Below are 57,671 nucleotides of genomic sequence, written 5' to 3' on the forward strand. Positions count from 1 at the left end.
GCTTCGTCAGCAGTTTGCTGAGCTTTTTGAGCAGCAGCCAGAGCTTCGTCAGCCTTGCGGTAGGCTTCATCGGCACGAGCTTGCGAACGAGCTGCTGCGTCTTCGGTAGCTGTCAGACGAGCTTCGGTTTCTTTGGAGACGCTGCTGCAACCGGTGGCCAGAACTGCGGCCAGAGCCAGAGCAGAGAATTTCAGAACGTTGTTCATCGTGTTCCCCTTCAAGGACTTATTCTTCATGTTAGTCACCTCTCGAAACTGAGAAAATGACCGGCGTACATAGTACCCATTGTTTGTAGTAAGTAAACTGACGAAGCGCAAGAAGTGAACAAATTTCTTGGGTTTGAAAGAGTTCCGCGTTACTTCTCATGCAGTCTGTCTAAAAACTATCCACCTTGCCGCAACCATCCTGGATACACGCCTGACCACTACGTGAGCCCCAAGCCCTTGCGGGTTGCCAGCCCTTGCAGTCCGGGCGATGGCGGTTCCATGCGCGGCAACGCGTGCCCGATGTAACGCCTTCGTACCGCCCCTGTGCCGCGACACACCGACGGATCCGGAAAACTGCAGTGGCTTGCACTCTTTGCAGGCGTTTCAATCGACAACATGCGCAGCGATCTGGTTCAACAGCCTTGCTGATCAGATGTTCGGTCGTGCCTTTTTATGCTTGCGCCGCTTGAGCATATTCACTAATGACGCCTACTATTCACAGGTGCTCTTGATTGGAGATCAGCCATGCTCTTCTCGGTGTCAAAACAGGCACGGGGTGGCGTAGATGTTCCTTCGCCGGGAAAAGATCGGTAAGGTAGGGGTCCAATTCCAAGACCCGCGAGGAGTAGCGATGAGCGAGGCGTTGTCCATCCACCATGATCAGACCGGCCATCAGTTCGAAGTCAACATAGACGGGCACCGTGCCTACCTGACTTACATGGACCTGGGTAAGCAGACCCTGGATTTCTATCGGACGTTTGTTCCCGATGCGCTGCGGGGTAAAGGCATAGCGGCGGCGCTGACCAAACGCGCCCTGGATTACGCCGACAGCATAGGCTACACCGTGATTCCTTCCTGCTCTTACGTGGAGCGTTACATGGAACGTCATCAACGCCAGGCCGCGAAGATCTGAGCCAGAAAATCTGATTCAGAACATCCAGACACCATGAAAAACGCCGGGCTAATGCCCGGCGTTTTTCATTGCAGGGACCGGTCAGCCGCGCTTGCGCTTGGGCAACACGTCCTTAAGCTTGGCGTGCATGCTGCGCAGGGTAGTTTCGGTGCTTTCCCAGTCGATGCAAGCATCGGTGATCGACACGCCGTACTGAAGCTCCGACAGATCCTTGGGAATGGCCTGGCAACCCCAGTTCAAATGGCTTTCAACCATCAGGCCGATGATGGAATTGTTGCCTTCCAGAATCTGGTTGGCGACGTTTTCCATGACCAGCGGTTGCAGGGCAGGGTCCTTGTTGGAGTTGGCGTGACTGCAGTCGACCATGATATTGGGGCGGATACCGGCCTTGTTCAGCGCCTGCTCGCACAGAGCGACGCTCACCGAATCATAGTTGGGCTTGCCGTTGCCGCCGCGCAGCACCACATGGCCATAGGCGTTGCCCTTGGTGGTCACGATCGACACGCCGCCTTCCTGGTTGATGCCCAGGAACCGGTGCGGGCTGGAGACCGACTGCAGGGCGTTGATGGCGACGGTCAGGCCGCCGTCGGTGCCGTTCTTGAAGCCAACCGCGGAGGACAACCCGGATGCCATTTCCCGATGGGTCTGGGACTCGGTGGTGCGGGCGCCGATGGCCGACCAGCTGATCAGGTCCTGGAGGTATTGCGGAGAAATCGGGTCCAGGGCTTCGGTTGCGGTGGGCAAGCCCATTTCAGCCAGGTCCAGCAACAGTTGACGTCCGATGTGCAAGCCATCCTGGATCTTGAAGGAGTCATCCAGATATGGGTCGTTGATCAGGCCTTTCCAGCCGACGGTGGTACGCGGCTTTTCGAAATACACGCGCATGACCAGATACAGCGTATCGGAGACTTCGGCGGCCAGTGCCTTGAGGCGCTCGGCATATTCTTTGGCAGCCTTAAGGTCGTGGATCGAGCAGGGTCCGATCACGATGAACAGGCGGTGATCGTTGCCGTCGAGGATGTTGCGGATCACTTCGCGACCCTTGCTGACGGTATGCAGCGCAGCATCGGTAAGCGGGATCTCGCGCTTGAGCTGATCAGGCGTGATCAGCGTCTCGTTGGAAGCGACGTTCAGGTCGTTAATCGGTAAATCAGCCATCGTGTTACTCATCATGTCACGGATACGGGGCGCCAACGGCAACCCCTTGCGGCGGTGCCCGGCAGGTTTGAGCGCAGCGGGGAGCCGAACCTTAGCGCGTTAACCCGTGTTTCGACAATGGGCAAACGCGGGTCGGGATACGGGCCGTGGCGCGGGGACTACGGGCGCGGTCGCGATCATGAAGCTCGATTTGCAACCGGCGTTCAGGGCAAGGATAGTGTACGGCCATCATTGAGGGTGAATTCTTGGATCAGTTGCAGTTGACCGACTTCGATATTGACCACCAGTTGCTTGAGCTCCCCGGCACTTCGCTGCTGATCTTTACCAGCGCGGGCTGCGCCAGCTGCCGGTGGGCCCGCGAGCACTTGCCGCGCCTGGACCTGATCGTCGATCGGCTTTGCTGGGTGGACGCGCAAGAAAGCGGCGGTGCGGTGCAGCGCTACGAGGTTTTCCATCTGCCGGCGCTGTTCGTGATACGTGACGGCGAGTTTCATGGTGCGATCCGCGCGCCATTGATCCAGGGCGAGCTGAACGTCTCGGTGCGGCGCGCCCTGAGCGAAACGCCGGACGACCTGCCTTGAACGTACACAAACGGCCCGCTCTCATGCCATTTCCGCTGCTGGTCGAACCCGGCCCAGCCACTAATTAATATCCTGAATGAGACGGAGCGCAACTTCCTTGCGAGCCCGGTGTTTGACGCGCTGCTAAGCTCAATCAGTCTCCGCCATGTTGGCAGTCCGGGAGGTCGTATGATTCGTTCAATGCTGTATGCCACAGATCTCGGTCTGTACGAGCCTTATGTCACGCAGCATGCGCTGGCTCTGGCCCGCACTTTCAGTGCCGAACTCTATGTCATTCACGTTGTTGAACCCATGGGTCTGTTCGCCGAATCGGTGCTGCAGAGCTATCTGGGCGAGGATGCCTGGCACGATCTCCATAGCAGAGGCGTAGGTGCGTTCATGGATGGAATAGAGCAACGGATGCTAGACGGGTTTCGTGAAGAACTGGGTGAAGGCAACAAGGATCTGTCTTTCATCCGCACAGTGCGAGTCGTTCAGGGAGAACCTTCCAGTGTGATTCTTGAGCAGGCCCGAGAGCTGGCTGTGGATTTGCTGGTTGTGGGTAGTCATACCCACCAGGCGAAAGAAGGCGAGTCGATTGGTCGTACGGCCGCCAGGGTTTTACAGCTTTCCGAAGTACCGGTCTACATGGTGCCCATGATGCAGAACAGAGGGCGAGGGTAAGGCGGCGGATCGGCCAGTGGTGCTTTTTTATGAAAACGAGCGTGTAATCGCCTCTTAAAGGTGATAAAAAGTTCTAGCAGTATTCATCGCACCATTAATCCAGTTATATACCGTCGCTGATGCCCCTAGGGTTTATCTGCTTTGAGGGATACATATGAAGCTCCAACAACTGCGCTACATTTGGGAAGTGGCGCACCACGACCTCAACGTTTCCGCGACGGCACAAAGCCTCTACACCTCTCAGCCCGGCATCAGCAAGCAGATCCGCTTGCTCGAAGACGAGCTGGGCGTCGAAGTCTTTGCCCGCAGCGGCAAGCACCTGACCCGGGTCACGCCGGCAGGCGAGCGCATCATCACCACGGCCGGTGAGATTTTGCGCAAGGTCGAAAGCATCAAGCAAATAGCCCAGGAATTCTCCAACGAGAAGAAGGGCACATTATCGATTGCCACCACTCACACGCAGGCGCGCTATGCCTTGCCGCCTGTGATCAGTAATTTCATCAAGCAATATCCGGACGTTGCGCTGCACATGCATCAGGGCTCGCCCATGCAGATCGCCGAAATGGCGGCTGACGGGACCGTGGACTTCGCCATCGCCACCGAGGCGCTGGAGCAGTTCGGGGATCTGGTCATGATGCCGTGTTATCGCTGGAACCGTTGCGTCGTGGTCCCTCAGGGTCATCCCCTGACCAAGGTGCCGAAGTTGACGCTGGAACTGCTCGCCGAATACCCGATCGTGACCTACGTGTTCGGGTTCACCGGCCGTTCCAAGCTTGATGAAGCGTTCAGTCATCGGGGCCTGGTGCCCAAGGTCGTGTTCACCGCCGCCGACGCGGACGTGATCAAGACTTATGTGCGGCTGAATCTGGGAGTGGGTATCGTCGCCAGGATGGCGGTGGACGAGGAATTGGACAGCGATCTGGTGATTCTCGATGCCAGCGAACTGTTCGAATCCAGTGTCACCAAAATTGCTTTCCGTCGCGGGACCTTCCTGCGCGGCTTCATGTGCGACTTCATCGAGAAATTCGCCCCGCACCTGACCCGTGAAGTCATGGCCAAGGCGATCCATTGCCATAATCGACAGGAACTGGAAGAGCTGTTCCAGGACGTTGAACTGCCGGTGCATTAGAGAGCAGCTGTAAGTTGCAAGCTACAAGCTGCAAGCTAAAGCGTACGCTGCAGCTTGCAGCTTGCAGTCAGCCCTGACGCGCAATCAGATTGCCTGCGTGCAGCCCGCATTCCTTCTGCGTCGACTCTTCCCACCACCAGCGACCTTCACGTTCATGCTGATTCGGCAGCACCGGACGCGTGCAGGGCTCGCAGCCGATACTGATGAAACCGCGCTCGTGCAGGCTGTTGTATGGCAGTTCAAGCATGCGGATGTAACCCCAGACTTCCTCGCTGGTCATCTGCGCCAGCGGGTTGAACTTGTAAAGGGTGTTTTCCGGCGTGGAGAACGCGGCGTCCACTTCCAGTACCGCCACCGCACTGCGGGTGCCGGGGCTCTGGTCGCGGCGCTGGCCGGTCGCCCAGGCTTTTACACCCGACAACTTGCGGCGCAGCGGCTCGATCTTGCGGATGCCGCAGCACTCGCCGTGACCGTCGCGGTAGAAACTGAACAAGCCTTTTTCCTTGACCATAGGTTCGAGCAGACGCTGGTCGGGCGTCATGATCTCGATGTCGATCTTGTAGTGATCACGCACCTGCTCGATAAACCGGTAGGTCTCAGGATGCAGGCGGCCGGTGTCCAGGCTGAACACCTTGACGTTCTTGTTGAGTTTCCAGGCCATGTCCACCAGCACTACGTCTTCGGCTCCGCTGAACGAGATCCAGAGATCGTCGCCGAAGTGTTCGAAGGCCAGTTTCAGAATGTCCTGGGCGGACTTGTTGGCGTACGTCGCCGCAAGTTCAGCGACGTCGAAGGGTTGGCTCATCAGGCGGCTTCCTAATACAGATTGGCGCTTCAAGCGCTCGTAGTGACGGCTATGGTAACAAATCCGTGCTTTCTATTGTGTCAGCAGCCTTCGCCAGCGAGCTGGCTCCTACAGGTGAGTGAGCTGCGCCGCGATCGTGTAGGAACCAGCTTGCTGGCGAAGACGTCCTCGCAGACACCAACAGAATCGAGCTCTACAACCCTTCGAGTGTTTCCATCAACACCCTGACTTTAGTAAAGGTCTCCTGATATTCGGCCTCGCAGTCCGAGTCGGCCACGATGCCGCCGCCGCCCCAGCAGGAAATGCGACCGTCCTTGACCAGCAGGCTGCGGATGGCAATAGAGCTGTCCATTTCTCCGCGCACGTCCATGTACATCAACGACCCGCAATACAGACCGCGTCGCGTAGGCTCCAGCTCGTCAATGATCTGCATGGCCCGGATCTTGGGCGCGCCGGTGATCGAACCGCCAGGAAAACTGCCGGCGATCAGGTCCAGCGCATCGCGATCCTGCGCCAGCTCGCCGGTCACGCTGCTCACTAGGTGGTGCACGTTGGGGTAGCTCTCCAGACTGAACAGCTCTGGGACTTTCACCGAGCCGATCTTGCAGTTGCGGCCCATGTCGTTGCGCAAAAGGTCCACGATCATCAGGTTTTCGGCGCGATCCTTGGGGCTGGACAGCAGCTCTTGCGCGTAGGCGGCGTCTTGAACCGAGTCGCGTCCCCGTGGACGAGTACCCTTGATCGGGCGCGTTTCGACATGGCCCTCGCTGACCTTGACGAAACGCTCCGGCGACAGGCTCAGAATCGCGCCGCCATCGGGCAACGACATATAGCCCGAAAAGGGCGTGGGGCAGGCCGCTCGCAACGCGCAGTACGCGGCCCACGGATCGCCCTCGCACTCGGCCTGGAAGCGCTGGGCAAAGTTGACCTGATAGCAATCGCCGGCCTGAATGTAGGCCTGGATGCGCTCGAAGGCCATGCGGTAGTCGTCGCGGGCGGTGTCGGCGTGGAACGCTGACGTCAAGTGGAACTCGGCAGGGTCGTCGCCCGCGGGCCGAGTGAATAGCTCAAGTAGACGCCGAGCCTCCCCGGACGCCAGCGAAGGATGGCACATCAGCTGGGTCGTCTGCGCTTGGTGATCGGTGATGACTGCCCAGGCATAAAGCCCGATGCAGGCGTCGGGCAAGCGCAGATCGTCAGCAGCCTTGTCAGGCTGCTGCTCCAGCCGGCGTCCGAAATCATAAGCCAGATAGCCCAGCACGCCACCGGCGAAGGGCAATTCACTGTCCCTGGGTAGCCGTGCCTGGCCCAGTCGTGCCAGCCCGGCGCGGAGACTCTGGAAATACTCGTGGCCGGTTTCACCGGGGGCGGCCAGCCACTGCTGCAAAGGCCACGCGCTGACGATATCGAACCTGCCCCGCAGGGCTCCGGGCCGCCCGCTGTCCAGCAGAATGGCGCCAGGCGCATGCCGGACTCGGGCAAAAAGGTCGGCCGGAACAAGCGCATAAGGCAATGGGGATAGCGAGCAGATAGGCATCGGTGCATGTCAGTCAGGATCAAGCCGCCAATTGTAATGCGGCGTACGTCCGGCCTCCTAGTGGCGCGGTGAGAAGAGTGCGCTCTTTAGATGAATCAGACAGGTATCGATCACTGCGATAAGCGCAAACCGCTATATCCGTTCAAGTTAAAAGCAAAAATTTGCCAACTTTATGCTCGTGAGTATTGATTTGAGGATTTGTTGTTACTAATTGATTGGATCCCGAGGTTTATTGCACTTTGTCCGAGTAAGACAGGTACTACAATTTCGTGGGACGTTTCCTACAGAGAGTTAGATTGAAGATTGCTAGTCTTCCGCGACCGTCTGATAGGCCGCGCGTAAAAACTGGCCGCAGACTTCTTAATAACTGGCAGGACTATGAATGAACCCTTCGAATGGCTTTGTATTGAACCCGCTGGCGCGCTTGCTGCGTCGTACCTCCATCGCTTCTTTCTTTCTGATTTCCCCGTCATACGCGTTCTCCGCTGATTTCACCCAGATCGTCGATAATCGAGAGGCGACGGTAACGTCCAATAGTCCGGTCAATAACTGGGTGGTGCGCAACAACGGGACGCTCAATGCCAACAATGCCAGGACAGGATTCGTCACTGCCACGCGTTCCACGTTGAACTTTACCGGCACTTTCGTGGACGGGACCGGCGCCCCGGAGGCGATGGGAATCAACGAAAGTTCAACCGCGACGCTGGCGGGTGTCACTATAAGTGGGGCGGAAAGAGGCCTGGTGTTGTTTCTGCGAGACGGCGATCCGGCCAATGGCAACGACGTAACGGTAACCAACAGCACGATCAGTGGCACCTCCCGAGCCGTGTCGACGTCCGGATACAATGTGCTGAAGATCAGCGGCAGTACGCTGAGCGGTACAGGTCAGAACGGGGTCGGTCTGGAAGATTTCGGCTCGACAGTGACTGTGACGGGCAGTCAGATATCGGGTGTACAGAACGGTGTCCTCCTGCGCTGGGCCGGCCCCGGCTACCGGGCGCACTCGCTGACGCTGGACGGCACTAGTGTGACGGGTCAGACAGGCCCGGCCATCTGGGCGAGGGGGTCGGGGAGCGGGGTCGATCCATCCGTGATCAATGTGCTCAACGGTTCGACTCTTACCGGCGGTAACGGCGTGATGGTGGACGTCGATAACACCAATGTCGCCATGAATGTGGGCAACAGCGAGCTGAGCGGTAATCTTCTGGTTCGTAATGGTGGTCAGGCGGCCTTCGCCTTCGACCAGGCACGCATGACCGGCGACGTGATCGCTGAAGCAGGAAGTAACGCAAGCGTCACGCTCGCCAACAGCTCGGTGCTGACCGGCCGTCTCGAAAACGTGGGCAACCTTGCGGTCAATAGCGCTGCGCAGTGGGTAATGGTGGAGGACTCGTCGGTCGCCAACCTGACCATGGCAGGCGGTGCGATCAAGATGGGCGCGCCCGATGCGTTTTACCGGCTGTCGGTGGAAAATCTTTCGGGTAACGGCACTTTTCTCATGGACGCCGATTTTTCCCAGGGCACGGTCGATTTCCTCGACGTGACCGGTACCGCCACCGGCAGTCATTCGTTGCTGGTAGGTGCCACCGGCGCGGACCCTGTCGCCGATTCCTCCCTGCACGTGGTGCATACGGCGGCGGGTGACGCGCAATTTTCCCTGCTCAACGGTCCGGTGGACATGGGCACGTACACTTATGAGCTCAGTCAGAGCGGCAATGACTGGTACCTGGTCAACAGCGGCAAGGTCACTCCCGGCGCCAGTGCAGTGCTGGCCCTGTTCAACACCGCTCCGACCGTGTGGTACGGCGAACTCTCGACTTTGCGCAGTCGCATGGGCGAGCTGCGCATCAGCGGCGCGCAGCCGGGTGGCTGGATTCGTGCCTACGGCAACAAGTTCGACGCCAAGGCCGCGTCCGGTGTCGGCTATCAACAAACCCAGCAAGGCCTGTCTTTCGGTGCCGACGCGCCCCTGCCGTCAGGCGACGGACAGTGGCTGGTGGGGCTGCTGGGAGGCTACAGCAAGTCGGACCTGGACCTTGATCGCGGCACGTCCGGTAAGGTGAACAGCTATTATCTTGGCGCCTACACGACCTGGCTGGATCAGAACACTGGGTACTATTTCGATGGCGTGCTCAAGTTCAACCGATTCCGTAATGAGGCCGATGTCAGCATGAGCGACGGTACCGAATCCAAAGGCGACTACGATAACTATGGCGCGGGCGCTTCCGCGGAGTTCGGCAAACACATCAAACTGGGCGACGATTATTTCCTGGAACCCTATGCGCAGTTGTCGGGCGTGGTCATACAGGGCAAGGACTACGCGCTGGACAACGGTATGCAGGCCGAAGGCGACCGTACCCGTTCGCTGCTGGGCAAACTGGGTACGACCGCAGGGCGAAACTTCGATCTGGGCGAAGGCACAGTAGCGCAGCCTTATGTGCGTGCCGCTTATGTCCATGAGTTTGCCAAAAATAATGACGTGGAAGTCAATAACAACGTGTTCAATAACGATTTGTCCGGCTCTCGGGGCGAGCTGGGCGCGGGTATCGCAGTGTCGATGTCGGACCGTCTGCAACTGCACGCCGATTTTGAGTACAGCAATGGCGACAAGCTCGAACAACCCTGGGGGGCTAACGTGGGCCTGCGCTACAGCTGGTAGCACACCGACGTGTGAAGGGAAGCTCAGGCTTCCCTTTTTTATGGGCTGAGTTTATGGGGTGGGTGTGATGGCAAAAGGCTGCCAGTCGGTTTTGCCAGTGCCCGGCTCCCGCCCGGCTCTTTACAATGACCTGTGCCCGTACCCGGCGGAAGTCACCGAGGTCGCATGGATGCTGGCAGTCTTCTACAAACGAATCACAGGGAAGGAGATTCAACGATGATTTCACAAAATATGCAGCAGGACGCCGATGCCAGGCAAGCGGCAAGAATGGCGCGAGTGAACACAGCGAACAAGGGCCGCCAGGGGCCCTCGTTGCCCGCGCCACTTGTTCCGGTGGCAATTGCGGACTATGACGGATTACTTCCTGCGCAGGCATTGCAGGCTGATCTTGTGGTAAAGATCCCGCAATGGTCATCAGAAGGCGCCTCCACCGATGATACGGACACAGTGGAGCTGCGCCTGGAGGATGGCGACGGAGTACCTAAATATATAACCAGTAGGCGTTACACCTATCCGTTCGACCCTGATGCGTTTCCGACTCCGATTGAAATCCCACAGGCCGATATCCCCGCCCAAGGCACCTACTTGCTGAAGTACACGGTCCACGCGTGGAACAACAACCCCAGTTTTTCCAGTCCTACCCCGATAATCGTTGACAGGCAGCCGCCTTACTACAACCCCGGGCACCCGGCCACGCCAGCCGACATCATCGTCCCCGTTGATGTGGTGACTGACCAGTATCTGGCGGAGAACGAAAATGAACTGGTTTGTACGCTGCCTGGCTACCTCGACAAGGCGCGCGGCGACCAGGTGAGCGTTTACCTGGGGCTGGACATACCCGAAGACATCGACGTCGTTCCCGTCGTCGGGCCTATCGACGTACCAGACGATTTGCAGATTCACATCCCTGGCTCGGCAATACAGCAACGGGCGGACGGCAAGAACCACATCCTGTATTGGCTCAACGACAGAGCGGGCAATTTCAGTGATATTTCCGCTCCCGCCGAAGTCGACGTGCAGCTTGGCGTCATGCCAGGCGGGCTCCAGCAGCCCGTGGTCCCTCTCGCCCCGATCAGTCGTCTCGATGCACTGGCACCTGTCGAGGTCGAGATTCCGGCATTTACAGGTCCGGATAAAGTCACAATCAAAGCGATCTGGGGAGCGACGCCTCTCCCCGAGTTAAAACCAGGACCCGCCCCCCATTTCCCGCTCAGGATTAGTGTGCCCTGGTCCACGCTCAAAAATGGATATGATTTTAACGGCCCGGCCGCACAAACCGTACGCGTGAGTTATCAGGCCTGGCGCGGGCCCTTGGCTTTCCCCGAGGCAGGGGCATTGTTCAAGGACGTGGAAGTCGACCTGTCGTTTGTCGGCCCGGTCAACCCCGACGAGCCGGATCCGGTCAACCCTGACTTGCCTGCGGTGCATTTGACCAGCTCCACGGGCCAGCGTGACAAGCTGACCGTCGCGGACAAGGGCCAGCCGGCAAAAGCGAACGTGCTGCTTCATGAGTCCCCGGTCAACGAAGAGATCATCGAGTTGTATTGGCGAGACGTTGTGGTGGATCAGTTCACCGTCAATGGGCAAACCGAAGGGTATGACATTGAGTTCAACATCGCCTGGGAAGACTTGCTGGCAGGCGGTAACGATGGTGCACTGCCTATGACCTACATCATTCGTGGCAAGGACAGCGTCAACTACCAGCGCTCGCCCACGACGCCTGTGGATGTCGATATCGTGACCATCGATCTGGACAAGCCCACCTTTCCGACCATCGATCCTGACGTCAACATAATCAACTGCAGCTCTTTGGATTGCGATACCCAGGCGTTGCCAGTACACATTCCAGGCAACAGCACTCACCTGAAGGACGGCGATGAGATTCGGCTCGACAGCCAGGGCTTCGATAACACCGGTAATCCCGTCTCAGGTACCGAGTTCTCGTTGAACTACACGCTGCAGCCAGGAGAGGCGGCTTCGGGGGTTACGCTCAGGATCCAGCCCTATGCCGACCACGTACTGCCGATCGTAAATGGAAGGATCGTAGCCCGGTACACCGTCGAGATTGGCGGAACGCCTATCGATTCCCAGGTCGCGAATGAGCGTGTATCGCTTACGTTGCCTGGAGAGGGCACCTGTCCGATCAGGCCTTGTTAGCAGGCGTTGCCGCTCCAGGACATTCTGTCTATCAGCGCCGGTCCGGAGGTTAGTGGTTGGAGCGGCTCGTCCATAACCGAGTGGCGCTTCGCGAACGAGCGGAGCGCCACTCGGCCGTGTCCATCCAAAGCATTCACCTTGATGACTCCGGGACCTGGAACGCGTTGTGACGATGTTTGGTCCTTCAGACCATCGCCAAGCGTAGCGGCGCATAGCGTGCTGCCAGCCGGGCCATTACGAGCCGAAGCCGGAAACCCCGCTCGGATCTGATCGGGTTGATGAGGGGCGTGGAGCGGTGACGGGGTGGGTGGATATGCCGTAAATAGCCAAAGGGCAGGGCGGTGTCATCACCGCCCTTTGATGCAGAGGCGACAGCGCTCGAAACGTCAAAGCGGGATGGGCGCGACGCCTCCCGCCTCTGACCATCCACCCTTAGGGTTTTGGGCCCACTTCTGGCCGGTGACCCAGCCATTTGACCGGGTGGCTGGTCCGTTTACGGTAGGTGCTGGCGGCGCTGGCGGTTGAGCAACCTGAGGCTCCGGCCCCGACGGAATGCTGATACGGCCGCTCGCTCCGTTTCCAGCAGAACCGGTAATACTGGTCCTGGGCGTGATAGGGGCGTCATACCCACTGCTGCTGGCTGTGCTCCTGACCGAACCGGCTATGTCTGCGGACTTAGCCGGCACTGGGGGGCTCCCGCCGCCGAGGGTGGCTCGGGGGATATGGTCCCCGGTGTTAGTACCGACCGACCGCGGGCCACTTAATCCCGTTGCCTTCGCAGCCCTGCCGGCACGCCACGCTTGAAATTTACTTGCACCCATCGGGCCCAGCGCTGTCACCAGACCGCCTACAGCGCCTACAGCATAGCCTGCGCCTTGGAGATTGGGGTCGTTCTTGACGACGCCCGCCACCTGAAGACCAATGCCGGCAACCTGTAGCGCCAACCCGACCACACCCACGACCAGCCCCAGCGATAGGCCGCCGGTCCAGGGCACTAAGAACGCGGTGCCGACCAATGCCACGACCGCCAGTCCTACCCCTAACCATTTTAGCCAGCCGCCATCCTTCGGCTGTTCGATGGGGTCCTGATAATCCGGCAGGTCCCCACCCGGACGATCCCGCTCACCGCTGCGATGCCCGGTCGGGTCTCTGAAATTGATCGGGTTGCCGCTGCAGTACATGTATGGGTTGATGCCCCCGGCCCCGAAGGGGCTTAGCGAATCCGGGCTGTGAAAACGCATCAGGCTTGGGTTGTAGGCGCGGTAACCGCGACCCAGCAGATACCAGCCCAAGCTTTCCCGATGTTCACCGTTATAAGCCGCCAGGGTGCGCAGCAGATCGTCCGCCTGCTCGCCGTAAGGGCTGTAATGCCGGTCATGCAGCACGCCATCGCTGTGGCATTCGCCGATCACGCTACCTCCGGCATCGGTCAACAGGAGCAGCGCTTGCGCTTCATCACCGGGCTGCTGTTGTCCGACGGGCGTGTCGCCTTGATGCAGAGACTGGGTCAGCACGTCGTCCTGCACTGTTCGGCTGAGCCGATAGCCCTGGTAAAAGCGCAAGGTCTCGCTCTCGACGCCGTTGCGTACCGCCATCAGGTCATCATGCCCATCATAGCGACAGGTCATGACCGACGCATCGTTGGCTGCGTTCCTGACCTCGATCAAGCGGCCCTGATCGTTGTAGCGCAGGCGGTTGCCGTGCTCGTCGTTGAGCATGTGGCCATCATCGTCATAGCTGAAATCGATGGTCGCCGGGTAGCTGGGGTGCGTGTGGGACACCTGCACCATTTGGCAGGGATCGTGAGGGGCATAAGTGAAGCGTGCCATGTCCCGGGTGCCATCTTCGTACCGGCTCAAGCACATTTCGACATTGTCCAGCGCGTCGAACACGAAGATCTGCTCTGTCAGCGAATTACCCTTGGCGTCCGCAGGCAGCTGCGTGCCTTCACAGCTGTAGTGTTCAAGGCGCCCGCGCGGGTCATACGTGAATGTTTCCTTGCACACGCTTTGACCGCTAACCCACAGATCTCGTGTGTGCAACTGATCATCGTCGTACCACGTCTGAGTGATGACACGTTCCGGCTGGCCGGGCAGGGTCAATGTGCGCTTGAGTTCGCGGTTCAGCGAGTCGTATTCCATGACGGTAATCAGGCTGGCGCTGCTGTCGATAACGCGCGCTTCGCTCCAGCTCAACCGGCCCCAGTCGTCATAGTGCAATGTGGTGCTCAGTTTGCCCTGGGTAATAGTGGAGGTGCGACCGAAAGCATCGTACTCGTATCCGGTTTCAAGCCCGTCAGTGGTTTTTTCCGATAACGGGCGGCCGCGCAGTGAATTGAGATAATCGGTTTCACGCCGCTTGCCCGAGTCGCTGCGCGCTTCCTGGCGCAGATAGCCGAAACTGTCGTACAGATATTGAACTTCCGGTTCGGCAGCGGTTTTTCCGGTACCAGTGATCAATGCCGTCTGGCTGTCGTAGGTGTACTCCACCTTGCGGTCGGGGTCGCCCGCGGGCGTGATCGACCGCGGCTGTTCGGTGAGTTCCAGCGTATAGGTGTAATCGAAGACCTTGTTGGAAGGCGTAATGCGCTGGCCGACCTGCAGTGCTTCCCCTTGATAGTGATACTGCTCGGTGCGGGGGCCGACCTTGAGACTGGTCAGGCGTCCCAGGCTATCGAATGACTGATTGCCAAGCACCCTGACCGATTGCGCTTGATTAGCGGGGGTCACCGTCAGGCTGACGGGCAATTCCTGAGCGCTGTGCTCGGCGAATGCGCGGCTGATCATGGTCAGGTCAGGCAGGACGGTATCGGACATGCGCTCCCAGACATCGTATTCATACCCGGTGACCCGTGTCAGGTCGCTCAGCCGTTGTTCCTGCTCGACGCAATGTCCTCGGCCGTCATAGGCGTAATGCAACGACCCTGCGACGTTTCCGAGGTCATCCTCGCGGACGACGGAGTCGGGTTTTTCGAACGCATTGAACTGCGTAATGCTCACGCCGCTCTTGACGCCGGGTGCGCTGGCACGTTCTTGCCATACACGTTGAACGCGGCCACGCAGTCCGAAAGGTGATACTTCGGTAACAGTGCTGACACCGTCGGGGCGCGTGATTTTGTATTCCTGCCCCCAATCGTCGTATTCGTAACCCGTGGACAGCGCCAGCTCCCGGTCCTGGAGCCAGTCGTATTGAGTAGCCTCCACAAGCTGGCCTTCGGTGTCGTAGCGTGCCTCATAGGTTCGGCGCCAGGCGTTGTTCTCATCCGTGTCCAGCCGTTCTTCGCCGATCACGCGACGCATCCCGTCCAGCAATGTACGGGTCGTGACGCCCGTGACATCAGTGATTTCCTGACCAGCCTGCTGGCCGTGTAGCGAGGTCAGGCGGTAGCTGAAGCTGCGGGTTGCTTCGTATTCGCTGCCGGGCGCGACCGTTTCCCGGATCAGCCGACCGAGAGCGTCATAATCCTGCTTGACCGCCACTCCGCTGGGATCTTCGCTGAGCCTGATATTTCCAGTCATTGTCGACTGCTCGCTCGCCATGCTCTTTTGACAACCATCGAAACCGGTGAGGGTTGCGACCGTCTGACAGACATCTTCCCCCGCCAGGCGGCTGTGCACCGGGTTGTAGGTGTAACGGGTGACCTCAGTGAACGTGCCAAGCGACTCGGTGACGCTGGTTAGCCGCCCGTGCAGCCAGAGGTCATCCGGTTGGTCTAGATAAGCGGTCTTCAGTACACGCAAAGGTGTGACCGCCGGATCCTCACTGTCGGAGATAGTCTCTTCGGATATGACCTGCCAGTCTTCGCTGCCGGCGACGTCCAGAGCGGGCAATGCCTGATAGGTGTAGCGCGTATACAAGGTGGGAGCCTGCCCGCGAGCATCCGCGGCGGGGTAAGATACCTTCTCTTTCTGCCAGCGCACGAAGCCATGCGGGTCGGGCGGGCAACCGTCTTCCCCATCCTTGCTGTACCAACTGTAGGTTTCCCGCAGGCCATCGGCGGTCACCTTTTCGGTCATGTTCCCATGTTCGTCGAAAGCAGTGCGCTCTTGCACGGACCGCAAGCGGGTCGGGTCGCTCTTCAAGCGCCATTCCCTGGTCGCGATCCTGGGCAGCTGGAACTGCGGCGGCTGCTGGTCGAATGGCACGTTTTCGTCGTGGTACTGGGTGCTGGCCCGCTGTACGCAATCGCCTTGTGTAGTGACTTCTTCGGTTTGCAGGTGAAAGCGGTTGAACGTGCGAACCACGGACCGGACCGTCCGGCCGCCGGCATTCAAGCTCGCCACCGAACCATACTCATAATCGGCCGGCGCCTTGTACAGGTTGTCCAGACCGTCGTCGTCCCAGCCGATGGGCGCGCCGTTGCCCAGGAAATTATGGTCGGTGTAGCTGTAGGTGACCTCGACCACCGGTTGCTCGAAGCCGGGGTAGACGCGATGCCGGGTGACGCGCGGCAGCGGATCGCGGGCCACGCCCGGATAGCGATGGCCGCCGTCCAGGTACTCGATGGTTTCCCGACCGCCTACCGGAGTCTGTACCTCGGTCAGACACAGGACGTCGAACAATGTCTCGTACTGGAAGCGCCAGGACGCCTGGTCCTCGGTGGGCAACACGATGGCCGTGACGCGCCCGCCGCCGTCCAGTTTCATCTCGAACGTTGCCAGCGGTCCGCCGTCCGGCCCGCTGCCGGGGTGCAGGTGAAACCTGACGAAGGTGTCATTGGCGTCGCGTTCGATGCGCAGCAGCGTGCCATAGGCATCGCTGACGGTTTCCAGCCGCTGGCCGCCGCGAAACGGCAGATAGGTCAGGCTGACCGAATGGCCCGAAGGGGCGAGCATCTGCACTGGCAGGGCCACCCGGTTGTCGGCGCTGCCGCCGGTGCGCAGTAGTTCCACCAGACCGGACTTGTGGACCACGCGATAGCTGTCGTTGCCCTGGTCGTAGAAATGAAAGCTGTCGAGTTTCTTCTCCTTGATTACCGGTTGCGGGCCGCTGCCGGTGACCTTGAACGTCTCGCCGGTGCTCAGGGCCAGCATCCGGTCGCCGGGGGTGTATTGCGACAGGTTGAGGTTCCAGCCCAGGCCGAACCCCGAGTCGCCGAGGTTCAGCGGGTTGAACTGCAACTGCAGGGGTACGGCTGGCCCGCAGAGCCGGTTGCTCTTGAGCTCGTGCATCTCGACCGACACGGTGTACTGACCGGTGCGGGTGTCGACGGCATGTTGCAGATGGCCCATGAAGTTGAAAGCGTTTGAATTAACTTTGCTGGAGGCAGTCATTTGCGTGAACTCTCCCTGTAGCGAGTTGGCTTTTTATACGCCTGTGTGAGGCTATGGTTCAGGTCTTTAATCAAGGCGGTGTAGTAGGGCCGTAGAATTTTATGTATGAAAGATTGTCGCGAATTGACGCCCCACTGCGTAAGTACTTATTTACCAACAGCAGTCCCGGTTGCACGATCCGCCCCTCTTGGTAGGTGAATATTGTCTCGAGTTCAATCAGCTCCGTGGAGGTTGTTTTGTGAGTCGTCATAAGTACCAGGAGGAATTCGTGGTTTCGGAATTCGGGATAAACCCTGTCACAAAGCTCTATCCGAGTTGCGGAGCTGAATTCCCCCAGCTGTATTTTTCGCGCGACATTATTTGGGCAAGGCATATGGGGAAGCGCCAGATCCCATGCGTGAAGCTCGCCTGAGCCAGGGGGCGGACCAGGCACTACATACTTGGCATTGTCCTTGTCGAGGATAACCAACGAGCCGGCTGTGGAAGGGGTGGGATCATTTATCAGAACGGTCATGGGTCAACTCCTTGTTAACTGCAAAAATCCGGTGCTCAGGCTACCCGCGTCACCAGAGCTGCCCACACAGATATTCGGTGTTTCCCTCCTCATCCCCTTTATGGTATTTGCCGACCATCACCGTGTTCGCCGGACAAGTGTAATTATGGTTGTGTTCAGATACCGGCGCGCTCCAGTTGTCGTTGTGAATAACCTGCATGTCATTGTCCCAGTCATCCTTGAGAGTGGCGCAGCGCAGCACTTCCGTATCGTTTTCATCACCTACATGTTTCCGCCCGGTGAGGACTTTATTGTCCGGGCAGATGACACGGTTTCCGTCATCGGGTTCGTTGTTTATCAACTCTTCGTCAGTAGGAGGACCGAGTACGACGAACTGTGTGACCTTCGCGCAGAGGTAGTTAGTCGGTTTGTTTTCATCACCAACATGTTTACGGTCGACAATGACATAGCCCGACGTGCCAGTGTTTTCGGCGCCGCAAGTGAAATCATGGTCGCTCTCCGTCTGATCGCTGGACAAGGAAGCGTCGTTGATAACCGTGGCCTGCGCTCGCGGTTTGATGGCTCTCTGATCATCTTGGGCATAGGCGTGCGCTGTGCAAAACAGAGCCAGCGCCGTCAGGCTTGCGTAGATGTGGGTTTTCATTTCAAGGCACCTCCTGTGCCGTATGGCGATATCGACTCGCCGGTTGCCGCTAGTTATCTTCGTTATCTCTGTGTGGTGCACACGTGAGGCACGGCTCATGTGCGTCGTTCACAAGCTAGGGGCTTTTGCAGTGCCTCACAACCTAGCAGTTGCGCTAGCTGGCCGACGGCGGTGGAGGGGCGTAGAAATCCCGTAAAAGCAATTTAACGTCAGCGCTCAGGATGGCACCGGAAGATGAACAAGTCCCGACCCGCAGCCAGCGATACGTCTTCTCCGTTTCAAGGAAACCCACTCCCCGTCGCACAGCTCAAGCCGTCCCATGATCTGGCCATCGACGCCGACGGGGTGCAAGTGCAGGCGCTTGCGGTCATCCCCGCTTATGCATCGATGGCTGAAGGTGACGGACTGGCGTTTACCTGGCAGGGCTACGTTGAAGGCGTCCCTACCCAGTGGAAACGAGACTTGACGGTCAGCGCGGGGCAGCTTGGCCGGCCACTTCAGATAGGTATACCCGTAAGTCAGGTGCTGATCGTCGACGGTGGTTACGCTGAAGTGAGTTACAGGCTGACGCCTGGGCAAGGCGGACCCACCCAGGACTCGCCCGTTCAGACCTTCAGGATCGAACCTCCCGTTGCCGCGAGGCTGGTACCGCCGACTTTGGTCGGGCATGTCGCCGGAGAGCCGATGGACCCCGCCGATTTTCCAGAGGGCGTCGTGCTGCGGCTCATTGCCTACTCCGGCATGCAGGTCGACGACCATGTGGTCCTGTACGGCGACGGTATGAACAGCGCCGGCAGCTTTGTCGACTCGGTGCGCATCGATGCTTCCCACCTCCAGAACGGGTCGGTCGAATTCAAGGTCGGGCCTCAGTGGCTCACGGCCAACGATGGCGCCGCGCTAGTGCTCTCCTACCAGTTCGCCCGGCACGGGGCCGGACTCAGTAGCGAGGCATTGGTGGTGGACATCCGGAAAGCCGAGCCTTTACCTCCACCTATCGTCGAGCGAGCCATTGCCGAGGGTGATCCCGGTGCATATCACGGCTATCTGTTGGCCCAGCATGCCATTAACGGTGTGTTCATCCGGGTGCCTGAAACCGTGCCTCTGGCGGCTGGGGACCGGCTCGTCATGCATTGGCAAGGGCACCCTGCCGGGGGGCAGTACGTCGCACCCGACCCGGTCAGTGACCAGCAAGCGCGGCGCTTCTTCATCCCGGCGAGCGCAGTGCCGGCAAACATGGGGCCCGGAGAAACCAAGCGTTTCGGTGTGTTCTTCAGGCTCGCTCCCGCAGTTGGCAAGACACGCGATTCCGTCCCGTTCGGTCTGCGCGTCGTGCCGCTGGATCAGGCCCGCTATCCCACCATTCAGTGGGACCGGTTAGGCGGCGGTGCAAGCCTTTCGCTGCAAAACGTACCTGCTGACGGTGAACCGCTGCGTCTGGACAGTTGGCCGTTCATGGCGCAGGGACAACTGGTCAGCCTGGTAGCGCAAGGCGTCGGGGTGACCGGTGCACCTGCGCGAGTTGTTGTCCGGGACGAGTTGCCCGTGACGGAGCAGGAACAATCTGCGGGCAAGGCAACAAGCAGGGTAACCAAAGCGTTTTTAAGCGGGCTGAAGCTGCATGAATACATCACCCTGACCGCTTCGGTCAGTTTCGACGGGGGCGAAACTAACATGCCGCTCCCTGGCAACTCTGGTGTACGCCTGATCCCCTGATCTTGCCGGCACAGACTTTTTCAAAAGGAGATTGAACAATGAGGCCTTCTATAGACAGTTTGCTCGCCTGGTTGCGTGTGACGCCCAGAACGCTGGGCTGGAACGCAATCATCGCCTATGACAGGAGCAAAACCAATGTCGTGCTGTTGCAGGAATACATCGGCCGGTTCAGCAGCGACAGTTATCTGCCCCCCTTGGAAGGGGGGGTGCCCACGACTGAGAATGAGATTGAGTGGGTCTATGACTACCTGATCGATGCGCCACGCTTGTCTTTCGAAAATTCGGTCATTAGCGCTTCCAAAGCCAAGTTGGCAATGACCGTCATGGGCGGCTCCCAGATCGGCATCCGCGAAGAGCCGGGCTCCGGTCCCGCAGTCGCGCGGGTTTCAAGCTACAACGCACTGCAGGGACCCAAATACACGGTCGATATCGACCTGCAGGTCGTCGAGGGATCGGTGGATTCGGCCGGCAAGGTCCAACTCGATCTGGGAACCGGTACCGATCCAAAATTATATTTCGCCCCCACGCTCAATCAGCGGACAAAGGGCGGCCAGTTCATGAAGAGCAAGCTGAGCAGCTTTGAACCGAAGATAAAAACCTTTGTGCTAAACGAGATTGGGAGCGAGGAAGGACAGTTCCTGCAACCGCGATACTTTGTGCTCAGAACCCATGCCGAGCCTGGCGCCAGGCTGGCCCGCGCCGCGAACCACGGCGAAGGCGCAGTTTTGCTGTTCATCGCCATGAAAGACGAAGACAACGGCACCCTTCCAGCGTTGGACGAGGATCTGCATTTCCTGATACCCGCTGGCGATTTCTCTGCCACGGTTTTGATGGGGCAGCGCTTTCTCGTGCGGCAGGTTCTGGTCCAGGGTTTGCGAAGGCTGGCCATGGGCAGCGCGGTCGGTCATACCGTCAGAGGCCCGGTTGAAAGCTTCGCCGAAGGCATTGACATCACGAGCGGAGCACGTCCGACAGGAGAGGTCGCCACTGGCGAATTGCCGAACTTCGAACTCTTCGTCCTTTATGCCGCAGCACTACCCTTGGCGTCTGCCACGCTGAATATCGACCGGGTTCGGGAGCGGCTGGTCTTCAGCTGGACCGCAACCACCGATCTTGGAACACGAGCGGAGATGACGGACGGCAACTACGGCCACTCGGTCGGTCTGTCCTGGCGAATGGAACAATCCTTCAAGTTCCAAGTGCAGGACGAAAGCGGTGAATTGAAAATTCAGCCTCTGACAGAGGGCAAACTCATCCAATGCAAGGTGTCTCCAGGAGATTACGTCTACCATCCGGAGGTCGCGGAACATTTTACCGAACTGGCGCAATATATCGAAGCCTGGCTGACTAGCGAGTTGGAGAACGCAATGGAGGCTTTTGCATCCGTGGCCGAGGAAATCGATGTGTTCCGTCTCGAGAGCCTGCTGTTTCGAGGCGCCAATGTCGTGAAGTTCACGCGCTCGCAGGATCCCGGTGATTTAGCGATGCTCGGTGAGCTCGCACCGGGACTGACGCAGTTCGCCATTTCACCGTTGGAACCCAAGACGGGGCCGGCAGGACAGGTGCAGTTCAAGATCGAACCCCAGGTCGCGGGTGTTTCATGGCGCGTGGAAAATATTCCCGGTCAAACCGGTTCACCAGGCTCTATCGATGCATCGGGCAAATACACAGCCCCTGGCAGGGAACAGATCGACGGGCAATTCATACGAGTCAGGGTTACCGCCCAGCAGGGTGAGTACTCCAACTCCGCGTTGGTCACGGTGTTGGTGCGCGAGATTCTGGTCAATCCGATGGTCCAGGTCTGTGGGGCGAGTTCGGCCGATAGCGAGCAGATCCGCGAACTCACAGCCGGCAGTCTGGGGGACGGCCCATTGACCTGGTCAGTAGCGGGCGATTCAGGGGCATCAGTAAGGCCCAGTGTGATAGAGGATGGAGATCATACCTTCGTCGCAGGCCCAGCCGACCCGGAAGCTGCTTTCACAATGGAGGAGGTTGTGGTGACGGACCCCGCCGGTCGAACCGACTCGGCTTGGGTATTGGTCATCCACAAGAATCTCAATGCGACGATCAAGCTCCAACCCATGGATCAGAACAGGGTCCAGCTACTCATGGATCTGGGTGACGGGCCCCTTACGCCGGAGGAGGGTGAGCTTTCCGGGTTGAAGTGGACGCTGCTCAAGGGAGAAGGGACGCTCAATTCGAGGGGCGTCTATCAGGCGGACCCCGACTCGCACTACCGCTTCGCTGTGGTCGTCGGGGAGATCCCGCCACCCGCACCCATTTATCCGGCATACAGGGCCTACATCATCCTGCCATTACCGCTGATGGAACTCCCCGTGCTGATGACTGCGCTAGAGCGGTCGGACGCCTACTTCAAAGCCGTGCCCGTCCTGGGCGCGGATCGGGCCGGAAAGATCCTTACCGGCGACGCATAAAGGTGATCGACATGGAACGTCTTACCGCAGCTTCCCTTTTGCAGTGGCTCCGCGAGAAACCCCGTTCGTTGGGCTGGAACGCGATCGTCGCCTACGATAGGTCCCACGCCAACGTGGCTTTGATCCAGGAGTACATCTCGCGTTTCGCGGCTACCAGTTACCTCAGACCCATTACCGCCAGGGTGGAAATGAGCGAGGAGGAGGCGCAGCACCTGTATGGTTTCACGCTGGACTGTCCACGCCTGTCGTTCGAGAACGCCACGGTGAAGTGGTCGCTCGCCAGGCTGTTGGTGCGAGTGGTGGGCGGTACGCAGCTGACCACCCGCAAACCGCCCGGCGGCATTGATCAAGTCGTCAAAGTCTCATCCTACGACGCAGTGAACGGCCCGGATATCACCATGGGCCTGAGCCTGGCAGTCCTGCTCGGCTCGGTCGATGTACAAGGACGGGTCGTCATCGATTTGTCCAAGGGCACTGAAATCGATGTGAACTTCGCCGACAGTCGTGACCATCGCCGAATTGGCGGAGAGTTCTTCCGCGCCTACTTCGAGGGCCTTCCGGACGAGCAGAAGGTGTTCGTACTCAGTGAAATTGCCAGCTCCGAAGGACAGGCGCTCAAACCCCACAATGTCCAGATCCGTACCCACGCACCGCCGGGGGCGAACGAGCCGGGGAGTACCGACTATGGGCTGGGCGCGGTCTTGATGTTCGTGACGATGGAGGGGGAGAAGTACGGTACCTTTCCCGAGAACGACGCCGATCTGCCGTATCTGATTCCGGCCGACGACGCTCAGGGCCTGAGCTCGACCCTGCTGATGGGCAACGACTTTCTGATGCGCAAGTTCATTGAAGAAGGATGTCGACGCCTTGCAGATAATTCAGAGGCCGTGACCTTCCAGACTCAGATCGACTCGCGGGGCTTCATCACCGGCATGAGCGCGACCGGTGGAGAGCGGCCGGGCCGGCCAATAAGTGCCGGACTGGCCCATTTTCCGTCCATCACCTGTGCACTGCGTGCACCCTTGGCTTGCGAGGGGGCCGATCGGGCAAGTTTCGAACTGACGATCGAGCAGGAGATTCTGGTCGTAGCGTGGCAAGGGTACGTTAACTTGCCAATAGCGCTGCAAACCGAGCACAACAGCGTTTATACGAAGGACGTGGGGCAGGCATGGAACTGGCGCGGTACCTTTGCGCTGCAGGTTGACGCGCAGTCCAGTGCGCTGCGGTGGGCTGCGGTGCCCGAACTGGAGGTCATGCAGTGCAAGATCTCGCCTCTTGAGTTTGCCGATATCTCTGAAGTCGCGAGCCATTTCGGTGAAGTTGCAAGCTACCTGGAAAGCGAGCTGGCGTCACATTTACGCGGCAGCGCTCAGGATTTTGTAAGGCCTCTGGAGGATCTGGACGTGTTCCGGCTCAACAGCATTCTCTTCAGAGACCGCTACTTGTTCGAACCGGTCGGGGCGCATCTGCCGGGTGACCTGTGCGTGCCCGGCAGGATCGCCCCTGGGGCCAACGGCTTTGTCGTTAGCCCTGTAGAAGCTATGGTGGGCCCGGGGGAGAGGCTGCAACTGACCACGGTCCCGGCTGTGACCGGTGTCTCCTGGAGGGTGGAGAGCGTTGCCGGCAGCAGCAAAAATGCGGGAGTCATCGACCCTTCGAGCGGGTTATATACCGCGCCGGCGGTACAGGATGTTCAGGGCGCTTTCAGTCGTGTCCGTGTAACCGCTACTCGGGGCGACCATTCGAGCAGCGCTCTGATTACCGTGGTATTACGGGATGTGACCTTCAACCCTCTGGTTGTGGTATGCGGAGTGGGGATGAAAACCGAAATGTCCGCCGCTGCCCGTGATGGCAGTCAGCTGCAGTGGTCGCTGGGCGGTGGGGTGGCAGGTTCGCAGATACTCGCCAGCACCGAGCCGGGCGGCGATCACACCTATGTTGCGCCACAGCCGTCTACCGAGCCTGCAACGCAGGCGTTCAGTCTGGACGAGGTCCATGTCCAGCGGTCCGGCCAGGCAGCTCGTTACACGTCCTATGTGCTGGTAGTACATAAACCCCCGACGGCGATAATCAGTATCCAGCCAGATGCTGATCTGCCGGAAGGCAGCGTGCGACTGGTCGCCGATCTGGGTGAAGGGGTGATCGAATCCGGTGCTGTGTGGACGCTGCTGGCCGGCAACGGACGGCTGGACCCGGAAACAGGCATCTATACCACAGATCCGGTTGGGCAGCACCGATTCGCTCTGATAACGGCGAGAGTCGAGCCGCCAGTCCCAGCATTTCCTGCTTTTGAAGGCTACCTGATTATTCCGCTGCCCCTGACTCTTGCGCTGGCGCAGCACTATTCGGCGGGAGCTTCGTCATGACCGACAATTCTCTTCAAAATCTGCTTAAGCGCCTTGAGCAAGGCAATGTCACCCATGGCTGGGGCGTAATCGTTACCTACAGCCGCGACCAGGTGAACCGTTTGCTGGCCCGACAGCACATCGAGGGGCTGGATGGCCTGCGGTTCCTGCTGCCTTACACCGAAACGTTCTATGTAAACGACGACCGCACCGAAGAAATGGAGCTGCGGGGCATAGTAATGGGCGCGCCGATCCTGTCCTTCGAGACGGCATCGCTTAACCGTTCGGCATTGACCTTGACCATGAACATTGTGGGCGGTTCGTTTTCCAGCCAGCGGCACGCTGCCGGCGTGCCGCCCACCCTACTGAAGGCCATCACAATTACCGAGGACATGGGCTTCTACGTGCGGATGACGGTCGACCTGGGCCAGGCGTATGGGGAGGTGGACAAGCAGGGGCGTTTGACGGTGGACCTTTCCGTCAGCGAAAAAGTAACCTGCAATCTGGGCAGCACGGAAAGAATCCGTGAACGTATGGGGCAGTACTTTCAGCGCTATTTTGCCGGGCAGCCCGAACAGCAGCGGCGCTTCACCATCGGTAAGGTGGAGCTCAACAGCTACGATCCCCTGAGTCCGACCGCATTTGCCGTACGCACTCAGCGCGCGCCTGGTGCCGACAATGAACGAGCGGTCAACTACGGCGACGGCGCTATCGTGGTGTTCATTCGGATCAAGGCTCAGGAGGGCGAGCCGCCTGCGGGACTGCCGATCGAGGGCAGCAACTTCCCTTACCTGATCCCCGACGATCTCTCCGGCACAGCGCCCCGATACTCCGCCTCGCTCCTGGTTGCTCGCCCCTACCTTCATCTGGTGGATGAACGGCAGCTGGAAGTGCTCGGCAATATGATGTTCCCCGGCGACAATCGGTTCGTCGAGAGCGAAGACGGACGCTACAGCCCCTACGACCTGGCGATTTTCGGCAATGTGGCGCTTACGCCGAACGGGCTGGTCATCGAACCTTCTTCCGTGGAGCTCGGCACTGCCGCGACCCAGCAGTTTCTCGCCCGCTACGCCGACGGTTCGATAATTCCGGCCGTGCAATGGACGGTCCGTAGTCCCGATTACCCTAATCTGGTGGGCACTATCGCCGCAAACGGCGTCTACACCGCGTCGGCGCAGTCCGCCATGCGTCGGGACCGCCTGCCGGTGGTGGTGACCGCTACCTACGACGATGAGGGGGTCGAAAAACGCACGTCGGCGTTGGTGCACGAGCGGTACGAGCGCATAAACATTGCGCCGGTGATCCAGATCAAGAGCGGGACCGATATGACACCGGTCACCCTGCGTGCCACAACCATTGGCACGGCGCCCCTGCAGTTTCGGCTGTTGGAGCCGACGCTGGGCGCTCGTCTGGAGCCGTTGGACGCCAACAGCCAGAACTACTTCCCTCCCTCTCAGTTGCAATCTGAACCGCTCCTGATGCAATACGTCGAAAGCTGGGAGGAGGGCGGTCGGGAGCGGGCGCTTGCTGCGATTCTGTTGATCAACAAGCCGATGTATCTGCCTGTCGAGCCTTGGTACGTCACCGGTATGGCGCCCGAAGATACAGTGCAGTTGCGAGTCGGCGGCGACATTGATCCGGCCTTGCTGAACTGGAGCGTGATCGGCGACGGCGCGGTCGAGAACGGCGTTTACACCGCCCCCGCGCAAAGCGAGTCCTGGATCAGCGTGGTGGTCTGCGAATTACCGCCTCCAAATCCCGTCTTCCCGCCGCAGTGGGGCTATTCGGTCATCAACCGCCAGCCGGTCCAGCAGCAATACGTGCCAGTGCGCTGGGAATCACTCCTGGAATTCAGCGTCGAAGCCCCCGGCGGTCTGACGGCTTGTTACTCGAACGGTTATCAGCAGATTCCGGTCGTCATCAAGCTGGAGACCAATCCCGTGAACATCGACGGCCAGGATGTCCAGATACCGGTCAGCGATGTGGAGCTCTCCAAGTTGCAGCTGGTCGATCTACTCACCGGCCAGGTGGTGCCCTTCGTCGACAGCTTCGAGGACGGTATCAACCACGGCGATAGCGCCGACTGGGCTGTCCATGTGCGTCCGAACCGGTTTCGGCTGTACTCATCGGGCGAAGCGGGGCCAGGCAGCAGGTATAGCGCGCCTCAGCCCGCCAATAATGCTACCCGCTACCGAGAGTTTTTCATCCACATGGCGGTGGACGGGGCGCGCTCGTTTTATGCGCAGTTCCAGGCCGACAACGGCAGTTGGTGGCGCTCCAACGAGGACATCGGCGGCGAGGGAACCATTACGGTCAGAGGCGTCAGACCGCCAAGCGTGGACCCGACGCCTGGCCCCGGTCACTCTTATGAACTTCATCGGGAGCGCGTCTACAACGGCGATGGTTATTCAGGCGAGGAGGGCGACCCCGGCAAGGATTTTGATTTTTACCTTAGTTCCGTTGACCACTGGCGGCTCACGTACAAGAAAATGGGGCTTTATCCCATTGCATTTTCCACCGTGGAATTTGAAGGCAACATTTCCACCATTCAGTGGGAAAGCGAATATCTCGAAGAAAAGTTCTTCAGCTATACGGGCCAGGCGTTCTACCCGATGCCGTATGGCGTCAGTGATCGACGGCCTGCCGGTCTATCGTTCGACGTTTTTTATCGGGCGCTGGCGCGCAGGGTCCTGCAAGCGCCGGTGGACGAGCAGTTTCATGGTGACGCCGGCCCGCCGCCGGGCGGACTGATCTTCAGTCTGCACCGTGTTGCGGACATGCCGTACTGGTATGACGCACTGGCTGGCGGAGATCCGCTGCATGGCTATCGTGCGCGCCTGGATCCGCCCGTGGTGTTCGTGCTGCTGGATGAAGAGGGCAACCGGCATAAGTTGCAGGTCGGATTCGCACCGCCGACGCTGCCGGACAGCCGCAACGAACTGAGGTTGCAGGCGCGCTGACGGGCGACTAACGCCACGTCGCAGGGGGGCTTCGCTCATGCGTTTTCTCGTCCCCCTGACGTGACCGCGACAAAGCAAAACATCGGCAGGGACTTGCCATGACAATCAAGAATGCCATCCACTCCAACGCGTTCCACTTTCTGAGCTTTCTTTTGAAAGGCGTCGACGCCCGCACCGGTCAGTACACCGTGTCGGTCGACATGCCCGAGCTCAAGAGCAACCGGCTCTGCGGGCCAGCCGTGCCCCTGCAGTTGCAGTTCAACCCGCTGAACCTCGGCGACTCGGGGTTCGGCCTGGGCTGGAACCTCAACCTGTCGCAATACACCCCCGGCGACCGGATGCTGGCCCTGAGCACCGGCGAGACGTTCAAGGTCACCGGCAGCGGCCCGCAACCGGTGATCAAGGAGAAGAAACTCGACAGCTTTCATTTCTACGACCAGGGCAACGACAGCTATCGGGTGGTCCACAAGTCCGGTCTGGTGGAAATACTGCACACCGGCGGCAGCGCCGACAACCGCGTGGCCCTGCCAGTGCAGATGCTCGCGCCCTCGGGTCATTCGGTCAGCCTGACCTATCTGCCGTTTCGCGGCGGCCAGCGGCTGGAAACCGTCAGCGATGCCTATGGCACGCTGCTGCGCATCGAGCGCGACGCCAATGACACCTTCGTCAGGTTCCACCTGCACCCCGGCAGCGGGCCAGGCGGCGGACCGCTGGCGACGTTCGAGATGAAACTGGACGGCGACGGGCACGTCAGGGCCATTGTGTTGCCCACCGAAGAACAGGCGTCCTGGCGCTTCCAGTACGAGACGTTGTTCGACGTCCTGTGTCTGACCGAGGTGCAGACCCCGGTAGGCGGTCGGGAAACCATCGAGTACCTGGACGGCGGCCATCGCTATCCGGGCGTGGCCCGCGATCCGCTGCCGCGCGTCACCCGGCATCGCGTCTACCCCGGCTTCGAACAACCGATGGTCGAGGTCACCTACAGCTACACCGACCATAATTTCCTGGGCAACGGCGCGCCCATCGGCTGGGACGACGACGGTCTGGACAACCTGTACAAGGCGCCGGCCGGTTATGAGTATGGTTCGGTGGAAACCCTGATGATCGGCGGTCTGGCAGCACGCACGGTCAGCCGCACCTTCAACCGATTCCATCTGGTGCTTGAAGACATCACCACTCAGGGCGACTGCGTCAAACGTCTCGACACCCAGTACCACGCGCTGGAAGTGCCATTCGACGAGCAGCCTGCGCAGTTTCAACTGCCCACGGCTGTCACCACGACCTGGTTTTTGAAGGTCGACCCGAGCCGTTTACGTTCTGTGGTTGAGCGCACCGCATTTGACGAACACGGGAATCTTGTGGAACGCGTGCAAACGAGCGGGGTCCGGGAAACCCTGACCTGGTACAGCCGGGAGGGCGAGGAGGGCTGCCCGGCCGATCCGCAAGGATTCGTCCGTCATCAGAAAGATCAAACCACATGGCCGGCGATCAGCGAGCATGGGCAGGCGTCAGCTGTCCGGGTCGGCTATCGTTACCAGACCCTGCCTGCTCTGTCGGTCAGCGGAGCCGAGGCCTGGCTGGCGCTGAGCGAAGAAACGCTCACCGCAGGCGACGACGCGCACACCACTCCCGTGCAAATTACCGATAAGAGTTATTACAACCAGCCCGACGATGCAACAGTTCACGGCTTGCTGCACAGCGAGAGCCAGACGCTGAATCGCCAGATGACAAAGACCGAGTACGCCTACAGCACGCTCTTCAGTCGACAGGCCGGGGAGACTGTGCGGCAGGTCGTCGAAACGCTCACCGGCTTTGACGGCAACCGGAAACAGATGACCCGTCAACACTCGTTGTTCAACGGCGAGGTGCTGCTGGATCACGACACCGATAACGACGTCCAGATCAGCTACCGCTATGACGTGCTGGAACGCGTAGTCAGGGAAACCATAGCGCCAGGTACTGAGTTCGAAGCGTCCCGCACCTATGAGTACAGCCTGACGTCGCTTCAAGGGCAGCAGGCCGTTCAAGGTGCGACGGACGTCAACGGCGTAGCGACGCGTACCCTCGTCGACGGACTCAACCGCGTGGTCGTCGAAGAGCGGCAGAACGCCGATGGTGCCGAACCTGAAGAGTTTCGTCAGACTTACGAGGCGACATACGATGAATTCGGTCATGTCATTGCACATACCGAATTCGACTGGCTGGATACTCAGACGCTGGCGCTCAAGCGGGTGTACGATTTTGACGATTGGGGCGAGCAGATGTGCGAGACGGGGCCTGATGGCGTCCGAGAGTTTGCGCGGACAGATCCCATCGGGACCCCCGAATCCATGGGGCCGATTGTCCGGAGGTGGCACCTGGGGCCGGGCCGGGATGGGCCTGCGGACGGCACCAGCGAAACCTGGATGAACCTGTTCGAAAAGCCCTCGCGGGTCGAGCGCCTGGATAAATCGGGGCGGCGGTTGAGTTTGCACCGCTACCTGTATGACGGCCTGGGACGCACGGCAGAGGAATACGACGGCCGCGATGCCTGGACGCAGTACCGCTACGACGTTTTCGACCGCAGGACCGAGACGGTGCTGCCGGACACGGCTGTGGTCAAGCGTTGGTATGCCGGGCACAGCACAGACGACCTGCCAACCGGCATAAGTGTCAATGGAATCGAACTGGGCACCCAGCGGTTCGATGGTCTGGATCGCAGGATCGAATCAGTGGTGGGGGGACGTCTCCAGACATTCGCCTACGACGCCGGGCAATTGCAGCCTGGGAGCGTAACCACGCCCGCCGGCCAGCAGATCGGTTACGACTACCAACCGCAGTTGCATGACCAACCTCTGCATCGTTACCTGCCGCAGAGTCTGACGGCGCAGTATGACTACGATAGGACGAACGCGCGCTTGTCGAGCTGTCACGAGGCCGATCAGACGCTGACGCGCAGCTATTTCAGCACCGGAGATCTCAAGACCGAGACTCGACTCCAGGCCGGAGGCGAGCCAATGACCATGCACTACAGCTACAGCCGTACCGGGCGGCTGCTCACCTACACTGACGTGTTTGGCCAGACCCAGCATTATCGCTACGACCGGGCCGGGCGTCTGGAAGCCACGGACCTGGACAGCCTCTCGACATCCTTTGGCTATGACGCCCTGGGGCGGCTGCGCAGTATTCATACCCTTGAAGGGGGGCGAAGTCTGGAGGTGACCTTGGAATATGACGATCTGGGGCGCGAAAAGCTGCGCACCTTCGTCCTTGACGGAGTGATCCAGACGTTGGCACAGGAATACGACGCAGTGGACGCTGTGGTGCGTCGTACCTTGATGCAGGGGGCGCAGCTGCTGCGTGACGAAACCTATCAATATGACCTGCGTGGCCGGCTCGAAGTCTATGGCTGCGAGGGCAGTCAGCCGCCCGTGGACCCTTATGGCCAGATCATCAGGCAGCAGGTTTTCGCATTCGATGAGCTGGACAATATGATGTTGGTGCAAACCCGCTCGCCGGAAGGTGTCGATCTGGCGCGTTTCACTTATGACGAACGCGACCCTGTCCAGCTTCGACGCATCACGCATTCGGACAGCGTGAACTATCCGGCACAGATCGATCTGGACTACGACGCCAACGGCAACCTGATCCACGACGAGCGACAACGCACCCTGACCTACGATGCACTCAATCGATTGTTGGCAGTCGAGGAGTCGGATGGGACCGAGTCAAACCGTTACTCTTATGACCCGGTAGACCGTTTGGCGAGCGCGGGCCAGGACAATGAGCAGCGTTTCTACCGCGGGGACGATCTGGCCAGCCGCATGAACGGCTCGCAGGCCAGTACCTTCGTTCGCGGCGCCGGGCAGTTGCTGGGCGAAAAACCCAGCGACGTCGCACAGGGGGCGGTGCTGCTGGCTTGCGATACTCATCAAAGTGTATTGGCTGAAGCGGCTGTAGACCACGCGCACGGTGCTATCGCCTACAGTCCCTACGGATGGCGCGACCCGGATTCGCAAGCGGTCACCGGCCTCGCGTTCAACGGTGAACTGACGGAAGGAACGACGGGGTGGCAGCTGCTCGGCAACGGTTATCGCGCCTTCAATCCGGTGCTGATGCGCTTCAACAGCCCGGACTCGTTGAGCCCTTTCGATGAGGGCGGAGTCAATGGGTATGCGTATTGTGAAGGCGACCCGGTTAACCATGCAGACCCAAGCGGGCATTTCATAGGCGCGCTGGCGGGCCTTCTCGGCATCGTGGGTGTGGGATTGATCGTCTGGGGCACTCAGGTCAAAGATAACAAGATCTTGCAGACCTCGCTTTACATCGGCGGGGGGATGCTGGTGGCGGGCGCGCTTTTAACATTCGGGCTGGCATCTACGGGAACTGCAGCGAGAGAGGTGGGTCGCAAAGCCGCTTGGGAACTTGGGCGAAGGGGCGGTGGGGATCGCGTTCGGCCGCAGGGGCTTATTTATCAACATCGGCCGACCCCGACCCCGACCCCGAACCGCCAGCCGCCATCCAGCGGCAGCCTTGCCCGGCTTGACGCGCCTCGGGGTCAAGCTTCAGGCAGAGCACCGCAAAGCACCGCCCGCCCGGTCGGGCCCGTCGAACGCAGAGTACGCCGCGAAGCGACAAAGATCCGACAGCAGACCGAACGGATCCGGCACAGTCCTGCCCCGGCCGAGTTGTGATTGGCAATCATGATCCGTGGAAGACCAGGATGGCCTTCCCTCAATGACAGGAGTGTCCCGATGTTTACTCTCTCTCCGACCGGGCTGAATGATCTCGGCCCTCCAACCGTACCGGCTGCGCTTCCCGATATCCCCGGCGGCGCCACCAATCTCATCCCGGTCTCTGCCACTGCGGCGCCTCTGCGCATCGAGTTCCCGATGTGGCAGAACAGCGATCCCCAGCCGGGTTTTTCCGAGACAGTCACCCTGCATTGGGGCGGTACGACCCTTGAAAAAAGCTGGACGGCGCCAGTGCCCGCAGACGATCTATTCATAATGGTGCCTGTGGCGCTGCTTGTGGACGGGCCCTATGTCGTCCATTACGTCGTGACGACCTGGAACGGCAACACAGGCGAGTCCGGACCGCTGACCCTGACCATCGACAAAACCGCCCCGGTGCTTGCCTCTATCCAGCGGCTGATATTTCCCACCGAGGTCATTTCGAACGGCGTGACGGCAGGTTATCTGACCGCTCATGACGACAAGGTCATGGCGGATGTGCCCGGTTACAGCCAGCCCGGCGCGGGTGATGAAGTCACCTGGTTCTGGGACGCCACGTCGGGCAGCCACGATCGGGTCGATACGTACACCCTCACCCAGACTGACATAGGCAGACCGCTGGCAATCGCCTTTGAGGGCAGCATGATCCGCAGTCGTGGCGACGGACCGCGACAGGCGTATTACCAAGTCCGTGATCGAGCGGGCAACCTCAGCCCTTACGCCGACGCCGTGACGCTTGAGACCCGGGTCGTGGTGCGCGACCTGAACTGGCCGGACGTCGACGGCGCAGTGGGTTCGGGCGAGCAGATCACACTGGTGCCGGAGCGGGCGGCAGCGGGCGCCATCGTCATCGTGCCCGACACGGCAGTCATCTATCCCGGCGAAACCATTTGGGCGCAGTGGGGTGAGCCGGGTGCGTCGGGCTCCTACCGAACCTCAACGCCTGCGCCGCCTGGCTCCCGCCGCTATGCGATTCCCAAAGAGCACGTAGCCCAGCATATAGGCAGCAGGCTTCCCGTCAGCTACGACATCGTGGGACCGTCGAATTCGTACACTTCAGCCATCAGGCGGCTACAAGTGCTTGCGCTTGATCCGACACGGCTGCCGCTGATTCAAGTCACCGGCCTGGCCGGGAGCAGGCTCAGCCTGGCCAATATTCCGGACTCCGGTGTACCGTTGCAACTGGGCACCTGGACCCTGATGGCCACCACCCAGCGCGTACGCATCCAGGTTGCCGGCGTGGCGGCAACCGGCCAGCCCGTCGAGACGGTGGTGATGGATGACCATCAGGTCACCGCCCCGGAACTGGTGAGCGGCATCACGGCCAGCATAGGCAGGGACTTCATGTACCGCCTGAAGCTCGATACGAAGTTTTCCATAAAGGTATTCGTCAGCTTCAACGAGGGCGCTACCTGGCCGAGTGTGCCGAATTTCCCGGTGAACGACGACATCACGCTCGTGGCCTGACAGTCGTGGCTCCCGGGCAAGGTGACGCGCAATAATTACCCGACGTGCCCAAACGCCTCCTGCACAAACGCCAACCGCTCCGCCGCCGTCTCCCGCTCACCATTGCGCGCCAGCGCTTCCAGGCGCGCTTCCACGGCCTGGGTTCGATGAGTCAGCCCGCAGTCGTTGGCGATCTGGATGTTCAGGCCGGGGCGGGCGTTGAGTTCCAGGATCAGCGGGCCTTTGTCTTCGTCCAGCACCATGTCCACGCCGATGTAGCCCAGCCCGCACAGCTCGTAGCATTCGGCGGCGAGCTTCATGAAGCCGTCCCAGGTAGGCAATTGCACGCCGTCCACCGCGTTGGTGGTGTCCGGGTGTTTGCTGATGATGTTGTTCAGCCAGGTGCCTTGCAGGGTGATGCCGGTAGCGAGGTCCACGCCGACGCCGATGGCGCCCTGGTGCAGGTTGGCCTTGCCGCCGGACTGGCGGGTCGGCAGGCGCAGCATGGCCATGACCGGGTAGCCCATCAGCACGATGATGCGGATGTCCGGCACGCCCTCGTAACTGATGCTCTTGAAGATCGGGTCAGGCTTGACCCGGTACTCGATCAGCGCCCGGTCGCGGTGCCCGCCCAGCGAATACAAGCCGGTCAGGATGCTCGACACCTGATGTTCGATTTCCGAATGGCTGATGATCCGGCCCGACACGGTACGGAAACGCTCCTCGAAACGGTCGGCAATCACCAGGATGCCGTCGCCGCCTGCGCCCTGTGCGGGTTTGATCACGAAGTCGCTGCGTGCGCCGATGATCTCGCTGAGATGGTCGATTTCCTTCTCGGTGGAGATCACCCCGTACATCTCCGGCACATGAATGCCGGCCGCGATCGCCCGTTCCTTGGTGATGATCTTGTCATCGACGATCGGGTACAGGCTGCGCTTGTTGTACTTGAGCACGTAGTCGGCATTACGCCGGTTGATGCCCATGATGCCTTTGGCTTCCAGCGCCTTCCAGGTTTTCCACCAGCCGATCACTTGGCTTGTTCCTCTTTCAGGAATGCCTTGAAGCGCATCAGTTCGGTCAGGCGGTAGCCGCGGTATCTGCCCATCGCCAGCATGAAGCCGACCAGCACCAGCAGCACGGCGGGGAAGGTGAACACAAAGTACGTCAGCTCCGGCACGCTCATGATCAGGTGCGCCAGGGAGGCTGCGAACAGCGTGCCGATGGCGACTTTCATGGCGTGGCTGGCGCCGCGTTCTTCCCAGGTGATGGACAGCCGCTCGATGGTCATGGTCAGGATCACCATCGGGAACAGCGCCACCGACAGCCCGCGCTCCAGCCCCAGCTTGTGGCTGAACAGGCTGATGGCCGCGATCAGCACCACCACGAAGGTCAGTACCACCGACAGGCGCGGCAGCATCTGCAACTTGAGGTGTTCGAGGTATGAACGCAACGACAGGCCCAGGGCCGTGATCACAGTAAACAGCGCGATGCCGAAGCCCAGCTGGGTTTCCCGGAACGCCAGCGCGATCAGCACCGGGGTGAAGGTGCCCAGGGTCTGCAGGCCGATCAGGTTGCGAAGAATCAGAATCACCAGCACGCCAATCGGGATCATCACCATGATCATGAAGGTCTGCTGCGTCTGCAGCGGCAGGCCATACAGCGAGTAGGACAGAAAGTCCGCATCGGTGCTTTCGTCGGTCAGCTTGGCCAGCCGCATGGCATTCATTTCGCTGTTGTTGAGGCTGAAGTTGACCTGCACCTTCTTGCCGCCCTCGGCGGTGACCAGATTTTCTTCGCCGGTCCACCACAGCAGGCGGTCTTCCGGCAGCCCGGCTTCACCGGTCTCCGGGTTGAAATACAGCCATTCCTTGCCATTGAAACTGCGCAGCCAGAGTTCCGGTGTCTGCGGCTCATCGGCAATCAGGCGGATGGTGTGGGCTTTTTCCATCGGTACGTGGGCGATGGACAGCAATAGCTCGGTGACCTGCGCCTTTTTCGACGACGAAGTATCGCTACCCAGCAGCAGTTTGACGTTGTCATCGCTCAGGTTGTTGACCCGCTTGATGGCTTCGGTGATAAACGTCTCGACGTCGGCCGAGTGCTGACGGATCGGGGCGAGCAGGGCTTCGGCGGCGATCTTTTCCGGCCCCTCGACCGGCAGGCTGTCGCGGAAGATCGGGCCCTTGAGCTTGGGCTTCTCGCCGCTGTAACGCTTGGTCAGAACCAGCCGGTAGTAGAGCGTCTGGTTGCCGGTCGCGCGACGGGTCGACCAGGTGACGCGGCGGTTGCCATCGACCCGGTTGACGCTGACCCCGTAGTTGTTGGAGATGAAGCTTTCATTGAGGCTGATGTAATCGTGCGCCAGCGGCGGCACGAACATCTGGATCTTCACCGAGTCCTTCGGATTGGCGACAAACTCGACCTTGGCGTCGATGTTCCAAAGGTCGTCGGTTTCTTCTTCGCTCACGGGAATGCCGAGCGCGACTATCTGGTAAGCCGTGATCGCAATGCCCAGGGTCACCAGCACAGTGATCAGGATTTTCAGATGGAGCGTAAGAGCGCGCATGGATTTACTCTGCGTTTTGAGCGACGGACGCACAGCCGGGCTTGCCCGCTGCGTATTTAAGGCTTGGATCGACCAGCGCGTCGAAGTGCTTGAGTGCCTCGGCGCCGATCAGAAGCGGGTATTGGAAAGCACTTCGGTCGGTCAAGTTCACTTCTATGGTGCGTAAAACTTCACCCATGCACACATCCAGGCTGATGACCGGACGCGCGCTGTAGCGCTGCTCGTCATCCGGGTCCACGTCGTCGGCGCGCCGCTTGATCTTGCTGACCCGGGCCAGCGGGCGTTCGATGGGGTGCGCATGGCGGTCGTCGACCCCCAGATAAAAGCGGACCCAGCTTTCGCCATTGCGCTTGAAATGCTTGATGTCGCGGGCGCTCAACGACGCGGTCCTGGCCCCGGTATCCAGCTTGGCGGCGACTTCAAGGTCGATGTCGGTGAGTCTGGCGTATTCGTTCAGGCCATAGACCGTCTTGCTGGCGGCAAGGCCCAGGCCGGGCAACGAAATCAGGCACAACAGAGCGGAAAGGGATATGAGTCTCATAGATCCTGGTGTGGTGAGTGCATTGGGGGCGCGATGCGACGTCAGCCGGCGGGCGCGACGACAAACGGTCTGGTCGAAGCGGCGGCATTCTAGCATGGCTTTTCGAGGCGTCAGGCTGGTTCGGATGTAGGAAACTTCGCCGGTGGCGCTGGCGGGTATTAGACGATTGTCGACAATCTGTATTTGCTCTTTGACGAAGGCCTCGATATTGGCTAAGTTCAGCGCAGCCAACCACAAGGGTGTCGACAATGCTGGATGCAGCGCTACAAATCTCGAAGACGACAGATGACAGCGCAACGCTTTCGGAAAACGTCTTTCGCCGCATCCAGTCGGCCATCGTCAAGGGCGAGATCGCGCCCGGCAGCAAGATATCCGAGCCTGAGCTGGCGCGGACTTACGGCATCAGTCGCGGGCCGCTGCGCGAAGCGATCCATCGGCTCGAAGGGCAGCGGTTGGTGGTGCGCATCCCCCATGTCGGGGCGCGGGTGGTCTCGCTGAGTCACAGCGAGATGATCGAGCTGTACGAGATCCGCGAGTCGCTCGAAGGCATGGCCTGTCGGCTTGCCGCAGAACGCATGAGCCAGGCTGAAATCGATGAGTTGCGCGCGGTCCTCGACACCCATGAGCGCGACGCGGCTTTTCAGGCTGGCGTCGGGTACTACCAGCAGGAAGGTGATTTCGACTTTCATTACCGGATCATCCAGGGCAGCGGCAACCGCACCCTGAGCCAGATGCTCTGCGGCGAGCTGTACCAGCTGGTGCGCATGTACCGCATCCGGTTTTCCACCACGCCCAACCGTCCGCGTCAGGCCTTCGCCGAGCACCACAGAATTCTCGACGCCATCGCCGACCGCGACGGCGAGCTGGCCGAGCTGCTGATGCGTCGCCATATCGGCGCTTCGCGACGCAATATCGAACGTCATTACCAGGCTGAAACTGCCCGAGGTCAACAATGAATCAGAACAACAAAACTCCCGGCCAGCGTTTCCGTGAAGCGGTCGCCAGTGAGCAGCCCTTGCAAGTGGTCGGCGCCATCAATGCCAATCATGCGCTGCTGGCGAAGCGCGCGGGGTTCAAGGCGATCTACCTGTCGGGCGGGGGCGTGGCCGCCGGTTCGCTCGGCTTGCCGGACCTGGGCATCACCGGCGTGGACGACGTATTGACCGACGTGCGCCGCATCACCGATGTCTGCGACCTGCCGCTGCTGGTGGATGTCGATACCGGGTTCGGTTCTTCGGCGTTCAACGTCGCGCGCACGGTGCGCTCGATGATCAAGGCTGGCGCGGCGGCGATCCATATCGAGGATCAGGTCGGCGCCAAGCGTTGCGGGCACCGGCCCAATAAGGAAATCGTTTCGCAGCAGGAGATGGTCGACCGCATCAAGGCCGCCGTCGACGCGCGGACCGACGATAGTTTCGTGATCATGGCGCGCACCGACGCGCTGGCCGTGGAAGGGCTGGACTCGGCGCTGGAACGGGCCGCCGCGTGCATCGAAGCGGGCGCGGACATGATTTTCCCCGAAGCCATCACCGATCTTGCGATGTACAAGCAGTTCGCCAACCGCGCCGGCGTGCCGATCCTGGCCAACATCACTGAATTCGGCGCAACGCCGCTGTTTACCGTGGAAGAGCTGCGCGAGGCCGACGTTTCCCTGGTGCTCTATCCTCTGTCTGCCTTCCGCGCGATGAACAAGGCGGCGGAAAACGTCTACGGCGCCATCCGCCGCGATGGCACCCAGAAAAACGTCATCGACACCATGCAGACCCGCATGGAGCTGTACGACGCAATTGACTACCACGATTTCGAACAGAAGCTGGATGCGCTGTTTGCGCAGAAGAAAGGCTGACCTGAAAACTGACTGTGGGAGCGAACTTGTTCGCGAAGAGGCCGATTCAGACGCAACAGCTGTATTGCCTGGCATGGCCCCTTCGCGGACAAGTCCGCTCCCACAAAAACGTCATAAGCCGATTCCCGACAATTTCAAGAACTGGAGAATGCAATGGCTGAAGCAAAAGTATTGAGTGGCGCCGGTCTGCGGGGCCAGGTAGCCGGGCAGACGGCGCTGTCTACCGTGGGCATGGCCGGCGCAGGGCTGACCTACCGTGGTTATGACGTCCGCGAACTGGCCGCCGAAGCGAGCTTTGAAGAAGTCGCCTACCTGCTGCTCTACGGCGAGCTGCCGACCCAGGCGCAACTCACGGCCTATATGCAGCGCCTGAAAACCTTACGCGATCTGCCGCAGGCGCTCAAGGAAGTGCTCGAACGAGTCCCCGCCGACACCCACCCGATGGACGTCATGCGCACCGGCGCTTCGATGCTCGGCACTCTGGAGCCGGAGCGTAGCTTCGAGCAGCAACGCGACGCCACTGACCGGCTGCTGGCCGCGTTCCCGGCCATCATGTGCTACTGGTATCGCTTCAGCCACGACGGCAAACGTATCGACTGCACCAGCGACGAAGCGTCCATCGGCGGGCATTTCCTGCGCCTGCTGCTGGACAAATCGCCCAGCGAGCTGCATCGCAAGGTGATGGACGTTTCGCTGATTCTTTACGCCGAGCACGAATTCAACGCGTCGACCTTCACGGCTCGGGTCTGCGCCTCGACCTTGTCGGATCTGTATTCCTGCGTCACCGCAGCCATCGGTACATTGCGCGGGCCATTGCATGGTGGCGCCAACGAGGCGGCCATGGAAATGATCCAGCGCTTCGGTTCGGCCGAAGAGGCTACTCAGGGCACCCTTGGCATGCTCGAACGCAAGGAAAAGATCATGGGGTTCGGCCACGCGATCTACAAAGAGTCCGATCCGCGCAACGAGGTCATCAAGGGCTGGTCGAAGAAGCTCGCCGATCAAGTGGGCGACAGCGTGCTGTTCCCGGTTTCCGAGGCCATCGACAAGGTCATGTGGGAACAGAAGAAGCTGTTCCCCAATGCCGACTTCTACCATGCGTCCGCTTACCACTTCATGGGCATCCCGACCAAGCTGTTCACGCCGATCTTTGTCTGCTCACGGGTAACCGGCTGGGCGGCGCACGTGTTCGAGCAGCGCGCCAATAACCGCATCATCCGCCCAAGCGCCGAATACGTCGGTGTCGAACAGCGCCAGTTCGTTGCTATTGATCGTCGCTGAACTGTCACGACCCGCTTGACCCGTGGGAGGGAGCTTGCTCGCGACGGCTGTGTCTCCATTCGCCCGGCGAGTAAAACTGCAAGATATACAAGGGCAGGGGAGTCGCCCATGAACTCCCCGCTCATTTCCGATTTCACCGTGACCGAGTCCCGCAATGAACACTGAATATCGCAAGCCGCTTCCCGGTACACCGCTGGATTATTTCGACGCCCGCGCGGCGGTCGAGGCGATCCGGCCCGGCGCTTACGACACGCTGCCGTACACCTCGCGGGTGTTGGCGGAGAACCTGGTGCGCCGCTGCAATCCCGCGACGCTGCGGGCCTCGTTGACGCAATTGATCGACCGCCGCCGCGACCTGGATTTTCCGTGGTTCCCGGCGCGAGTGGTCTGCCATGACATTCTCGGTCAAACCGCGCTGGTGGACCTGGCCGGGCTACGCGACGCCATCGCCGCGCAAGGCGGAGACCCGGCGCTGGTCAATCCGGTGGTGCCGGTGCAGTTGATCGTCGATCACTCGCTGGCGGTGGAATGTGGCGGTTACGATCCGCAGGCCTTTGAGAAAAACCGGGCTATCGAAGACCGCCGCAACGAAGACCGCTTTCATTTCATCGACTGGACCAAGCTGGCGTTCAAGAACGTCGAGGTGATCCCGCCGGGTAACGGCATCATGCACCAGATCAATCTGGAGAAAATGTCGCCAGTGGTGCAGGTGCTCGACTCCGTCGCCTTCCCGGACACGCTGGTCGGCACCGACAGCCATACACCGCACGTCGACGCGCTGGGTGTCATCGCGATCGGCGTCGGCGGGCTGGAGGCGGAAAACGTCATGCTGGGTCGGGCCTCATGGATGCGCCTGCCGGACATCATTGGTGTAGAACTGACCGGCCGCCGCCAGCCCGGCATTACCGCCACCGATCTGGTGCTGGCGCTGACCGAATTTCTGCGCCGGCAAAAAGTCGTCGGGGCCTGGCTGGAGTTCTTCGGCGAGGGTGCTTCGAGCCTGACGCTGGGCGACCGGGCGACGATTTCCAACATGGCGCCGGAATACGGTGCAACGGCAGCCATGTTTTCCATCGATCAGCAGACCCTGGATTACCTGCGCCTCACCGGGCGGGAAGACGAGCAGGTGCGTCTGGTTGAGCTCTACGCCAAGCAGACCGGCCTGTGGTCCGACGACCTCAAGCAGGTTGAGTACGAGCGAGTGTTGCACTTCGACCTGTCGACCGTGGTGCGCAACATGGCCGGGCCTTCCAACCCGCATGCCCGGGTCGCCACCAGCGAACTGACTGCCAAGGGTATCGCGGGCCCCTGGAGCGAGACACCGGGCCAGATGCCCGACGGCGCGGTGATCATTGCCGCCATCACCAGCTGCACCAACACCAGCAACCCGCGCAACGTGGTGGCCGCCGGGCTGCTGGCCCGCAACGCGAACCGGCTGGGGTTGAGTCGCAAGCCCTGGGTCAAATCTTCCCTGGCTCCCGGTTCCAAAACCGTCGCGCTGTATCTGGATGCGGCCAGCTTGACCCATGAGCTTGAGCAGCTGGGCTTCGGCGTCGTCGCGTTCGCCTGCACCACCTGCAACGGTATGTCCGGCGCGCTCGACCCGGCCATCCAGCAGGAAATCATCGACCGTGACCTTTACGCCACGGCGGTGCTGTCCGGCAATCGTAATTTCGATGGGCGTATTCATCCTTACGCGCGACAGGCGTTTCTCGCTTCGCCGCCGCTGGTCGTGGCCTACGCCATCGCCGGCACCATCCGTTTCGATATCGAGCAGGACGTGCTGGGTGTGGTCGATGGCCGTGAAATCCGCCTGAAGGATATCTGGCCCAGCGACGAGGAAATCGACGAGGTGGTGCAAGCATCGGTCAAGCCGGAACAGTTCCGCCAGGTTTACATTCCGATGTTTGCCATCGATGAAGGCAGTGCCGCGCAGGTCGACCCGCTGTACGACTGGCGACCGATGAGCACCTACATTCGCCGCCCGCCGTATTGGGAAGGCGCGCTGGCCGGTGAGCGAACGCTGCGCGGCATGCGCCCGTTGGCAGTGCTGCCGGACAACATCACCACCGACCATCTTTCGCCGTCCAACGCCATCCTGCGCGACAGCGCGGCAGGCGAGTACCTGGCGAAAATGGGCGTGCCGGAGGAAGACTTCAATTCCTACGCAACCCATCGCGGCGACCACCTGACCGCTCAGCGGGCAACGTTCGCAAACCCGCAGCTGGTTAATGAAATGGCCGTGGTCGACGGCAAAGTGCGCAAGGGGTCGCTGACTCGTCTGGAGCCGGACGGCACGGTTGTGCGTATGTGGGAAGCCATCGAAACCTACATGCAGCGCAAGCAGCCGTTGATCATCATCGCCGGTGCCGATTACGGTCAGGGCTCTTCCCGCGACTGGGCGGCCAAGGGCGTTCGGCTGGCGGGCGTCGAGGCCATTGCGGCGCAGGGTTTCGAGCGCATTCATCGGACCAATCTGGTCGGCATGGGCGTGCTGCCACTGGAATTCCAGCCCGGCACTACCCGGCTGACGCTGGGTATCGACGGCACCGAAACCTTCGACGTGATCGGCCAGCGCACGCCTCGCGCGACCCTCACGCTGGTCATCAATCGGCGCAATGGCGAGCGCATCGAAGTGCCGGTGACCTGCCGCCTGGACACCGCCGAGGAAGTGTCCATCTACGAAGCCGGCGGCGTATTGCAGCGCTTTGCCCAGGATTTTCTGGAAGGGACACGTTAAACGCGGCACGCCGCCGTTGCGCGTTAACGTTCGTCGCGGGCAAGCGCGCTCCTACACGAGGTCGATCAGTAGGAGCGCGCTTGCCCGCGACGCAGGCGGCGCGGTTTATCAGAAGGCTTATCAAGGACCCCTATCATGCCTCACCCACCACAACTGAAAATCCCCGCCACCTACATGCGTGGCGGCACCAGCAAGGGTGTGTTCTTCCGGCTCGACGACTTGCCGCAAGCCGCGCAAGTCCCTGGCGCCGCGCGCGATGCGTTGCTGCTGCGGGTCATTGGCAGCCCCGATCCCTATGAAAAGCAGATCGACGGCATGGGTGGTGCGACTTCCAGCACCAGCAAGGCGGTGATTCTGTCGCGCAGCACCAAGGCCGGTCACGACGTCGATTATCTGTTCGGGCAGGTCTCCATCGACAAACCCTTCGTGGACTGGAGCGGCAACTGCGGCAACCTGTCTGCGGCGGTGGGCTCCTTCGCGATTTCCAGCGGCCTGGTGGACGCTGAGCGTATTGCGCACGATGGCATCGCGACGGTGCGCATCTGGCAGGCCAATATCGGCAAGACCATCATTGCCCACGTGCCGATTACCGACGGCGAAGTGCAGGAGACCGGCGACTTTGAACTCGACGGTGTGACCTTTCCGGCTGCCGAGGTGCAGCTGGAGTTTCTCGATCCGGCTGCCGATGAAGACGGGGCGGGCGGTTCGATGTTTCCCACTGGCAATCTGATCGACGAGCTCGACGTGCCGGGTCTCGGCGTGCTCAAGGCGACGCTGATCAACGCCGGCATCCCGACCATCTTCATCAATGCGGCGGATATCGGCTACAGCGGCGCCGAGCTGCAAGCCGATATCAATGGCGATCCGCGAGCCTTGGCTATGCTTGAGGCAATCCGTGCTGTCGGCGCGGTGCGCATGGGGTTGATCGAGAGCATCGAGCAGGCCGCAAGCCGCCAGCACACGCCGAAGGTCGCTTTCGTAGCGCCGCCCGCCAGCTACCTGGCTTCCAGCGGCAAGCCGGTCAAGGCGCAGGACATCGATCTGCTGGTGCGGGCGGTCTCCATGGGCAAGCTGCACCACGCGATGATGGGTACCGCCGCAGTCGCCATCGGCGCTGCCGCCGCGATTCCCGGCACGCTGGTAAACCTGGCGGCCGGCGGCGAAGCGCTCGGCGCGGTGCGTTTCGGCCACCCGTCCGGCACCTTGAGGGTCGGTGCCGAGGCGCGCCAGGAAGGTGGCGAGTGGAAGGTGACCAAGGCAGTCATGAGCCGCAGCGCCCGCGTGCTGATGGAGGGCCGGGTCAGGGTGCCGCAAGCGTAAACGCAGCCAAATCGAAGGGGTACGCATGAGCCAGAACGTCGATCTGAACAACCGCCCGGACTACGATCAGGTCCTGCAGGACATCGCCGACTACGTGCTGAACTTCAAGGTCGAGTCGGCCGAAGCGCTGGATACCGCGCGCAATTGCCTGATGGACACCCTTGGCTGCGGCCTGCTGGCGCTGCGCTTTCCGGAGTGCATCAAACACCTGGGGCCGATCGTGGAAGGCACGATGGTGCCGTTCGGTGCGCGCGTGCCGGGCACCAGCCTGCGGCTCGACCCGGTCAAGGCTGCGTGGGACATTGGCTGCATCATCCGCTGGCTGGATTACAACGATACCTGGCTGGCGGCTGAATGGGGGCATCCTTCGGACAATCTGGGCGGCATCCTGGCGGTGGCCGACCACTTGTCGCAGCGTCGGGCAGCCAATGGCGAGCTGCCGCTGATCATGCGCGATGTCCTCGATGCGATGGTCATGGCCCACGAAATTCAGGGTGTGCTGGCGCTGGATAACGCCTTCAACCGGGTCGGGCTCGATCATGTGCTGCTGGTCAAGGTCGCTTCGACCGCAGTGGCCGCCAGGCTGATGGGGGCCAATCGCGAGCAGATGCTCTCGGCGTTGTCCCACGCCTTCGTCGACGGTCAGGCGCTGCGTACCTATCGACACGCGCCCAACGCCGGATCGCGCAAATCCTGGGCGGCGGGCGATGCGACCAGTCGCGCCGTGCGTCTGGCCGATATCGCGCTACGTGGCGAGATGGGCATCCCCGGCGTATTGAGCGCGCCGCAATGGGGCTTCTACGACGTGACGTTCAGTCACACCAACAAGGATCTGGCGACCAAACCACAGGGCCAGCGCACCTTCAGCCTGTCGCGGCCCTATGGGACGTACGTCATGGAACATGTGCTGTTCAAGATCAGCTTTCCGGCCGAGTTTCATGCGCAGACCGCCTGCGAGGCGGCTGTCATCCTGCATCCGCAGATCCGCCACCGCATGCACGAGATTACCCGCATCGTCATCACCACCCATGAATCGGCAATCCGGATCATTTCCAAGGAAGGGCAGCTGGCGAACGCTGCCGACCGGGATCATTGCCTGCAATACATGGTCGCCGTGCCATTGGCCTATGGCACTTTGGTTGCGGAGCATTACGAGGATGATTTCCATGCCGCTCACCCGATCATCGATCAACTGCGCGAGAAGATGGTGATTGTCGAAGAACCACGCTACAGCCAGGAATATCTGGAGCCCGATAAACGCTCAATCGCCAATGCGATCCAGGTGTTCTTCAAGGATGGATCAAGCACTGGCAACGTGGCGGTCGAATATCCCATCGGTCACCGTCGCCGGCGCGCCGAGGGCATCCCGCTGCTGGAAGAAAAATTCAAGAGCAACCTGGCCACCCGCTTCCCGCCTCAGCGCTGCGAGCAGGTATTTGCTTTGTGCAAGGACCAGCAGCAACTGGAGCAGATGGCGGTCCATCGGTTCATGGACTTGTTGGTGATCTAGCCTGTGGCCGGAACGCTTTTCTCTTCTGTGGGAGGGAGCTTGCTCGCGACCTGGCAGCATCTGGTTCACCGCTGTCGCGAGCAAGCTCCCTCCCACAAGAACCTTTCACAAGATCATCCGATCAAAGTTGGCGGGGCTATTTGAAGCGTCGCTCGACGCCTTTCTCCACGAGCACCTTGGCCGAGATTTCTTCGACCGAGAAGTGCGTGGAATTGATATGCGGAATGTTCTCCCGGCGGAACAGGCCTTCCACTTCCCGTACTTCGAATTCGCACTGCGCGTAGCTGGCGTATCGGCTGTTGGGCTTGCGCTCATGGCGGATGGCGGTGAGGCGGTCCGGGTCGATGGTCAGACCGAACAGCTTGTCACGGTGCGCCTTGAGTGCCTCGGGCAACTGCAGGCGCTCCATGTCATCTTCAGTCAGCGGGTAGTTGGCGGCGCGGATGCCGAACTGCATGGCCATGTATAGACAGGTCGGTGTTTTGCCGCAGCGGGAAACGCCGACCAGAATGATATCGGCCTTGCTGTAATACTGCGTGCGCGCGCCGTCGTCGTTATCCAGCGCGAAGTTGACCGCTTCGATGCGCTCCATGTAATTGGAGTTGTGGCCGATCGAATGCGACTTGCCCACCGAGTACGACGAGTGTGAACTAAGCTCCTGCTCCAGCGGGGCCAGAAAAGTCGAAAAGATATCGATCATGAACCCGTTGGAGGTGGCCAGAATCTCGCGAATCTCCTGGTTGACGATGGTATCGAAGATGATGGGCCGCGCATCGTCCTTGTCGGCGGCATTATTGATCTGCTGTACCATCGCCCGGGCCTTCTCGACGCTGTCGATATAGGGGCGCGTGAACTTGTTGAATGTTATGGTTTCAAACTGCGCTAGCAGACTCTGGCCCAGCGTCTCAGCCGTGATGCCGGTGCCGTCGGAGATGAAGAAAGCGGATCGTTTCATTTGCGCCCTTTGGCCTTAAGCAGGTGACGATTCTTGGATATCATAGGCGCGCATGCGGGCCTGGAGGTTGGCATTCTGACCTTTTTTCCAGGTTCTGGCTTGCGCCCGACCCGTAGAGCCTGCGGTCGCCTTGTGGCGGCATCAGGTGCATGAGCTTTTCCCAACAACAACACCGTTAGTGGAGAGATCACCTTGGTAGAGTACGTAGTTTCCCTCGATAAGCTCGGCGTCCATGATGTGGAGCACGTGGGAGGCAAGAACGCATCCCTCGGCGAAATGATCAGCAACCTCGCGGGTGCTGGCGTTTCGGTGCCTGGTGGCTTCGCCACCACGGCCCAGGCCTACCGTGATTTCCTTGAGCAGAGTGGTCTGAACGATCAGATTCACGCCGCTCTGGATGCACTTGATGTCGACGACGTCAATGCGCTGGCCCGTACCGGCGCGCAGATTCGTCAGTGGATCATGGAAGCCGAATTCCCCGAGAAGCTCAATGCCGAGATTCGCGTTGCCTTCGACACCCTGTCGGCGGGCAACCCGAACCTGGCTGTTGCCGTGCGTTCTTCCGCCACCGCCGAAGACTTGCCCGATGCTTCCTTCGCCGGGCAGCAGGAAACCTTTCTTAATATTCGTGGCGTGGACAACGTGATTCGCGCCGCCAAGGAAGTCTTCGCCTCACTGTTCAATGATCGGGCAATTTCCTACCGCGTCCATCAGGGCTTCGACCACAAGCTGGTCGCACTCTCGGCTGGCGTGCAGCGCATGGTTCGCTCCGAAACCGGAACCGCCGGCGTGATGTTCACGCTGGACACCGAGTCCGGCTTCCGCGACGTGGTGTTCATCACCGGCGCATACGGCCTGGGCGAAACCGTGGTGCAGGGCGCCGTCAACCCCGACGAATTCTACGTTCACAAGCAAACCCTTGAAGCCGGCCGTCCGGCGATTCTGCGCCGCAACCTGGGCAGCAAGGCGATCAAGATGATCTACGGCGACGAAGGCAAGGCCGGACGCTCGGTCAAGACCGTCGACGTGGACGCCGCCGAACGCGCGCGTTTCTGCCTGACCGATGCCGAGGTCAGTGAACTGGCCAAACAGGCCATGATCATCGAGAAACACTACAAGGCACCGATGGACATCGAGTGGGCCAAGGACGGTGACGACGGCAAGCTGTACATCGTTCAGGCGCGGCCGGAAACCGTGAAAAGCCGTACTTCGGCCAACGTCATGGAACGTTACCTGCTCAAGGAGACCGGCAACGTGCTGGTCGAAGGGCGTGCCATCGGTCAGCGCATCGGCGCGGGCAAGGTGCGGATCATCAAGGACGTCTCGGAAATGGACAAGGTCCAGCCCGGCGATGTGCTGGTTTCCGACATGACCGACCCGGACTGGGAACCGGTGATGAAGCGCGCCAGCGCCATCGTCACCAACCGTGGCGGTCGTACCTGTCACGCCGCGATCATCGCCCGCGAACTGGGCATTCCGGCAGTGGTGGGTTGCGGCAACGCGACCCAGCTGCTGGTCGACGGGCAGGGCGTGACCGTGTCCTGCGCCGAAGGCGACACCGGCTACATCTTCGAAGGCGAGCTGGGTTTCGACATCAAGACCAACTCGGTCGATGCCATGCCTGAACTGCCATTCAAGATCATGATGAACGTCGGCAACCCCGACCGCGCCTTCGATTTTGCCCAGTTGCCGAACGCCGGCGTCGGCCTGGCGCGTCTGGAATTCATCATCAACCGCATGATCGGCGTGCACCCCAAGGCGCTGCTCAACTATGCAGGCCTGCCGCCTGAGCTCAAGGACAGCGTCGACAAGCGCATCGCCGGCTACGACGATCCGGTGGAGTTCTACATCGAGAAGCTGGTTGAAGGCATCAGTACGCTGGCCGCGGCGTTCACGCCCAAGAAGGTCATCGTGCGTCTGTCGGACTTCAAGTCCAACGAGTACGCCAACCTGATCGGCGGCAAGCTGTATGAGCCGGAAGAAGAAAACCCGATGCTGGGCTTCCGCGGTGCGTCGCGCTACATCAGCGAGAACTTCCGCGACTGCTTCGAACTGGAATGCCGTGCCCTCAAGCGCGTGCGCGAAACCATGGGACTGACCAACGTCGAGATCATGGTGCCGTTCGTGCGCACCCTGGGCGAGGCCAGCCAGGTGATCGAGTTGCTGGCGGCCAATGGCCTGAAACGCGGCGAGAACGGTCTGCGCATCATCATGATGTGCGAACTGCCATCCAACGCGATTCTGGCCGAAGAGTTCCTGGAGTACTTCGACGGGTTCTCCATCGGCTCCAACGACCTGACCCAGCTGACCCTTGGTCTGGACCGTGACTCCGGCGTCATCGCGCATCTGTTCGACGAACGCAACCCGGCGGTCAAGAAGCTGCTGTCCAATGCCATCGCTGCGTGCAACAAGGCGGGCAAGTACATCGGCATCTGCGGTCAGGGACCTTCCGATCACCCGGACCTGGCGCGCTGGCTCATGGAGCAGGGCATCGAAAGCGTCTCGCTGAACCCGGACTCGGTGCTGGAAACCTGGTTCTTCCTGTCCGAAGGCCAGGCGCCAGCGTGATGTGACGTGAGTCAACCCTGAATCATCATAGGGTTCAGGTTTTCACCCGAAAGGCGGTTTTTTCGAAAACCGCCTTTTTCATGGGCCGCCGACAGAGGCGTATGACGCGCCGTTCCAACCAGTCTCAAAGGTCTTCAAGGCCTTTGAGTTTAGATAAAGAGCACTATGCAAAGCAGCAGCCAGCTTTTTCCTGTTGCCTTGATCAGCGCCGAGCGTCGTGGCGATCTGGTCGAGGACGTCTACCGCTTGAAGCCCGCCAACAGTCCCGACCCCAGTGTCGAGCTTGCGGTCACGCGCCTGGGGCTGACTGACCAGCCCGACGTGCGCGGCGTGCCGGTGATTCTGGTGCACGGCAGCTTTTCCAATCGCCGTTTCTGGTACTCGCCCAAGGGCATCGGTCTGGGGCCGTTTCTGGCCCGCGCCGGTTACGACGTATGGATCGCCGAGATGCGCGGCCACGGGCTTTCCGCGCGTAACCAGCGCTACCGCTACAACAAGGTGGCGGACTACGCCCGATACGATCTGCCGGCCATTGCCGCGTTCGTCAGGGAGCAGAGCGGGCAGGTCCCGCACTGGGTCGGCCATTCGCTGGGCGGCACCACGCTGGCCGCCGCGCTGGGCGGCCAGTACCTGGGCCCGGCGGGCGCTGCGTCGGTGGCCTTGTTCGGCAGCCAGGTCAGCCGGACCTACTGGCCCCTCAAGATTCCGCCTGTGCAATGGTCCGGGCGCTTGTTGCTCAAGCCGTTCGAGCATGTCTCCGGTCCCCGTTTCAAGCGCGGCCCGGAAGACGAGCCCATCGGTCTGGTGCTGGAAAGCATGCGCTGGCATGGCCTGTTCGGGCGTTTCGGGGAGCGGGACAACAACTGGTGGGATGGCCTGAAGACGGTCGAAGTGCCATTGCTTGCGGTGGCCGCGACCGGCGATCACCAGGACCCGGAATGGGCCTGTCGTATGCTGTTCGACCAGATGGGTTCCCGGCACAAGGAGTTTCTGTGCCTGGGACGCCGCCATGGGTTCAGCGAAGACTTCGATCATGTGCAGATGCTGGTCAGCAAGGCCGCGCAGCGAGAAGTCTGGCCACGGGTTGCCGACTGGTTGCAGTCCCGCTGTGCGCCGCTGGCCAGTCCAGCCGTGGAAACGGCGGCCATGGCCTGAGCCGCATGATCGGTCGAACGCCAGGACTAAACGCACTATGCTGTTCTCATCCCAACTGCAGGAGCTGAACCATGCATTACGTCACCCCTGATCTGTGCGACGCCTATCCGGAGCTGGTGCAAGCGGTTGAACCCATGTTCAGCAATTTTGGCGGGCGCGATTCGTTCGGCGGCCAGATCGTCACCATCAAGTGTCACGAAGACAATTCGCGGGTCAAGGAGCAGGTCGCGCTGGACGGCACGGGCAAGGTGCTGGTGGTAGACGGCGGCGGTTCGCTGCGCTGCGCGTTGCTGGGCGACATGCTTGCCGAGCAAGCGGCGAAGAACGGTTGGGAAGGGGTGTTGATCTACGGCTGCATTCGCGACGTCGACGTCATCGCCCAGACCGATATCGGGGTTCAGGCGCTTGCCAGTCATCCGAAAAAAACCGAAAAACGCGGGATCGGCGACCTGAACGTGCCCGTCACATTCGGCGGCGTGACCTTCAAACCGGGCGATTACCTGTACGCCGACAACAACGGCGTAATCATTTCCCCGTCCGCTCTCACCATGCCGGAATAAGCGAAACCTGAATGTTCGATGAAGCCAACGCGCAGTGGGGGCTGGTACATGCCCTCGTATTGGATGGAATGGGCGGGGCGCGTTTCATTGCTCGAACCGAACTGGACCAACTCCAGCTGCAGCCACACCAGAGCCTGTGGCTGCACTGGGATCGCAGTCATCCGCAGACCCACACCTGGTTGCGCACGACCAGCGGGCTGAGCGAGTTTGCCTGCAATCTGCTGCTTGAAGAGAATACCCGTCCGCGCCTGCTGCCTTTGCCGGACCAGGAGCTATTGCTGTTCCTGCGCGGCGTCAACCTCAATCCTGGCGCCGTGCCTGAAGACATGGTGTCAGTGCGCATCTTCGCCGCGCCGCAGCGGGTCATCTCGCTGCGCCTGCGGCCGCTTCGCGCCACCGAAGAACTGATCATCCAGCTCAGCGAAGGTCGCGGGCCGAAAACCGCATCCGAACTCATTCTCTATCTGTCGCAATACCTGACCGACAAGATTCAGGGTCTGGTCGGCGAGCTGTCGGAATCGGTCGACAGCGAGGAAGAAAACACCGATGCCGACGAACGGTATTCCCCGGATCATGGCAATTTGCTGCATGTGCGGCGGCGCGCTGCGGGTTTGCGGCGCTTCCTGGGTCCGCAACGGGATATCTACGGGCAGATGTCGCGCATAAAACTGCCCTGGTTCGTGGACGATGACGCCGACTACTGGAACGAGCTCAACAACAGCCTGACCCGTTATCTGGAAGAGCTGGAATTGACGCGTGAACGCGTCGGGCTGCTGCTAGAGTCCGAAGACCGCCGGCTGCGCGAGCACATGAACCGGACCATGTACCGGTTCGGCATCATCACCGGAATCTTCCTGCCGATGAGCTTCCTGACCGGCCTGCTCGGTATCAACGTCGGCGGCATACCCGGATCGGAAAGTCCCTATGGTTTTCTGGTTGCCTGCGGGTTGATCGTCTCCGTTGCCCTGGGGCAGTGGTGGCTGTTCAGGCGTCTGCGCTGGGTATGAGCGGAAAATTTTCATGAATTTCTGCCTGGCCCGTGTGACCCGGGCGAAACAGGTCTCGTCTCTCACTGACATTGCGTGAGGTGCCTGATGCACGATCCGTTCGAAGAATCTTTGCGTGACATGCTCAAGTCGTCGTCCTCCAGCCGGGATGACGACGCCTGTCTGGGCCGTGTTCTGAAAACCGCCAACCGTCAGGTCGGTGCGGGCGTATTGTTCGGCCTGCTCGGACGCTGGTCCGAAGCGCTGATGATTGCCCTGAACAACGGCTCGGCCCACGTGGCCCCCGTATCACGTCGTCCCAAACCTACTGCTCGCCCTGTCGATAAGGCTGATTGAACATGGAATTGGATCTCTGGACCCAGAGCCTGGTTGCTGCAATGACTGCATTGTGGACCAAAGTTGCGAACTTCATTCCCAACCTGTTCGGCGCCCTGGTTGTGGTGCTGCTCGGTTTCGTCGTGGCCAAGCTGCTCGACGCGCTGCTCTCCAAACTGCTGGCCAAACTGGGCCTCGACCGTCTGATGGGCGGTACCGGTCTGACCAAGATCATCGGTCGCGCCGGGGTCAAGGTGCCGATTTCCACCGTGATCGGCAAAATCGTCTACTGGTTCGTGCTTCTTATATTTCTGGTGTCCGCCGCCGAATCCCTGGGCTTGCAGCGGGTTTCCGCCACGCTCGACATGCTTGCGCTGTACTTGCCGAAAGTGTTCGGCGCCGCGCTGGTGCTGCTGGTCGGCGTGCTGCTGGCCCAACTGGTCAACGGTCTGGTGCGTGGCGCGGCCGAAGGCGTGGGCATCGACTATTCGGCGGGCCTGGGTCGTATCGCCCAGTGGCTGGTCATCATCATCAGCCTGTCGGTTGCGATCAGTCAGCTGGAAGTCAAGACGGACCTGCTCAATCATGTGATCGTGATCGGCCTGATTACCGTCGGTCTGGCCGTGGCGCTCGCGCTGGGGCTGGGCAGTCGTCAAATCGCCGGGCAGATCATCGCCGGCATCTACGTACGCGAGCTGTTCCAGGTGGGGCAGTTCATCCAGATCGGGGAAGTGGAAGGGCAGATCGAAGAGATCGGCACCGTCAAGACGACGCTGCTGACGGATGACGGGGAGCTGGTTTCGTTTTCGAACCGTATCTTGCTGGATCAGAGAGTAAGCAGCCGTTAAGCGGCTAACCTGCTAAGCTATGCCGCCAAATTGCCGGAACTCGCGCAGTGGCGGACATTGACCTGACTGTCGGCAAGATTCGTTTTGAATAAACCCCTACCGCTATCGACGCGCTACGACCCCCGCGAGCTCTCGGATGAGGAGCTGGTCGCGCGCGCCCACGTTGAACTGTTCCACGTAACGAAGGCCTACGAAGAGTTGATGCGTCGTTACCAGCGGACACTTTTTAACGTTTGTGCGCGTTATTTAGGGAACGATCGCGATGCTGATGATGTCTGTCAGGAAGTGATGCTTAAGGTGTTGTATGGACTGAAGAATTTCGAGGGTAAATCGAAGTTCAAAACCTGGCTGTACAGCATCACTTACAACGAATGCATCACTCAGTATCGAAAGGAACGGCGTAAGCGTCGCTTGATGGACGCTTTGAGTCTGGATCCACTTGAGGAGGCGTCGGAAGACAAGACGCCAAAACCTGAAGAACGGGGCGGTCTCGATCGCTGGCTTGTGCATGTGAACCCGATTGATCGGGAGATTCTGGTACTGCGGTTCGTCGCCGAACTGGAATTTCAGGAAATCGCCGATATCATGCACATGGGCTTGAGTGCAACGAAAATGCGCTACAAGCGGGCTTTGGATAAACTACGCGAGAAATTTGCAGGCTTTGCCGAAACTTAACTCGGCGCAAATATCTCTAACCAATCGGCAGGTTCTGTTAGACTGCCGACGAGTTGTCCCCCGGTATGCGGGACTGCTTTACAATCACCAGATGGGGATTTAACGGATGAAACTGAAAAACACCTTGGGCTTGGCCATTGGTACTATTGTTGCCGCGGCATCTTTCGGCGCACTGGCACAAGGCCAAGGCGCAGTCGAAATCGAAGGCTTCGCCAAGAAAGAGTACTACGACAGCGCCCGTGACTTTAAGAACGATGGCAATCTGTTCGGCGGCTCCGTTGGCTACTTCCTGACCGACGACGTTGAATTGCGTCTGGGTTACGACGAAGTTCACAACGTTCGCAGCGAAACCGGCAAGAACATCAAGGGCTCCAACACTGCCCTGGACGCTCTGTACCACTTCAACAACCCGGGCGACATGCTGCGTCCGTACGTTTCCGCTGGTTTCTCCGATCAGAGCCTGGGCCAGAACGACCGTGGCGGTCGTAACGGTTCCACCTTCGCCAACGTTGGCGGCGGTGCCAAGCTGTACTTCACTGAAAACTTCTACGCCCGTGCCGGCGTTGAAGCTCAGTACAACATCGACCAGGGCGACACCGAGTGGGCTCCTAGCGTCGGTATCGGCGTAAACTTCGGTGGCGGCAGCAAGAAAGTTGAAGCAGCACCTGCTCCAGTAGCTGAAGTGTGCTCCGACAGCGACAACGACGGCGTCTGCGACAACGTCGACAAGTGCCCAGACACCCCGGCCAACGTTACCGTTGATGCTGATGGCTGCCCGGCAGTTGCCGAAGTGGTTCGTGTTGAGCTGGACGTGAAGTTCGATTTCGACAAATCCGTAGTCAAGCCTGACAGCTACGGCGACATCAAGAACCTCGCTGACTTCATGCAACAGTACCCATCGACCACCACCACTGTTGAAGGTCACACTGACTCCGTCGGTCCTGACGCTTACAACCAGAAACTGTCCGAGCGTCGTGCAAACGCCGTTAAGCAAGTTCTGGTTAACCAGTACGGTGTTGGCGCTGGTCGCGTGAACTCGGTAGGCTACGGCGAAACCCGTCCAGTTGCTGACAACGCAACTGACTCTGGCCGCGCTGTTAACCGTCGCGTAGAAGCAGAAGTAGAAGCCCAGGCTAAGTAATTAGTCCGCTTGTACTGAAAAGCCCGGCTCATGCCGGGCTTTTCTTTGCCTGCGATTTACTGCTTCAGAGGTGCAGAGCACCGTACTCCCACAGGCTGCGGCCTGCTGCTGAATGGTGGGAGGCAGCTTGCTGGCGACGGGGCTGGTACATCCACGGTGGATTTTGTGCCTGAAATACCGCTGTCGCGAGCAAGCTCCCTCCCACAGGTCCGTATTCCTGATAGTGAACTCGGCGCACTTTCACGCTCACGCACTGGCCAGCGAAAGCTCCAGCGCAACGGCACCCTGTGCCGCCACCGCGCCTATCACGAGCACGGCAGGGCTTTTGAGTTCGAATGCCTGGGCATCGCGGTGCATCTCGGCCAGCGAGCTTCGGCATTCCCTCTGGACGGGCAGCGAGGCGTTCTCGATCATCGCCACGGGCATGTGCGGGCTCATCCCGCCGTTGAGCAGGTCCTGGCGAATCTGCGGCAGTTTCGCTACGCCCATGTAGATCACCAGCGTCGTGCCACCCTGCGCCAGTGCCTGCCAGTCGAGCGTGCTGTCGTCCTGGGTGTGCGCAGTAATAAGGGTGACGCCGCGACTGATGCCACGCAGGGTCAGCGGGATGCCGCACTGTGTCGCGCCTGCCAGCCCAGCGGTGATGCCGTTCACCAGTTCGACTTCGACACCTCGCGCCTGCAGCCACTCGGCTTCTTCGCCACCCCGCCCAAAAATGCACGGATCTCCGCCCTTGAGCCGGACCACGCATTTGCCCTGACGAACATAGCGCAGCATCAGCCGATGGATGAATGCCTGAGGGGTGGAGCGGCAGCCGCCGCGTTTACCGACCGCGACGATGCGTGCGCCCGGGCTGTGCTCCAGCACCGCGCTGTTAACCAGATCATCAATCAGCACCACGTCCGCTTCGCGCAGTGCGCGCACGGCCTTGAGCGTCAGCAGCTCGGGATCGCCAGGGCCTGCGCCCACCAGCCAGACTTTTGCACTCATGCTGCATTCCTCATTCAGTGACCATGACGGCATGGATCAGACGTTTGATTTCCGGTACACAGGAGCCGCACTGCGTGCCGCATCCCAGTTGAGCCTTGAGCTGCGGCAGATCAAGCCCGCGCTCGATGGCCTCGACCACCGCGCTCTGGCTGACGTTCTTGCAATTGCACAATGTCTTGTCACGAGTCTGCGTGGCGTGTTTGCCGGGCTCGGCGCTGATCGGTGCCAGCAGCCAGCGGCGCAGCGACTCGTCGACCCGGCCTTCCAGCCAGAGGTTCTGCAGCCAGTGCCGGGCCAGGGTTTCGCCCGCCAGGCGCAACGCCGTAATGCGGCCTTCTTCGATACGCACCCGCTTGCCCACCGAACGCTTGGGATCGTCGTACGTCAGCACCGGCCCGTCGTTCAGCCCAAGCAGTCGGTCGATGAACTGAAGCCGTTCCGGGTCGGGCGGGCAGGCTGCCGCCGCGCGGATCACCAGCGCGGGGCGCTCTCTGCCAACCGGCCCGAGGCTGGCGTAGCCGAAGTCTTCACACAGTGGCCGCAATGCATCTAGCAGAGGCTGAACGTCGCCTTCGACCAGCGCGAAGAATTCCCATGGCAGATTGGCCGGTTCGAGGCAAATCGCGGCCTGTTTGAGCTCTGGCTGCCTGGACAGTGGATCGAACGCAGGCAAAGTCAGGCTGTTTACGCCCCCCTTGAGGAAGCGGTCGCCCCAGTGCATCGGCAGAAATGCCTGACCGGCCAGCAGGCTGTCGTCTGCCGTGACAGGCACAACCAGTTGCCCGCGACGGCTGGTCACGCGGACCAGGTCGCCGCTCTGTAACTGATAGCGCCGCAGTTCGTCGGGATGCAGGCCCAGAAGCGCCTCGCTGACGTGTCCGAACAGACGGGCGGCAGTGCCGGTGCGGCTCATGCCATGCCACTGGTCGCGCAGGCGGCCAGTGTTCAGGGTCAGCGGAAAGTCCGCATTGCGCGGCTCTCGAATCGCCACATACGGGTCGCTCACGAAGCGCGCGCGGCCAGAGGATGTGGGGAAGCGGCCATCGCTATAAAGCCGCGTCGTGCCATGGCTGGTGCCAGCCGGGAACGGCCATTGTTGCGGGCCGCGCGCATCGATCAACGCTCTGTCGATGCCAGTCATATCCAGATCGCGCCCGGCGGTCAGTTGCTTGAATTCATCAAACAGCGCTTCGGTATCGCGGAAGCCGAACAGATCGGCGGCTTGCGGCTTCAGCCGGCGTTGCAGGCGGCGCGCGAAGTCCACGGTAATCGCCCAGTCCGGACGCGCTTCGCCGGGGGCAGGGACGGCCGGCCGGACGTTGGAAAGACGTCGTTCGGAATTGGTGACAGTTCCTCGCTTCTCGCCCCAGCTCGCGGCAGGCAGCAGCAGGTCGGCGAAGGCTGCGGTTTCCGTGGTTTTGAACGCTTCCTGAAGGACGACGAAAGTGCAGGCCTGCAACGCCTCGCGAACGTTCTGCTGGTCGGGTAGCGACTGGGCCGGGTTGGTGCAGGCAATCCACAGTGCCTTGATCTTGCCGGCGCGCATCTGGTCGAACAGTTCGATCGCTGAAAGACCCGGGCTGGCCGGCAGGCTGTCGACACCCCAGTATTCGGCGACCTCGGCGCGATGTTCAGGGTTGGCGACTTCCCGGTGGCCCGGCAGCAAATTCGACAAGCTTCCGGTTTCCCTTCCGCCCATGGCGTTCGGCTGACCGGTCAGCGAGAAAGGCCCGGCACCGACGCGGCCAATCTGACCCGTGGCCAGATGCAGATTGATGAGTGCGCTGTTCTTGGCGCTGCCCGC

General features: G+C 60.5%; 39 protein-coding genes (2 of these 39 running past the window's edge). 26 read left to right on the forward strand and 13 right to left on the reverse strand.

Annotated features, from left to right (window positions below):
* Nucleotides 1–206: the 5' portion of an outer membrane lipoprotei OprI gene (oprI, locus tag J3P77_RS08920; protein WP_002553018.1), read on the reverse strand. The gene continues 46 nt to the left of window position 1, outside the view; the window shows 206 of its 252 coding nt (coding positions 1–206); the start codon lies at nucleotides 204–206; its stop codon lies off the left edge, out of view.
* Between the two features lie 631 nt (nucleotides 207–837).
* On the opposite strand from oprI, the gene J3P77_RS08925 reads away from it, so the two are divergent.
* Entirely contained in the window at nucleotides 838–1,119 is a 282-nt protein-coding gene (locus J3P77_RS08925; RefSeq protein ID WP_434681183.1) for a GNAT family N-acetyltransferase, read from the forward strand.
* An 81-nt stretch (nucleotides 1,120–1,200) separates the two neighbouring features.
* Here the strand turns inward: J3P77_RS08925 and J3P77_RS08930 are convergent, their stop codons facing one another.
* Nucleotides 1,201–2,277 carry a 3-deoxy-7-phosphoheptulonate synthase gene (locus tag J3P77_RS08930; protein ID WP_434681184.1) on the reverse strand — a complete coding sequence of 359 codons (1,077 nt, stop codon included), beginning with the start codon at nucleotides 2,275–2,277 and terminating at the stop codon, nucleotides 1,201–1,203.
* Nucleotides 2,278–2,522: 245 nt separating this feature from the next.
* Here J3P77_RS08930 and J3P77_RS08935 point away from each other — a divergent pair, with 245 nt between their 5' ends.
* From J3P77_RS08935 to cysB, 3 genes are all read left to right on the forward strand, one after another.
* A complete protein-coding gene (locus J3P77_RS08935; RefSeq protein ID WP_434681185.1) occupies nucleotides 2,523–2,858 on the forward strand; it encodes a thioredoxin family protein in 336 nt (111 codons plus the stop codon).
* Between the two features lie 168 nt (nucleotides 2,859–3,026).
* A complete protein-coding gene (locus J3P77_RS08940; RefSeq protein WP_434681186.1) occupies nucleotides 3,027–3,521 on the forward strand; it encodes a universal stress protein in 495 nt (164 codons plus the stop codon).
* A gap of 154 nt (nucleotides 3,522–3,675) precedes the next feature.
* The gene (cysB, locus tag J3P77_RS08945) at nucleotides 3,676–4,650 is read left to right on the forward strand and encodes an HTH-type transcriptional regulator CysB (RefSeq protein ID WP_434681187.1); all 975 of its coding nucleotides are present in this window, start codon (nucleotides 3,676–3,678) and stop codon (nucleotides 4,648–4,650) included.
* 67 nt (nucleotides 4,651–4,717) lie between these two features.
* Here the strand turns inward: cysB and J3P77_RS08950 are convergent, their stop codons facing one another.
* Together J3P77_RS08950 and pabB are read right to left on the reverse strand one after the other, a co-directional pair.
* A complete protein-coding gene (locus J3P77_RS08950; protein WP_434681188.1) occupies nucleotides 4,718–5,455 on the reverse strand; it encodes a phosphoadenylyl-sulfate reductase in 738 nt (245 codons plus the stop codon).
* Between the two features lie 193 nt (nucleotides 5,456–5,648).
* Nucleotides 5,649–6,992: an aminodeoxychorismate synthase component I gene (gene pabB, locus J3P77_RS08955; protein WP_434681189.1), complete on the reverse strand. Its 1,344-nt coding sequence runs from the start codon at nucleotides 6,990–6,992 to the stop codon at nucleotides 5,649–5,651.
* 382 nt (nucleotides 6,993–7,374) lie between these two features.
* On the opposite strand from pabB, the gene J3P77_RS08960 reads away from it, so the two are divergent.
* Nucleotides 7,375–9,651, forward strand: a complete 2,277-nt coding sequence (locus J3P77_RS08960; protein ID WP_434681190.1) for an autotransporter outer membrane beta-barrel domain-containing protein — start codon at nucleotides 7,375–7,377, stop codon at nucleotides 9,649–9,651.
* 216 nt (nucleotides 9,652–9,867) lie between these two features.
* Entirely contained in the window at nucleotides 9,868–11,808 is a 1,941-nt protein-coding gene (locus tag J3P77_RS08965) for a hypothetical protein (protein ID WP_434681191.1), read from the forward strand.
* Nucleotides 11,809–12,194: 386 nt separating this feature from the next.
* Here the strand turns inward: J3P77_RS08965 and J3P77_RS08970 are convergent, their stop codons facing one another.
* From J3P77_RS08970 to J3P77_RS08980, 3 genes are all read right to left on the reverse strand, one after another.
* Nucleotides 12,195–17,081, reverse strand: coding sequence for an RHS repeat-associated core domain-containing protein (locus J3P77_RS08970; protein WP_434681193.1), 4,887 nt, complete (start codon nucleotides 17,079–17,081; stop codon nucleotides 12,195–12,197).
* A gap of 70 nt (nucleotides 17,082–17,151) precedes the next feature.
* Nucleotides 17,152–17,595: a hypothetical protein gene (locus tag J3P77_RS08975; protein WP_434681194.1), complete on the reverse strand. Its 444-nt coding sequence runs from the start codon at nucleotides 17,593–17,595 to the stop codon at nucleotides 17,152–17,154.
* Nucleotides 17,596–17,644: 49 nt separating this feature from the next.
* A complete protein-coding gene (locus tag J3P77_RS08980) occupies nucleotides 17,645–18,238 on the reverse strand; it encodes a hypothetical protein (protein WP_434681195.1) in 594 nt (197 codons plus the stop codon).
* A 234-nt stretch (nucleotides 18,239–18,472) separates the two neighbouring features.
* Here J3P77_RS08980 and J3P77_RS08985 point away from each other — a divergent pair, with 234 nt between their 5' ends.
* The 6 genes from J3P77_RS08985 (at nucleotide 18,473) to J3P77_RS09010 (ending at nucleotide 33,870) form a co-directional block, all read left to right on the forward strand.
* Nucleotides 18,473–19,951 (forward strand): hypothetical protein, encoded by a 1,479-nt coding sequence (locus J3P77_RS08985; protein ID WP_434681196.1) that lies wholly within the window; start codon nucleotides 18,473–18,475, stop codon nucleotides 19,949–19,951.
* A 38-nt stretch (nucleotides 19,952–19,989) separates the two neighbouring features.
* Entirely contained in the window at nucleotides 19,990–22,386 is a 2,397-nt protein-coding gene (locus tag J3P77_RS08990) for a hypothetical protein (RefSeq protein ID WP_434681197.1), read from the forward strand.
* Nucleotides 22,387–22,397: 11 nt separating this feature from the next.
* Complete coding sequence (locus tag J3P77_RS08995) at nucleotides 22,398–24,752, forward strand: hypothetical protein (RefSeq protein WP_434681198.1); 2,355 nt, start codon at nucleotides 22,398–22,400, stop codon at nucleotides 24,750–24,752.
* Nucleotides 24,749–27,691, forward strand: a complete 2,943-nt coding sequence (locus tag J3P77_RS09000; protein ID WP_434681199.1) for a hypothetical protein — start codon at nucleotides 24,749–24,751, stop codon at nucleotides 27,689–27,691. Before J3P77_RS08995 ends, J3P77_RS09000 begins: the two co-directional genes overlap by 4 nt.
* A 98-nt stretch (nucleotides 27,692–27,789) precedes the next feature.
* Nucleotides 27,790–32,364: an RHS repeat domain-containing protein gene (locus J3P77_RS09005; protein WP_434681201.1), complete on the forward strand. Its 4,575-nt coding sequence runs from the start codon at nucleotides 27,790–27,792 to the stop codon at nucleotides 32,362–32,364.
* A 60-nt stretch (nucleotides 32,365–32,424) separates the two neighbouring features.
* Nucleotides 32,425–33,870 carry a hypothetical protein gene (locus J3P77_RS09010; protein WP_434681203.1) on the forward strand — a complete coding sequence of 482 codons (1,446 nt, stop codon included), beginning with the start codon at nucleotides 32,425–32,427 and terminating at the stop codon, nucleotides 33,868–33,870.
* A 35-nt stretch (nucleotides 33,871–33,905) separates the two neighbouring features.
* Here J3P77_RS09010 and J3P77_RS09015 read toward each other — a convergent pair whose 3' ends face one another.
* The 3 genes from J3P77_RS09015 to J3P77_RS09025 are packed head-to-tail and all read right to left on the reverse strand — an operon-like array spanning nucleotide 33,906 to nucleotide 36,956.
* Entirely contained in the window at nucleotides 33,906–34,877 is a 972-nt protein-coding gene (locus J3P77_RS09015) for an alpha-L-glutamate ligase-like protein (RefSeq protein ID WP_434681936.1), read from the reverse strand.
* Complete coding sequence (locus tag J3P77_RS09020) at nucleotides 34,877–36,415, reverse strand: inactive transglutaminase family protein (protein WP_434681204.1); 1,539 nt, start codon at nucleotides 36,413–36,415, stop codon at nucleotides 34,877–34,879. The genes J3P77_RS09015 and J3P77_RS09020 overlap by 1 nt, the downstream gene beginning before the upstream one ends.
* A gap of 4 nt (nucleotides 36,416–36,419) precedes the next feature.
* A complete protein-coding gene (locus tag J3P77_RS09025; protein WP_434681206.1) occupies nucleotides 36,420–36,956 on the reverse strand; it encodes an ATP-dependent zinc protease family protein in 537 nt (178 codons plus the stop codon).
* 248 nt (nucleotides 36,957–37,204) lie between these two features.
* On the opposite strand from J3P77_RS09025, the gene J3P77_RS09030 reads away from it, so the two are divergent.
* From J3P77_RS09030 to prpD, 6 genes are all read left to right on the forward strand, one after another.
* A complete protein-coding gene (locus J3P77_RS09030) occupies nucleotides 37,205–37,912 on the forward strand; it encodes a GntR family transcriptional regulator (RefSeq protein WP_434681207.1) in 708 nt (235 codons plus the stop codon).
* Nucleotides 37,909–38,802, forward strand: coding sequence for a methylisocitrate lyase (gene prpB, locus J3P77_RS09035; RefSeq protein ID WP_434681208.1), 894 nt, complete (start codon nucleotides 37,909–37,911; stop codon nucleotides 38,800–38,802). Before J3P77_RS09030 ends, prpB begins: the two co-directional genes overlap by 4 nt.
* 153 nt (nucleotides 38,803–38,955) lie before the next feature.
* On the forward strand, nucleotides 38,956–40,083 hold the full coding sequence (gene prpC, locus J3P77_RS09040) for a bifunctional 2-methylcitrate synthase/citrate synthase (RefSeq protein ID WP_434681209.1): 1,128 nt from the start codon (nucleotides 38,956–38,958) through the stop codon (nucleotides 40,081–40,083).
* Nucleotides 40,084–40,237: 154 nt separating this feature from the next.
* Nucleotides 40,238–42,823: a Fe/S-dependent 2-methylisocitrate dehydratase AcnD gene (gene acnD / locus J3P77_RS09045; RefSeq protein WP_434681210.1), complete on the forward strand. Its 2,586-nt coding sequence runs from the start codon at nucleotides 40,238–40,240 to the stop codon at nucleotides 42,821–42,823.
* Nucleotides 42,824–42,958: 135 nt separating this feature from the next.
* Nucleotides 42,959–44,143: a 2-methylaconitate cis-trans isomerase PrpF gene (gene prpF / locus J3P77_RS09050; RefSeq protein ID WP_434681211.1), complete on the forward strand. Its 1,185-nt coding sequence runs from the start codon at nucleotides 42,959–42,961 to the stop codon at nucleotides 44,141–44,143.
* Nucleotides 44,144–44,168: 25 nt separating this feature from the next.
* Nucleotides 44,169–45,653, forward strand: coding sequence for a 2-methylcitrate dehydratase (gene prpD, locus J3P77_RS09055; protein WP_434681212.1), 1,485 nt, complete (start codon nucleotides 44,169–44,171; stop codon nucleotides 45,651–45,653).
* Between the two features lie 136 nt (nucleotides 45,654–45,789).
* On the opposite strand, the gene ppsR is transcribed toward prpD, so the two are convergent.
* Nucleotides 45,790–46,608, reverse strand: a complete 819-nt coding sequence (gene ppsR, locus J3P77_RS09060) for a posphoenolpyruvate synthetase regulatory kinase/phosphorylase PpsR (RefSeq protein WP_434681213.1) — start codon at nucleotides 46,606–46,608, stop codon at nucleotides 45,790–45,792.
* 192 nt (nucleotides 46,609–46,800) lie between these two features.
* Between ppsR and ppsA the strand changes: the two genes are divergently transcribed.
* The 8 genes from ppsA (at nucleotide 46,801) to J3P77_RS09100 (ending at nucleotide 54,877) form a co-directional block, all read left to right on the forward strand.
* Nucleotides 46,801–49,176 carry a phosphoenolpyruvate synthase gene (gene ppsA, locus J3P77_RS09065; protein WP_434681214.1) on the forward strand — a complete coding sequence of 792 codons (2,376 nt, stop codon included), beginning with the start codon at nucleotides 46,801–46,803 and terminating at the stop codon, nucleotides 49,174–49,176.
* Between the two features lie 165 nt (nucleotides 49,177–49,341).
* Nucleotides 49,342–50,331, forward strand: a complete 990-nt coding sequence (locus tag J3P77_RS09070; RefSeq protein WP_434681215.1) for an alpha/beta fold hydrolase — start codon at nucleotides 49,342–49,344, stop codon at nucleotides 50,329–50,331.
* Nucleotides 50,332–50,402: 71 nt separating this feature from the next.
* Complete coding sequence (gene rraA, locus J3P77_RS09075; protein WP_434681216.1) at nucleotides 50,403–50,891, forward strand: ribonuclease E activity regulator RraA; 489 nt, start codon at nucleotides 50,403–50,405, stop codon at nucleotides 50,889–50,891.
* A gap of 11 nt (nucleotides 50,892–50,902) precedes the next feature.
* A complete protein-coding gene (locus J3P77_RS09080) occupies nucleotides 50,903–51,898 on the forward strand; it encodes a zinc transporter ZntB (RefSeq protein WP_434681217.1) in 996 nt (331 codons plus the stop codon).
* A gap of 87 nt (nucleotides 51,899–51,985) precedes the next feature.
* Nucleotides 51,986–52,234 (forward strand): CrfX protein, encoded by a 249-nt coding sequence (locus J3P77_RS09085; protein ID WP_434681218.1) that lies wholly within the window; start codon nucleotides 51,986–51,988, stop codon nucleotides 52,232–52,234.
* A 2-nt stretch (nucleotides 52,235–52,236) separates the two neighbouring features.
* A complete protein-coding gene (locus J3P77_RS09090) occupies nucleotides 52,237–53,061 on the forward strand; it encodes a mechanosensitive ion channel family protein (RefSeq protein ID WP_434681219.1) in 825 nt (274 codons plus the stop codon).
* Nucleotides 53,062–53,145: 84 nt separating this feature from the next.
* On the forward strand, nucleotides 53,146–53,736 hold the full coding sequence (gene sigX / locus J3P77_RS09095) for an RNA polymerase sigma factor SigX (RefSeq protein ID WP_434681220.1): 591 nt from the start codon (nucleotides 53,146–53,148) through the stop codon (nucleotides 53,734–53,736).
* Nucleotides 53,737–53,842: 106 nt separating this feature from the next.
* Nucleotides 53,843–54,877, forward strand: coding sequence for an OmpA family protein (locus J3P77_RS09100; protein WP_434681222.1), 1,035 nt, complete (start codon nucleotides 53,843–53,845; stop codon nucleotides 54,875–54,877).
* 246 nt (nucleotides 54,878–55,123) lie between these two features.
* On the opposite strand, the gene cobA is transcribed toward J3P77_RS09100, so the two are convergent.
* Nucleotides 55,124–55,867, reverse strand: a complete 744-nt coding sequence (gene cobA / locus J3P77_RS09105; RefSeq protein WP_434681223.1) for a uroporphyrinogen-III C-methyltransferase — start codon at nucleotides 55,865–55,867, stop codon at nucleotides 55,124–55,126.
* Between the two features lie 10 nt (nucleotides 55,868–55,877).
* On the reverse strand, nucleotides 55,878–57,671 hold the 3' portion of the coding sequence (locus J3P77_RS09110; RefSeq protein WP_434681224.1) for a nitrate reductase. The gene runs 936 nt beyond the window's last position; only the last 1,794 of its 2,730 coding nucleotides appear in the window; the start codon falls outside the window, past its right edge; the stop codon is at nucleotides 55,878–55,880.

The sequence above is a fragment of the Pseudomonas sp. R1-18 genome (genome assembly GCF_051132095.1).
GTDB lineage: Bacteria > Pseudomonadota > Gammaproteobacteria > Pseudomonadales > Pseudomonadaceae > Aquipseudomonas.

Bases quoted from the DNA above. Each gene is read 5' to 3' on its own strand.
- J3P77_RS08925 (WP_434681183.1), top strand. From the start codon at position 838: ATGAGCGAGGCGTTGTCCATCCACCATGATCAGACCGGCCATCAGTTC.
- J3P77_RS08930 (WP_434681184.1), bottom strand. From the start codon at position 2,277: ATGGCTGATTTACCGATTAACGACCTGAACGTCGCTTCCAACGAGACG.
- J3P77_RS08940 (WP_434681186.1), top strand. From the start codon at position 3,027: ATGATTCGTTCAATGCTGTATGCCACAGATCTCGGTCTGTACGAGCCT.
- cysB (WP_434681187.1), top strand. From the start codon at position 3,676: ATGAAGCTCCAACAACTGCGCTACATTTGGGAAGTGGCGCACCACGAC.
- J3P77_RS08950 (WP_434681188.1), bottom strand. From the start codon at position 5,455: ATGAGCCAACCCTTCGACGTCGCTGAACTTGCGGCGACGTACGCCAAC.
- pabB (WP_434681189.1), bottom strand. From the start codon at position 6,992: ATGCCTATCTGCTCGCTATCCCCATTGCCTTATGCGCTTGTTCCGGCC.
- J3P77_RS08960 (WP_434681190.1), top strand. From the start codon at position 7,375: ATGAACCCTTCGAATGGCTTTGTATTGAACCCGCTGGCGCGCTTGCTG.
- J3P77_RS08965 (WP_434681191.1), top strand. From the start codon at position 9,868: ATGATTTCACAAAATATGCAGCAGGACGCCGATGCCAGGCAAGCGGCA.
- J3P77_RS08970 (WP_434681193.1), bottom strand. From the start codon at position 17,081: ATGACTGCCTCCAGCAAAGTTAATTCAAACGCTTTCAACTTCATGGGC.
- J3P77_RS08975 (WP_434681194.1), bottom strand. From the start codon at position 17,595: ATGACCGTTCTGATAAATGATCCCACCCCTTCCACAGCCGGCTCGTTG.
- J3P77_RS08980 (WP_434681195.1), bottom strand. From the start codon at position 18,238: ATGAAAACCCACATCTACGCAAGCCTGACGGCGCTGGCTCTGTTTTGC.
- J3P77_RS08985 (WP_434681196.1), top strand. From the start codon at position 18,473: ATGAACAAGTCCCGACCCGCAGCCAGCGATACGTCTTCTCCGTTTCAA.
- J3P77_RS08990 (WP_434681197.1), top strand. From the start codon at position 19,990: ATGAGGCCTTCTATAGACAGTTTGCTCGCCTGGTTGCGTGTGACGCCC.
- J3P77_RS08995 (WP_434681198.1), top strand. From the start codon at position 22,398: ATGGAACGTCTTACCGCAGCTTCCCTTTTGCAGTGGCTCCGCGAGAAA.
- J3P77_RS09000 (WP_434681199.1), top strand. From the start codon at position 24,749: ATGACCGACAATTCTCTTCAAAATCTGCTTAAGCGCCTTGAGCAAGGC.
- J3P77_RS09005 (WP_434681201.1), top strand. From the start codon at position 27,790: ATGACAATCAAGAATGCCATCCACTCCAACGCGTTCCACTTTCTGAGC.
- J3P77_RS09010 (WP_434681203.1), top strand. From the start codon at position 32,425: ATGTTTACTCTCTCTCCGACCGGGCTGAATGATCTCGGCCCTCCAACC.
- J3P77_RS09020 (WP_434681204.1), bottom strand. From the start codon at position 36,415: ATGCGCGCTCTTACGCTCCATCTGAAAATCCTGATCACTGTGCTGGTG.
- J3P77_RS09025 (WP_434681206.1), bottom strand. From the start codon at position 36,956: ATGAGACTCATATCCCTTTCCGCTCTGTTGTGCCTGATTTCGTTGCCC.
- J3P77_RS09030 (WP_434681207.1), top strand. From the start codon at position 37,205: ATGCTGGATGCAGCGCTACAAATCTCGAAGACGACAGATGACAGCGCA.
- prpB (WP_434681208.1), top strand. From the start codon at position 37,909: ATGAATCAGAACAACAAAACTCCCGGCCAGCGTTTCCGTGAAGCGGTC.
- prpC (WP_434681209.1), top strand. From the start codon at position 38,956: ATGGCTGAAGCAAAAGTATTGAGTGGCGCCGGTCTGCGGGGCCAGGTA.
- acnD (WP_434681210.1), top strand. From the start codon at position 40,238: ATGAACACTGAATATCGCAAGCCGCTTCCCGGTACACCGCTGGATTAT.
- prpF (WP_434681211.1), top strand. From the start codon at position 42,959: ATGCCTCACCCACCACAACTGAAAATCCCCGCCACCTACATGCGTGGC.
- prpD (WP_434681212.1), top strand. From the start codon at position 44,169: ATGAGCCAGAACGTCGATCTGAACAACCGCCCGGACTACGATCAGGTC.
- ppsR (WP_434681213.1), bottom strand. From the start codon at position 46,608: ATGAAACGATCCGCTTTCTTCATCTCCGACGGCACCGGCATCACGGCT.
- J3P77_RS09070 (WP_434681215.1), top strand. From the start codon at position 49,342: ATGCAAAGCAGCAGCCAGCTTTTTCCTGTTGCCTTGATCAGCGCCGAG.
- rraA (WP_434681216.1), top strand. From the start codon at position 50,403: ATGCATTACGTCACCCCTGATCTGTGCGACGCCTATCCGGAGCTGGTG.
- J3P77_RS09080 (WP_434681217.1), top strand. From the start codon at position 50,903: ATGTTCGATGAAGCCAACGCGCAGTGGGGGCTGGTACATGCCCTCGTA.
- J3P77_RS09085 (WP_434681218.1), top strand. From the start codon at position 51,986: ATGCACGATCCGTTCGAAGAATCTTTGCGTGACATGCTCAAGTCGTCG.
- J3P77_RS09090 (WP_434681219.1), top strand. From the start codon at position 52,237: ATGGAATTGGATCTCTGGACCCAGAGCCTGGTTGCTGCAATGACTGCA.
- J3P77_RS09100 (WP_434681222.1), top strand. From the start codon at position 53,843: ATGAAACTGAAAAACACCTTGGGCTTGGCCATTGGTACTATTGTTGCC.
- cobA (WP_434681223.1), bottom strand. From the start codon at position 55,867: ATGAGTGCAAAAGTCTGGCTGGTGGGCGCAGGCCCTGGCGATCCCGAG.